Here is a 47,042-nt window from a genome sequence, read left to right as displayed (position 1 = left end):
GACTTGAAGTCGCGGACCATGTTGTACACGCCCTGGGTCTTGGCCCAGGTCCAGTTGTCGATGTTGTAGTCGTTGTAACAGAGCTTGGCGGCCGGGTCGGCGGCCTTCGCGGTGCGGAAGGCGACCTCGATCCAGTCGTTGCCGGTGCGCTGCAGGTTGGAGTCGCGCCGCCCGCCGGAGTTGCCGTCGGCGAAGGCCTCGTTGACCACGTCCCAGGCGTAGATCTTGCCCCGGTAGTGGGCCATGACGCCGTTGATGTGGTCGATCATCGCCTGGCGCAGCGAACTGCCCGACAGCGACTGCATCCACCCGGGCTGCTGAGCGTGCCAGGCCAGGGTGTGGCCGCGTACCCGCTTGCCGTTCTGCACGGCCCAGTTGTAGACCCGGTCGCCGCTGGTGAAGTTGAACTGCCCCCGGTTGGGCTCGGTGGCGTCGATCTTCATCTCGTTCTCGGCCGTCACCATGTTGAACTCGCGGTTCGCGATGGTCGTGTACTGCGAGTCGCCGAGCCTGCCGGCGCTGATGGCGGTGCCGAAGTACCGCCCGCTCTGCGCGGCCGCCTCGCCGAGCGTGCTCGCCGCGGCGCCGGCCGGCGTAGGCGCCGTGAGGGCCGTGACCGCGGCGAGGACGCCGACGGCGCCGGCGATCAGAACCCGCGGGTTCAGGAGGGGTCGCCGGCTTCGCGGCGTGAGTATGGCGTTCGTGCCCATGACTGAGTGCTCCAGAGTGAATCGCGGAAAGCGCGGCACGCGGGGAGGTCGCCCCGCGCGATCGACGCCGCGTCCCGTGCTCGGGGAACGCACACCACTGGGGCGTCGTGGACGGCGGCCCTCGCCGTGCGCCACCACACGACAGAAGAACCGCCCTGGGGACACAGTGTGGAAACCCTTACGAAACATGTCAAGGTCGTTGCGAAAGTTTCAGACCGCCGCCCTCGCCGATCGCCGACGGTACCCGGATAACACCTGATGAACCGTATGTACGTCTCCGTGCCGCGGTGGGAGTCATGTCGCGTCCCTTGACGTCCACGCTCCCTCTCGTATTGGCTCCGACCTGCCACCACAACCATCAGGCAGAGCAGGAACCGCGATAGGCAAGACCGTATGTTAGCGATAACAACCAGGCGGGTTTCCCGCCCGGCGGCCATGGCGGGCGACCGGGGGCCGACACCACGTCCCTGGAACCCCTTCAGGTCGCCGATCATCTGAGGGAGGTTCCCGTCCACGGCGCCGGAGGCAGAACGGCCCGGCGATGCCTCATCGCCGACGCTGACGGCGCGGCCGTGGGACACCGTTCGTCCGTATCATCTCGGCATGGTGCTGAACCCGGAGCCGCGGCTCAGCCGGCGGGCGGTGTTCGTGATCGCCGGAGGGCTGGTCGCCGGGTGTTCTCGGCAGGCCGAGGTCGACCCGGTCCGGCTGCGGCTGGCCACCGGGCCGGCGGGGGCGGTCTATCGGCGTATCGGCGGGGCGCTGGCCGAGCACATCTCCGAGCAGGTGCCGGGGGCCACGGTGGTCACGGTGCCGAGCGGGGCGTCCACGGACAACATCCGGATGCTCCGGGCCGGGGAGGTGCATCTCGGGCTGACGAGCCTGGACGCGCTGATCACCAGCGACGGCAGGGCGCCTGAGGGACTCTCGGCGGTGTGCCGGCTCTACGACAGTCATCTGCATCTCGTGGTCATGGCCGGTTCGGCGATCAAGAGGTTCGGGGACCTCAAGGGCAAGCGGGTGTCCCTCGGCGCCCGCGACTCGGGCACGGAGTTCACGTCGCTGCGGGTTCTGCGGCTCGGCCGGGTGAACGCCGACGGGCGGCACCTCAGCCAGGCCGAGTCGGCGGCGGCGCTGCGGGACGGCGAGATCGACGCGATGTTCTCCCTGACCGGCGTTCCGACCCCGGCCGTCACGGAACTGGCGCAGCGGCACCCCATACGGCTGATCCCGCTGGGCGCGCAGGGGGACGCGCTCCTGAGGGCGTTCCCCGGCCCCTACACGCCGGCCATGATCCCCACCACCGCCTACGCCGGCGTACCGGCCACCCGCACCGTCGCCGTGCCGAACGTGCTTCTCGTGCGCGACCAGCTGCCGGACGACCTGGTGCACGCCATCACCGACACGATCTTCACGCACACCGGCTCGATCACCTCCGCCAGCCGCGACGGCACCGAGGCGGTTCCCGAAGCGTGGCAGATCAACGTGCGTACCGGGATCTCCACCGCGTCGATCCCGCTCCATCCGGGCGCGGCCACCTGGTTCCGCGACCGCAAACGCTGACCCGAGACGGCTGGCGGGCCGGCGGCGAAACCGGGCCTCAGACCGGCGAGGGAGCCGGGGCGTCGGAGGACGCCACCTGCGCGACGACCGGCAGCGCGACCACCGCGGCGAATCCGCGACCAGACCCGTCCGGGCGGGGCAGGCCCTCCTCCAGGCGCAGCTCGCCCCCGGCCGCCCCGACCAGGTCGGCGCAGATCGCCAGCCCGAGGCCGGTGCCGGTCACGTTCTGGTGCCGCGGCGACCGCCAGAACCGCCGTAGAGCCTGGGCCCGCTCGGAGGCGTCGATGCCCTGGCCGTCGTCGCGGACGGCGATCGTGACCACGCCGCCGGCCGCGGAGGGGTGTCCGGCGCCGTCGGGGACGACGCGGGCGGTCACCTCCACCACCCGCGCGTCCGAGAGCCGCAACGCGTTGCTGATCAGCTCGTCCAGGATGCTGCCCAGCCCGCCCGGCGGCTCCAGCAGCCGCAGCCCCGGCGGCACGTCGACCTTCAGCGTCTGCCCCGCCGTCGCCGTCAACGCCCGCCACCGGTCGACCCGGGTGGCCAGCACCGCGTCGAGATCCACCGGCGACGCCGTGCGTATGCTCTCCATGCGCGCACTGGCCTGCAGCGAGTTCAGCAGCCGCTGCATCGCCTTCAGCTCGTCGACGGCGATGTCGTACACCTGCCGCCCGTCGCCGGCCGCGCGCAGATGCGGTTCCAGACTCTCCACGGCGAGCCGGAGGCTGGTCAGCGGATTGCGCAACTGGTGCGACGCGTCGGACACGAAGGCCCGCTGCCGCTGCGCGGCGTTCTCGACCGCGTCCATCATGGTGTTGAACGACTCCGCGAGCCGCCGCAGCTCGACCGGGCCGGCCTCGGCGTCCGCCCGGATCGTCAGGTCGCCCCGTGAGATGCGCGAGCTCGCCGCGTCCAGCTCACGCACCGGCCGCAGCACCCAAGCCGACACCGGCCAGGCGACGGCCACCAGCGCGATCAACGGCAGCAGCCCGAGGCCGGCGAGCTGGGCCCAGCGCACGAGGATGCGATGGCGTGTCTTCGTCAGGTCGGAGATCGTCACGACGGCGCCGACGACCTCGCTGTCGCGGCCGACCGGTTCCGCGACCACGAGCGCCGAGTCGTCCCACGGCGCCCACTCCCCGGACGGTTCGGACCTCGCCCCGGCCAGCGCGGCCGTCACGACCCGGGGCAGCGCCGGCTCGGCCCGCGCGGCGTCCCGGTACGCGTCGGCCGGCCCCAGCAGCACCGTGCCCGACGTGTCGATCACCGCCACCGGGACGCCGTACAGCTCGTGGTAGCGCGCCAGCTCCTCGTGGAGCGCCTCGGTGCGCCCGGTCGACAGCGCGTTCTCGGCCAGCGACGCGAACCGGCCGGCGTCGTTGAGCCGGTCGACGTAGGTCTCCTGCATCTCGCGCTCGGCCACGGTGACGCTGAGCGGCACCCCGAGCGCCGCGACGAGCAGCACCGCGAGCGGCACCAGGACGGCGAGCAGGCGACGGTGCACGACGCGTCAGCCGGTCAGCTCCGGCCGGTCGGCCAGGAGCCGATAGCCGACCCCGTGGATCGTGCGGATGAGCACGGCCGGCCCGAGCTTGTGCCGCAACGCCGCGATGTGGGTGTCCAGGGTTCGGCTGGAGGACTCCCAGGTGGCGCCCCAGATCTGGTCGAGGATGACGTCGCGGCTCACCACGCTCGGCGCCCGCCGGGCCAGCAGCAGGAGCAGGTCGAACTCCTTGCGGGTCAGCGTCACGGGCGTGTCGTCGACGGCGACCTCGCGGGTGCCGACGCCGATGCGCATCGGGCCGAGGGCGAGCGGCTCGTCCGGGTGGCTCAGGCCACGCGCCACGCGGGTGCGCCGCAGGACGGCGTCGATGCGGGCCAGCAGCTCGGGGATGCCGAACGGCTTCACGATGTAGTCGTCGGCGCCGGCCCGCAGGCCGCGGACGCGCTCGTGCTCCTCCGAGCGCGCTGTGACGGCGATGACGGCGGTCTCCGGGCGGTCACGCAGCTTGCGGATCACGTCGATGCCGTCGCCGTCGGGCAGGCCGAGATCGACGAGGACCACATCGGAGGGGGCGGCGCGCACGGCCTCGGCGGCGGTGGCGATGCGGTGGACCTCGAAGCCCGCCTGGGCCAGGACGGTCACCAGACCGCGCGCGACGCGGTCGTCATCTTCGATGATGGTGATCCGCATACCGGATTGTAAGGCTCAGATCGACGCGCGTGTCAGCCCATCACTCTTGGGATTCCTCTGACATCTGCCGCATTCCTTGGGATTCCTCTGACACCATGCGCGCCCCCGCACGCCCAGACTGAGGCCGCGCACTCACCGACAGACGCGAATGTGCACGAGGAGGCCGCGAGATGAGAACGACAAGCAGGTACCGTGCCGCCGCGCGGACGATCGCCGTGATCGGCGTCGTCTCGCTCGCCGCCGCCTGTGCCGGCAGCGGCGGCACAGGCGGCGAAGGCGCCACCACCGGAGGCGCCACCGGCGGTTACCCCGAGCAGAACATCACGTTCGTCGTGCCGTTCAGCGCCGGCGGCCCGACGGACACCGTCACCCGCATGATCGCCGACCCGATGGCCGCCAAGCTCGGCGCCAAGATCGTCGTCCAGAACGCCGAGGGCGCGGGCGGCACGGTCGGCGCCGGGGAGGTCGCGCGGGCCGAGCCCGACGGCTACACCGTGCTCATGCACCACATCGGCATGTCCACGGCGCCCGCCCTGTACAAGGACCTGGGCTACAAGCCGCTAGAGAGCTTCCAGATGGTCGGGCTGGTCACCGAGGTGCCGATGACGGTCGTCGCCCGCAAGGACTTCCCGCCCGCGTCGCTCAAGGACCTCGTCACCTACGTGAAGGCGAACGCGAGCAAGGTCACGCTGGCCAACGCCGGCATCGGCGCCGCGTCACACCTGTGCGGCCTGCTGTTCCAGACCGCCGCCGGTGTGAAGCTCCAGGAGGTCCCGTACGAGGGCACCGGCCCCGCGCTGACCGACCTCGTCGGCGGCCAGGTCGACTTCATGTGCGACCAGACGACCAACACCAGCGGCCAGATCTCCGCCGGCGAGGTGAAGGCGTACGCGGTCACCACGCCGGAGCGGGTGAAGAGCCTGCCCGACCTGCCCACCACGGCCGAGGCCGGGCTGCCCCAGCTGGAGGTCAGCGTGTGGCACGGCCTGTACGTCCCGGCCGGCACGCCGCAGGACGTCGTACAGAAGCTGTCCGACGCGCTGAAGGCGGCGCTGGCCGACCAGAAGGTCGTCGACCAGATGGCCAAGCTCGGCACCGCGCCGGTCCCGGCCGAGGACGCGACCCCGCAGGCGCACAAGGCGAAGCTCGAAGAGCAGCTCGCCACCTGGGCGAAGGTCATCGCCGACGCCGGGGTCAAGGCCTCCTGAGGTGGAGCGCCGCCGGTCCCTCCCGGACGTCCTCGCCGGGGGAATCTTCGTCCTGATCGGTGGCGCGTTCGTGGTGGGGGCGCTCGGCTACGAGCTGGGCACCCCGCTGCGGATGGGCCCCGGAGCCTTCCCGATGCTGGTCGGCGCGACCGTGGCCGCCCTGGGCCTGGCGATCGTCCTCAAGGGGCTCGTCGCCGGCGAGGTGATCCCGTTCGGGCCGATCCCCTGGCGCGCGGTCGCCGTCATCGTGCTCGCGCTGGTGTTCTTCGGATTCACCGTCCGCGGCCTCGGGTTCGTCCCGGCGTCGGCGGTGACCGCCCTGCTCACCACGCTGGCCAGTTCGCGCGTGCGGCCGCTCACGGCCGTGGCCGTGGCCGCCGGGCTGACCGCGGCCGGCACGCTCATCTTCGTCGTCGGCCTTCAGCTGCGGATCCCGCTCCTGGGCCCGTGGCTGGGGTTCTGACGCGGCATCCGGATTGAGGCATGGAACTTCTCGACAACCTCGCGCTGGGCTTCTCGACCGCCCTGCTGATCCAGAACGTCCTGTACTGCTTCGTGGGAGTGCTGCTCGGGACGGCGGTCGGCGTGCTGCCCGGCATCGGGCCGACGGCGACGGTGGCGATGCTGTTGCCGATCACCTTCAGCTTCGAGCCGGTGACGGCGCTGATCATGCTGGCCGGCATCTACTACGGCGCGCAGTACGGCGGCTCGACGACCGCCATCCTGATCAACCTGCCCGGCGAGTCGTCGGCGGCGGTCACCGCGCTGGACGGGCACGAGATGGCCCGGCAGGGCCGGGCCGGCGCGGCGCTGGCCGCCGCCGCGGTCGGTTCCTTCGTCGCGGGCACGGTGGCAACCGTCGTGCTGGCCGTCGCGGCCCCGCCGCTGGCCCGCGTCGCGTTGACGTTCGGCCCGGCCGAGTACTTCTCGCTGGTGCTGTTCGGCCTGATCGTGTCGATCACACTGGCGCGTGGCGCGCCGCTCAAGGCCCTGGCGATGATCGCGCTCGGCGTCCTGTTCGGCACGGTCGGCCAGGACCTCTACACCGGCACGCCGCGGTTCGTGTTCGGCCAGCGTGAGCTGTACGGCGGCATCGACTTCGTGTCGGTCGCCGTCGGCATGTTCGGCGTGGCCGAGATCCTGCGCAACCTGGAGAACGAGCACACCCGTACGGCGATCGTCGGCAAGGTGAGGAACCTCTGGCCGACCCGCGAGGACCGGCGCCGCATCGTCGGCCCGATCCTGCGGGGCACCGGCCTCGGCTCCGCGCTCGGCGTGCTGCCGGGCGGCGGCCACGTGCTGGCCTCGTTCACCTCGTACGCCGTCGAGAAGCGGATCTCGAAGCGTCCGCAGGAGTTCGGGCGCGGCGCGATCGAGGGCGTCGCCGGCCCCGAGTCGGCGAACAACGCCGCCGCGCAGACGTCGTTCATCCCGCTGCTCACCCTGGGGCTGCCCGCCCACCCGGTGATGGCGCTGATGGTCGGCGCGTTCATCGTCCACGGCATCACCCCCGGCCCGAACGTCATCACCGAGGAACCGGCGCTGTTCTGGGGCCTGATCGCGTCGATGTGGATCGGCAACGTGCTGCTCGTGCTGCTGAACCTGCCGCTGATCGGCATCTGGGTGCGCATGCTGCGCATCCCGTACCAGGTGCTGTTCCCGATGATCATCCTGTTCGCGGCGATCGGCACCTACTCCCTGGAGTTCAACGCGTTCGACGTCTACGCGATCGTGTTCTTCGGGATCCTGGGCTACATCCTGATCAAGTGCGGCTGCGAGCCGGCCCCGCTGCTGCTCGGCTTCGTCCTCGGCCCCCTGCTCGAGGAGAACCTGCGGCGGGCGCTCATCATCTCCCGGGGCGACGCGTCGGTCTTCGTCACCCGTCCGATCTCCGCGGTGCTCCTGGCCGTGGCCGTGGCGGCGCTCGTCATCACCGTCCTCCCGGCGATCCGCAGGCGTCGCGAGACCGTGTTCACCGAGGAGGAGTAGGACACTTCCCCCATGAGGAACATGCTCCGCCCGGCCGGAGCGCTGCTGCTCGTGACGTTGGCGATGGCGATGGCGATGGCGGCGTGCGGCGGGCAGGCCCCGACGGCCACGGGGACCGGTCCGGCCCCGGCCCCGTCGCCGTCGCCGTCGCCGTCGAGGCTCAGCGCCACTCCCGCGGAGACCGCGGCGGGCCGTCCGCCCGGGCCGGACAGGAGCGACATCCCCTGGAACGGCTCCGGAGACCCGTACAACGCCGTGGTCGCCCTGGACGACGGACGGCGGGTGGCGATGCACTACCGGCGCGGTGAAGGCCTGTACGAACAGCACTCCGGCCCGCGGGACGGCGGGTGGACGCGGCCACGCCTCGTCTACGGGACGAAGACCGAGGCGTGCCAGGGCATCCGGCTGCGGGCCTTCGGCGAGACCGTCGCGGCCACGGCCGACTTCGGCCCCTACTGCTCGGACGGCGAGCCGCCGATGGAGTCCGTCGCCGCCGTGGCGGTGGGCGACCTTCGCGAGTGGCACCACCACCTGACCAGGAGCTTCGACGGCTGGGAGCGCGTCTCGGCGAGCCAGGACGGAAGAACGATCACCTTCAGACGCGGCTCCACCACGCTGCGATGGACCGTGTCCGGCGGCTTCACGAAGTAGGAGCCCGGCGGGCGGCGGTACGCGCCCGGGGGTCAGTCGGGTTGGGGCAGTGCGGCCTGCGCGGCTTCGCGGAACGCCTCGACCAGCGGGCTGTGCTCGCCATCCCTGTTGACCATCATGACCTTGTGCGGTTCGACCCCGCGCAGGGGGATCGTGGTGAGGTGCGCGGGAACCTCGGCGGCGACGGCTTCGGCGACGATGGCGACCATCTGTCCTGCCGTGATCAGTTCGAGCTTCTCCTCCACCGTGGTGACCAGCGGCGTCTCGGGTCCCGGACTGCCGTCGGGTCGAGGGCCGGTGCGGCCCAGCGGTTTCGCCGCCGGGTCGGGCCAGTGGGGAAGGGTTTCCTCGGCGATGTCCTCGGGCGTGACGTAGTCCCGGCCGACCAGACGGTGGCTACGGGGTACCAGCAGCACGCACGGCTCGTCGTAGAGGACGGTCACCTGGAGCCCGTCGGTTCTGAAGGGCAGGCGGCTCACCGCGGCGTCCACCCGGCGTTCGAACAGCGCTTCACGTGCCTGGTTCCACAGCAGGTGCACGGTGACCACGTCGGCCTCGGGCTGCCGGCGGCGTAGCTCGCGAACAGCCGGGGTGATGTCCAGGCCCGGGGTATGGCCGATGGTGATCTGGGCTGTCCGTGCCGCGTTCCGGGCCGCCGCACCGGCCTGGTCGGCGGAGTGCAGCAGCGCCTTGGCGCGGGGCAGAAACGCCTGGCCGGCCTTGGTGAGACGTGCGCCGTGGGTGGTGCGGTCGAGCAGCCGGGTGCCGATCTGTGCCTCAAGGCGCTGGATCTGGCGACTCAGCGACGGTTGGGCGATTCTCAGTGCGGCGGCGGCCCTGCCGAAGTGACCGAACTCCGCGACGGCGGTGAAGTATCGCACCAGGCGTAGGTCGAGGTCAGCCTGAGACGGTATGCGCTCATTGGACACCTTCAACCCTAGCCGAACACCTCCGTCCCGGGCGCGCACCCGCCGCGCCACTCGTCATGTGCTGCCCTCGCTCTCGACGTGCGCTGATAGCTGATCCGCATCGCCCTGCGAAGGGGGCATTGGACGCTGCGTGATCCCTGGCACGAGGCTGAAGGACGGATGGCGACAAGGACACCCGTGGACACCCAGGCCGGGGCGGTGAACCAGACCCGGTCGTGGTGGTCACGGATGCCCGCAGCCGCCCGTCAAATCACTCGGTCATCGATGCTCAGGAGTAAAGGGTGCGATTCATCAAGGCGATGGTGCGTGTCGCCGTCGCGCTGGCAGTGGCATTAGCCGGCGGGCTTGCCCTACCGAGCGGGACGGACGTGGCCAACGCCGACACCAGCCCGTGTGCCTTACCCGGCGTGGGCTGGAACAACCTGGGCCACACCACCGATTACACGTACTTCTACCAACGACCGGCCGGGGCCCTGCGCGGGGTGATGCTGTTCGTCGACTTCCCCGACCACCCGATGACTACCGCGCCGTCGGTGTTCCTGCCGTCGGGCGGGTATTACGACTATGTCGGCAACATAGGATCCGATGCCCAGGCGTGGTTCGACACGGCCTCGTACGGGCAGGTCGACCTGCAGGTCACGCCGGTCGACCGCTGGTACCGCATGTCCGGCGACGCCGCGTCGTACGGCATGATCAACGGCAGCGGGACCTTCCAGACACAGCGTGACTATCTCCAGGAAGTCGCCACGCTCGCCGACGCGGATGTGAACTTCAGCCAGTACGACTTCGTCTATGTGATGGCGGCACCCAGGCTCAACCCGCCAAGCGGGCAGAATCCCTACGCCGACTTCGACTGGACCGCGGCGTTCCACGGTAACGGGGGCCCTGCCAACGGTACGACCGACGTCGTCCTGCCTTCCGGTGAGCGCGTCCACCTGGGTGCCACGTTCGCGCCCTGGGCGCTGAACACCGACCGCGAACTGGTGGTGCAGCACGAGACCGGGCACCTGTTCGGCCTGCCCGACCTGTACGGCGGCCCGTTCGTCGGAGGTTGGGGCGTCATGGGCGGTGACCTGGGCGTCCGCTCACCCGACTTCTTCGCATGGGAGAAGTGGAAGTTCGACTGGCTGGCCGACGACCAGATCGCGTGCGTCCCGCCCAGTTCCTCGGGCACCACCACCGCCTACACCTTGACACCGCTGGAGACCGCGGGCGGACTCAAGGCCGTCGTCGTGCCCACCGGCGAATACACCGCCGACGTCGTGGAGTACCGCACCAGCGGCGGCAACAACGCCGGCACCTGCGATACCGGCGCCCTGGTGTACCAGGTGAACACCGCGACCAGCACCGGGCCGATACGGGTGCACGACTCCCGGCCCGGCCAGACCGGACTGCCGAACGGGTGCGGCGACCTGGACGTGGCCACCTTCGGAGTCACCGGCGGCCGGCCCACCACGTACACCAGCGCCGACGCGAACGTGACCATCCAGGTGACCGGCGCCGACGCGAGCGGGCTGCGACTCACGGTGACCAAGGGCGGCACGTCGACGCACGGATGCAGGATGACCTACGCCGTCACTGGTAGCTGGCCGGACGGCTTCCAGGCCGAGGTCACCATCGTCAACACCGGCAGCGCGCCCCTGGGCGACTGGTCGGCGTCCTGGCGGTTCCCGGGCGGACAGACGCTGCACACGCTGTGGGGTGCCGGCTGGACCCAACAGGGCGCACAGGTGCTGGTCAACCCCGCGACAGCCAGTGCCCTGGCCCCCGGAGCCTCGGTGTCGCTCGGTTTCATCGCATCCGGGTCACCACCGGCGTCGCTGACCTCGCCCACCCTCGCCGGCACGCCTTGCACCACGGCGTGAGGTTCCCGGCCGGCGCGTCGACGCCCCTCGACGATCACGCGTGACCACGCTCACGTAGCCCCGAGCTCTCGACAGGTGAGCGGCGCCTAATCACGCTTTCACCGCGCCCTGGCCGACGAATGGGCCTACACCCCGAGGCCGAACGCCGCCACGCGTTCGGCCTCGGGCTCCACGCCTACGATGACCACCGAGCACACACCGCGCTCGGCGGCCGCCCGCCGGCCGCGTACCTGACCTCTCAAGTCAGTACACCTAGTCGCCGATGATGATGCGGAGGCGGCGGAAGCCGCGGCCCTTGCTCTCGATCTTGGCGACCTTGATGCGGCCGATCTGCTTGGTGGAGGCGACGTGCGTGCCGCCGTCCGCCTGGGCGTCGAGGCCGACGATGTCGATGACGCGCACCTGCTCGACGTCCGGCGGGACGAGGTTCGTCGCCGTGCGGATGATGTCGGGGATCGCGAACGCCTCTTCGCGCGGCAGCACACGGACGTCGATGCGCCGGTCGCCCGCGACCTCGGCGTTGCAGGCGTCCTCGACGGCCTCCTTGAACCCCGCCGGCACCTCGGGCAGGTTGAAGTCCATGCGCGCGCTGAACGGCTCCATGTTGCCGCCGGTCACCAGGGCGCCGTAGTCCCGGAACACCACTCCGCACAGCACGTGCAGCCCCGAGTGCGTCCGCATCAGCGCCGACCGCCGCTCGTCGGCGACCGCCGCCCGCACCACCGTGCCCGCCGGCGGGATCGGGTCGCCCTCGGCCGGAATCAGATGCAGGTCGTCGTTCTTCCGGACGCCCTCGATGCGGGTCTCCACGCCCTGCCACAGCAGCACGCCGTGGTCGGCGGGCTGCCCGCCGCCGCCGGGATAGAAGGCCGACCTGTCGAGCACGACGCCCTCCGGCCCCGAGGCGAGCACCACGGCCTCGAAGTCCCGCAGCTCCTGATCGGCCAACTCCAGCCGCCGCGTCCGCCCATGAATGTCAAAGCCCATGCCGAAACCCTATGCCCGCCACCCCACGGGCGCCCTCCCATACCCGCGTATGCCCCACCACCCCACCGGCGCCCTTCCCGCCCACCCGAGCTCGCCGGCGACCCCGCCCGCCCTGGCCCCTCGCACACAAGACGCCGACACGGCGGATAGCGGACCGGCGCCCTCCCACTCACACCCCACCGCCCTGCCCCGCACACAAGACGCCGACACGGCGGATACCGGACCGGCGCCCTCCCGCCACCCAGCACATCGCCTGCCCTGCCCCACCCTCACGGCGCCGTTACGGCGGGTGCTGGTACGGCGGAGTCGGCGCCGCCGTGCGGCGGCCCACTTGGCAGCCGGACTGTCAAGGGGAAAGGAGGGAGCCATACCGTGGCGGTATGTGAGCGGTGCGATACGTAAACCACCCGATGCGGGAACCTCCCACCGCTCCTAGCGTCGGTCTACGACGAGAGCCCTCACGCCAGGAGTGCCAATGCGCGTGCTGACCGTGTTCCTCTCCACCCTGATCCTGCTGGCCGGGGCCATCGCCATCCCCGCCTCGGCGGACGCCGCGTCGGCGGCGGCCGCGGCGAAGGTCGTGTACCAGCGGGCCGCCTTCGCCTCCGGCACCTCCCAGGGTGTCACCGCCGGCGCCACGCTGGCCTTCGCCTCCGCGGCGGGCACCAGGTCCTACACCGACGCGCTCGGCACCAAGACGTGGGAGTACGCGCGGTGGACCGCCCGCGAGCGGTCGATCGGCTTCGGCGCGACCGAGATGGTCGCCTCCTGGACCGCCGACACCCCCGCGGGAAGCTGGCTGCAGGTCGAGATGCGCGGGCGCAACTCGGGCGGCCTGACCAAGTGGTACGTCCTCGGCCGCTGGGCGTACGGCGAGGCCGACATCCGCCGCACCTCGGTGTCGGGCCAGGGCGACACCAACGGCACCGTCTCCGTCGACACCTTCGTCGCCGCGTCCGGCAAGCCGGTCACCGCCTACCAGCTTCGCGTCACGCTGTACCGCAAGCCCGGCTCGTCGGTGAAGCCGGCGGTGCGGACGCTCGGCGCGATGGCCTCGGCCGTCCCCAACCGGGCCACGGTGCCGGTCAGCCCCGGCGGCCGCGCCTGGGGCGTCGAGCTGAACGTGCCGCGCCGCTCGCAGAGCATCCACCAGGGCCACTACCCCGAGTGGGACGGCGGCGGCCAGGCCTGGTGCAGCCCGACCTCCACCACGATGGTGCTGGGCTACTGGGGCAAGTGGCCGAGCAAGGCGGACACCGCGTGGGTCGACCCGTCCGACCCCAACCCCGAGGTCGACTACGCGGCCCGCTACGTCTACGACCACGCCTACGAGGGCGCCGGCAACTGGCCGTTCAACACCGCCTACGCGGGCCGCTACGGCCTGAACGGCTTCATCACGCGGCTGCGCACGCTGACCGAGCTGGAGCTGCTGATCGCCGCCGGCATCCCGGTCATCACCTCGCAGTCGTTCGAGGAGCACGAGCTGCCCGGCGCCGGGTACGGCACCAACGGCCACATCATGGTGGTCATCGGCTTCACCGCCACCGGCGACGTCATCGCCAACGACCCGGCGTCCCCCGGCAACACCGCCGTGCGCCGCGTCTACCCGCGCGCCGACTTCGAGAACGTCTGGCTCCGCAGCTCCAGCAGCGGCGGCATCGCCTACGTCATCCACCCCCGGTCCCACCCGCTCCCGGCCACCACCCCGGGAGCCCCCGCGAACTGGTGACCCACCCCCGGTGACGCGGGGACCCCCGCGTCACCGATCCGCGCAATCACCACCCCTCTACCGCGCCCCGCCCGACCCTCCTCGGCGGCTCCTCCGCCTGACCCGCCCTGTGGGGAGCGGCCGCCTCGGTCTGCGCCCGGCCCACCCGTGGTCGCCTGCTCGACGCTCCCTCCGGCGTCCCCTGGGACGCGGCGCCTCCCCGGCCCGCACCACCCCTCGGGCACGCAGCAGTGCCGTCTCCTCGGCGCCGATACGGTGATCGGCTGGTACGGCGAGGCCGGCGCCGGCGTGCGGCGGCCGGCCGACCGGGGGTTCACCCGGTGCGGAGGCCGTCGCATACCACCGCGATGACGCGGTGGCGGGCTTCGGCGTCGGCGCCCTCGCGTTCCCGGGCGAGGCAGCCCGCCATCAGGGCCTTCACGTCGGCGGTGTCGGTGCCGGGGCGGACGGCGCCGGCCTCCTGGGCGCGGGTGAGCAACTCGCCGATCGCGGCTCCGACGTCGTGGCCGCCGCGCCCGGCGACGGCGTTCACGTCGTAACCGACGCCGCTGAAGGCGTCCGCCAGCCCTCGGTCGGTCGCGCCCTCGGCGACCATGGCCGTGAAGAAGGCGAAGAAGGCCGGTCCCGGATCCTCCGTCGCGGCCAGCGACCGGGCCAGCGTCACGAGCCGCTCGACGCGGGCGAGCACCATCGCCTCGAACAGCGACTCCTTGGTGGGGAAATGCCTGCTGACGGTGCCGGTGCCCACAGCAGCGCGGACGCGAAGCCGTCCGCGTCGAAGGCGGTGGCGTTCGCCACGTCCACCAGCACCTTGCCCGACAGCGGCCCCGCGAGGCCGCTCAGCACCCCGAGCGAGGCCCAGCCGGGCGTCGCGTTGACGACCACGGCGGCGAACCCGGCCGCCTCGGCCGGCCCGACCACGTCTCCCGCACCCTCACCCCCGCCGTCCCCCCACGCGTCGACTACGCCCTCACCCCCTGGGCGAATCCCTCCTCCCCGTCCTTCAGGCGATAACCGACTGGGCCGACCACCACATGACCGCCGTGGAAGCCGCCCACCAGGCATACGACGCGAGAAACCCCTGAACCCTGGCATATCCCCCATCGGGAAGACGCTCTGCTCGCAGCCGGCCGGAAACGAGTGATCGCGTCAAGGGCGTGGCCGGGGCAGTGCTCCTGCTAGGACGGCGGTTACGGCCTTGTGGACGGTCGTGGGGTCGGGTGGGGGGCCTTTGCGGTCGGCGAAGAGGAGGTGGGCGGTGCCGATCAGCATGGGGGCCAGCATGTCGACCTGGGCGTCGGGGGCCAGGCGGCCGAGGGCGCGTTCGGCGGTGAGGTAGGACGCGATCATGATGGCGGCCTCGGTCAGGACCGGGACGCCGGCGGGCCAGTCCTTGCGGAGGCGGGCGCGCAGTTCGTCGCGGAAGGTGACGAGGGCGACGATGGCCACGGCGACCGAGCCGAACAGGGCGGTCAGCGCGGTGGTGAGGTTCTCGGCGACGTCGCCGGTTCCGGCCGAGTCGCGCAGGGCGGCGGTCTGGGCGTCCATCTGGCCGACGCGCGCGAGCACGAACTCGGCGAGGAAGGCGTCGAAGTCGGCGAAGTGCCGGTGCAGGACGCCGTTGGCGCAGCCGGCCTCGGCGGTGACGGCCCGGGTGGTCAGCGCACTGGGCCCGTCCCTGACCAGGATGCGCTCGGCGGCGGCGAACAACTGCTCGCGCACGTCTCGGAGAGCTACGCCTGTCGGCATCGGGCTCCATCCTGCTTCGTTGGGCTCGGGTCCGTTGCGGAGTGGACATGCGTCCACTAGCGTGGACGCATGTCCACTTTACCGCCGGAGGGGCGAAGCCCGTCTTCGCGACAGACCCCCGGACCTTCTGGTGACCCAGCACGTTCGGTGGGCGGCGCGGCCGCCGGGGGCGCGTCGGCGCCCGGCGATGAGCCGCATCGGCATCGGCAGATCGCGGAGTCGTTCGGGGTCGACGCCGCGCGTTACGACCGGGCGCGGCCCCGCTACCCCGACGCCCTGGTGGAGCGGATCATCGCCGCCTCCGGGCCGGACGTGCTCAACGTGGGCTGCGGTACCGGCATCGAGGCACGGCAGTTCCAGGCGGCCGGGTGCCGGGTGCTCGGCGTCGAGCCCGACGGGCGGATGGCCGAGTTCGCGCGGCGCACCGGGGTAGACGTCGAGGTGTCGACGTTCGAAGCCTGGGATCCGGGCGGGCGGACGTTCGACGCCGTCATCGCCGGGACGGCCTGGCACTGGGTGGACGCGGTGGCGGGAGCGGCCAAGGCTGCGCGGGCGCTGCGGCCCGGCGGCCTGCTGGCGCCGTTCTGGCACGTGTTCGAGCCGCCGCCCGACATGACGGAGGCCTTCGCCGCGGCCTACCGGCGGGTGGCGCCCGACTCGCCGTTCACCATGCCGCCGGCGGGGCGGACGCTGGACGGGTACCAGGTGCTGTTCGCCAGGGCCGCCGACGGCATGAAGCAGGTGGGCGGGTTCGGCGAGCCGGAGCAGTGGCGGTTCGACTGGGAGCGGTACTACACCCGCGACGAGTGGCTGGACCAACTGCCCACCTCGGGCGCCCTCACCCGCCTTCCGCCGGACAGGCTGGCGGAGGTGCTGGAGGAGGCCGGCGCCGCCATCGACGCGCGCGGAGGCGGCTTCACGATGGCCTACACCACGGTGGCGGTCACCGCGACGCGGACCGGCGCCGTCCCGGCCTGACGACGCCTCCACCGGCCGGAACCTCCGGCGCACGGACCAGGCGCGGGAGGACCGGCCTCGTGAAGGCGGGGGCACCGAGGGCGGTTCGCGCGACGGTGGGGGTGCTCTGGGAGAGGGCGCGCCTGACGCGGCTGCGCCGAAGGCGCCATCTCCGAAGGCGCCATCTCCGAGGGCGTCGGCTGCGGGGACAGGTCAGGTAGAGCGGAACTCCAAATTACTCGAATTCCGGATTTGTCACATCAAGCCGGAAGACGTCCCTCCGGGGGCGCGTGCCCGCCGCGGGGGGCGAGCCGAATCCCGGAGGGCTCAGTCGTCTCAGGAGTGGAATTCGAGAATGAGGAACTCGAACTCCCCCGTGTCCGCGACGCCATTGGAGTTCTTGTCGACGAGAACCGTCAGATAGAGGTTCTCCGTGAATTCCACCAGGGGAATGCTCACGCCGTTCGCGACGTCGTCGACGCCGCTGACGTAGTAACCGCCGGCGGACGACGCGGGCCTCCTGACGCGGTCGCCCACCAGGCTGTTGTGCGCGTCGTTCCGCAGCCCCAGCCGCCCGCTGCCGTACCGCGAGTCGGGCATCGCGGTGCCGGGCGCGAAGAACGGGATGCCGTCGACGGCGTGGCCCGCGCGCACGGTGAATATCGAGGCGTCACGCCACGCGCACACGCGCACCGGAACGTCCCCGGCCGGCAGCGGGAAGCGGATCTCGAAGGGCTCGCGCCGCAGGGACACCTTCACGGTCTCCAGCAGGGCGTTCTCCGCCATGGCGATGCGGCCCGCGAGCCGTCGCTGCCGGAACTGCAGCCCGAGCTGGGGGGTGTGCAGCATCGAGGTGAAGGCGGGCGACTCCCGCGGCGCCGGGTGCACCATCTCGGCGAGTTGCATCACCGCGTTGACGGCGCCCCACAGGACGCCGACGGCGCCCCCGACCGCGAGAACGACCGTCCACACGCGGAAGGGCAGGCCGCGCCGGCTCAGCGGGGAGAACCGGCCCCGCCTTCTCGTGGTACGGCCGGGAACCATCACCCGATCGGAGTTTCGACCGTGCCCCATGGGGATCACCAGAAATCACGACGGCGGAGGTGACATGACATTCTTGCCGCCACCCTACCTTTACCGGACGAGATATAAGCCCGAGAAGAAGGGGCGATTTTCACGCACGGCGAATATACCTAGAGAACCATCCGGCTGCGAGATATCTGAATTCCACCCAAATGCCGATATAGGATAATCAGCCGCTCGGAGAAGCCGGGCTCACCGCCGCACCGCGGCACCCGGGCAGCGCGGCGCACGCCACGAAATGGCCGGGCTCGGCCTCCAGCAGGCCGCCGGAGCCCCCCTTGTCGTGGTAGAGGCAGGTGTCCACCGGGTCGGCGTCCTCCCACGCGGCGTGCAGGCGCGGCACGGCCGACAGGAGCTGCCGGGTGTACGGGTGCAGCGGGCCGCCGAAGACCAGGTCGGTCAGGCCCATCTCGACGACGGCGCCGCGGCGCAGCACCACCGTGCGTTCGGCCAGGTAGTTGCCGAGCGACAGGTCGTGGGTGATGTACAGGACGCCGAGCCCGCGCGACTTGAGGTCGGCGAGCAGGTTGAGCACGTCGATGCGCGTGGAGGCGTCCAGCATGCTGGTGATCTCGTCGGCGACCAGCAGCTTGATGTCCAGCAGCAGCGCCCGCGCGATGAGCAGGCGCTGGAGCTGGCCGCCGCTGAGCTGGTGGGGGAACTTGTGCAGCACCTGCCCGGGGCTCAGCCGGACGGCCGCGAGCGCGGCCTCGACGCGCTCGTCCCAGTCGGCGACGCCCGGGAAGTACTCCTGCCTGATCATCTGGAACACGCGGTCGGCCTTGAACACCGGGTTGTAGGAGCTGAAGGGGTCCTGGAACACCCCCTGCACGTTGCGGTAGTAGGCCTTGCCCGGCTTCACCGCGACGCCGTCGAAGGTGATCGACCCGGCGGTGCTGGGCACCAGCCCGAGGATCATCCGGCCGATCGTGCTCTTGCCGCTGCCGCTCTCCCCGATGAGGGAGACCACCTCGCCGATCCCGACGTCGAAGCTGACGCGGTCCACGGCCGTCATCGTCTTGCCGCCGAAGGCTCCTACCTTGTACACCTTCGTGACGCCATCGAGTCTGAGCATCATGCCTTCCAGCACGCGACGAAGTGATCGGGCTCGACCTCCAGGGCCGGCGGCTCCTCGGCGCACTTGTCGAACGCCAGGGGGCAGCGGTCCCGGAACCGGCATCCGGTGGGCGGGTCCAGCAGGGAGGGCGGGCTGCCGGGGATGCCGGACAGCTTCTTGTCGCCGTACCGGACGCCGACCTCGGGCAGCGAGTCGATGAGCATCCGGGTGTAGGGATGCCGCGGCGCGGTGACGATCGTCCGCGCCGGGGCCTTCTCGGCCAGCTTCCCGGCGTACATGATCATGATCGAGTCGGCGATCTGGTACGTGAGCGAGATGTCGTGCGTGATGAAGATCATGCTCTTCACGAAGCCGGTGTCCCGGAACCCGGCCAGCGCCCTGGCGACCGCCTTCTGCGTGGAGACGTCCAGCGCCGAGGTGATCTCGTCGGCGACCAGCAGGGACGGGTTGAGCAGCGTGGAGATCACCATCACCATGCGCTGCTTCATGCCGCCCGACAGCTCGATCGGGTAGCGGTCGAGCACCTCGCGCGGCAGCTCCACCTGCGCGAGCCGGGCCTCCAGGTCGGCGCGGTCGAGCTTGACGCCCCGGGACCTGAGCAGCTCGCCGACCATCTTGCCGATCTTGCGGGTGGGGTTCATCGCGCTCATCGAGTACTGCGGGATGAGCGACACCTTGTGGAAGCGGTAGGGGTTCATGCGCGCGTCGTCGGCGATGGGGAGCCTCTCGCCGTCCAGCTCGACGGTGCCGCCGGCGTGCCGCATGCGGCCGTCCATGCGGATGAGGCTCTTGCCCAGGGTGGTCTTCCCGCACCCCGACTCGCCCGCCAGGCCGAGGATCTCCCCGTCCCGCACCGAGAACGAGACGCCGTCGAGGGCCTTCACCTCCCCCTTCAGGGTCCGGTAGTAGACCTGGAGTCCGTTGACGGTGAGGCTCATGTCTCCCTCAGCTTCGGGTTGAAGACCTCGTCGAGGCCGACGTTCGCCACGTACAGCGCGCCGACGACCGCGGTGATCCCGGCGCCGGGCGGGATGAACCACCACCACAGGCCGAGGTGCAGGGCGCTCCACTGGTGGGCGTTCTGCAGCATCAGGCCGAGGGACACCCCTTCGGTGGGGCCGAGCCCGATGAAGTCGAGGGAGGAGGCGATCAGGATGGACCCGCCGAACAGCAGGATGAACGTCATGAACAGGTAGGAGCTCATGTTCGGCGCGATCTCCCGCACGATGATCTTCCAGGCGCGGGCGCCGCTCAACCGGGCCAGGTCGACGAACTCCCGCGAGCGCAGGGAGAACGTCTGGGCCCTGATGGCCCGGGCCGCCCACGGCCAGGAGGTCAGGCCGATGAACAGGGCCTGCACGCCGACGCTGCGGATGCCGAGGTAGGCGTTGATGATCAGCAGCACGGCCAGGGTGGGGATCACCAGGATGATGTTGGTCAGCATGTTCAGCACCTCGTCGACCAGCCCGCCCCGGTAGCCGGCGACGAAGCCGACGACCATGCCGATGATCGCGGCCAGCCCGCCGCCGAGCACGCCGACCGCGAAGGTGGTGCGCAGGCCGTGCACGAACTGGACGAAGATGTCCTGGCCGAAGGTGTTGGTGCCGAACCAGTGCTCGGACGACGGGGGCTGCATGGGCAGGCCGACGTAGTCGTTCGGCGACGCCGCCACCAGCATGGGGCCGAGGAGGCCGGTGGCGAGGAAGACGGTGATGACGCCCAGCCCGACGAGCAGCTTGCCGTTGCGCAGCGCGAAGTACAGGGCCTCGCGCCGCACGGTCGGCGGGCTCGGCGGAAGCGCGGTGTCGAGGACGGTCATGCGGAGGCCCCTGCCATTCCCGTCCTCGTGCGTGGGTCGACCACGACGTAGACGACGTCGATGACGAAGTTGGCGATCAGTACGCCGAGGACGATGAACAGGAACGTGCCCTGCAACAGGAACAGGTCCTGGTTCTGGATCGCCTTGAGGATCAGGCTGCCCAGGCCCGGATAGGAGAACACGATCTCGGTGACCAGGGCGCCGGCCACCAGCACGCCGAGCTGGAGCGCCAGGCCGGTGATCTGCGGCAGGATCGCGTTCCTGAACGCGTACCTGCGGATGAGCCGCTGCGGCGCGCCGAGCGCGGCCAGGTAGTTGGAGTAGTCCGACTCCAGCTCATAGATGATCATGTTGCGCATGCCGATCGCCCAGCCGCCGAGCGCGACCAGGAACAGCGAGCTGAACGGCAGGAACCAGTGCAGCAGCAGGTCGCCGACGAACTGCGGCGACCAGTTGGGCCGCATGGCGAAGCTGTAGCCGCCTGCCACCGGGAACAGGCCTGCCACGACGCCGAGCCCCCAGGCCAGGATCACCGCCAGCCACATGTACGGCATGGCCGTCAGCACGTACCCCACCGGCAGCACCGTGTTGTCGAGCACCTTGCGCCGCGCCGCGAACGCGCCGAGCCGGTTGCCGACGAAGTAGCTCAGCAGCACCGCCGGGATCATCAGCCCAAGCGTGTACGGCACCGCGCCCATGATGACGGTCGACACCGGCGTGGGGAACACCCAGACGCTGATCCCGAAGTCGCCCTGGAGCAGTGCGGCCCAGAAGTTGAGGTACTGCTTCCATACCGGCTGGTCGAAGCCGAACAGGTTGGTGTAGTAGAGCCGCATGGCCTCGACGGCCTCCGGCTGCGACACCCGGGCTCTGGCCAGCATGCTGGCCACCGGGTCGCCGGGCATGAACCGCGGGATCATCCAGTTGATCGTGACGGCGACGAAGAACGTCAGGCCGTAGACGAGCAGTTTCCTGCCGAAGTACTGGCGCACGAGAGGTCTCCGAAATGCCCCCTCCCCGCGGGCGGGGAGGGGGCGGTCATCCGGTCAGGGGGTGACGGGCTGCAGCTGCGCGACCGTCTCGAAGCCGCCGAGCTCCAGCCAGTTGCGCCACATGGCGGGAGCGGCCTTGGGCGTGCCCGCGGCCGAGGAGGGCCAGTTCTTCCACACGGTGCCGCTGACCTGGGACCACAGGCCGTTGTACCAGAGCGGGATGATCGGCATCTCCTGGAGCTGTATCTTCTCGATCTGCGAGGTGACGGCCTTCATGCCCTCGGCGTCGTCGGCCTTGACCTGGTCGAGCTTCTGCACCAGGTCCCAGGCCTCCTTGTTCTCGTACCGGCCGAAGTTGACCGTGTTCTGCGTCTTGCGGATCGGCAGCTGGAAGACGTAGTCGAAGTAGGTCCACGGGGTGTTGGAGAGCTGCCGCTCGTTGTTGATCACCAGGTCGAACTTGCCGGAGCCGCGGGTCTCCACCAGGGCGTTGAAGTCGGGGAAGTCGGGGGTGATGTTGATCCCGGACTCCTTGGCGCTGGCGGCGATGACCCGGATGGCCTCCATCCAGTCGGTCCAGCCGGAGGGGACGATGAGCTTCAGGTTGATCTTCGAGCCGTCCTTGTTCTCCACCAGCCCGTCGCCGTCGCGGTCGCGGTACCCGGCGTCGGCGAGCAGCTTCTTGGCCTTGGCGGTGTCGAAGGAGAAGCCGTGCTCGGCGGTCACGGTCTTGTCGATGTAGGCGTCCCACTGCGGCAGCAGGCCGGTGGGGTCGGCGGCCTTGACGAGGTTGCCGTACACGCCCTCGACGATCTTCTTGGTGTCGACGGAGTAGGCCAGGGCCTTGCGGAACTCGGCGTCGTCCATCGGCTTCTTGGTGGTGTTGGGCACCAGCCACGCCGTGTTGGCCGACAGCATGTAGGGCGGCTCGGGGTAGTAGGTGCTGATGCCGAAGTTGCCCTTGACCAGGTTGGCCGCGCCCGGCAGGAAGTTGTTGCTCATGTCGAGCCCCTTCTGCAGGAGCAGGCCCATCGCCACCTCGTTGCTGGAGTTGACGATGTCGACGATGTAGCGCGGCTTGGGGTCCATGTTGAGCGCGGCCTTGCCCCACCAGTCGTCGCGCTTCTTCCAGACGACGCGGTCCTGGTCGTGGCTCATGTAGGTGTAGGAGCCGGTGCCGACGGGGTTCTCGTTCACCCCGTTGAGCACGTCCTCCTCCGACCGGCCGTTCCAGATGTGCTGCGGCACGATGGAGCGGCTGTAGAGGTTGAAGTCCCACTGCTGGTAGTTGGCCTTGGAGAAGCTGAACTTGACGGTGCGGTCGTCCACCGCCTCCACGCTGGTGAGCCAGTCCCACAGGTTGGCGTAGGGGATCGTCTTCATCTTGCCGAGCTCGAAGGTGTAGACGACGTCCTTCGCGGTGAGCGGCTGCTTGTCCGACCAGGTCACGCCCTGGCGGAGCCGAACCTCGTAGGTCTTGTCGTCGACCCACGTGCCGCTCTCGGCGAGCCAGGGGACGAGCTTGGCGGCGTTGGGGTCGTAGTGGAAGAGCGTCTCGTAGGCCAGGCCCTTGGTGCCGGTCGCGGAGTCCCACTCGCGGATCGGGTTGAAGTTGGCCGGGGGCCCCCACTGCGTGCCGCTGGTGTAGAGCGTCTCGTTGCGCGGCAGCGAGTTCGGGTCGGCGGCCTGGCCGCCGGCGGGGGCGCTCGCCGTGGCGCCCTGACCGGCGGGCGCGGGCCCGCCGCTCGTGCAGCCCGCTGCGACCATGCCGGCCGCCAGGAGCGGGACCAGGAACCGCGCTCGGTTTCGCATCGTGATTCTCCTTACGCCGCGAGTCGTCGCGGAGGATCCGAAGATGTGTCAGGCACCGGATTGACGGCCCCGGCGAGCTTCTCCGGGGCCTTGGGAGCGCTCCCAAACGCTGCGCGAAACGCTCCAGGGCATGGAGCGGCCGACCGTCCTACCTCGCCCCGCGGCCTGAACAGCCCGGCGGGACGTACCGCGGAGCCCGCTGGTTGCGGGCCTGTTATGAACCGGATAAGTACGGCGAACGTAAATTCGATGTTGCCGCCCTGTCAATGGTCGTGACCCCTTTGAGACATCGAGCAGCGGCGGGTGAACCGGCACATCGGGCCGGACTTCATGGCCGGGGGCGTAGTAGGGTGCACGACAGAGCAGTGGAGGCTAACCGGTTCAGGAGGGGGTCGTGAAGCGACCGACGATCGCCGACATCGCCCGCCGGGCGGGGGTGTCCAAGGTCGCGGTCTCCTACGCGCTGAACGACCGTCCCGGGGTCTCCGAGGCGAAGCGCGCGGCGATCAAGGCCATCGCCCGGGAGATCGGCTGGCGGCCCAACAGCGCCGCCCGCGCGCTGAACGGCGCCCTGGCCCGCACGGTGGGGCTGGCCGTGTGCCGGCCCGCCCGCATCCTGGGCATGGAGCCGTTCTTCATGGAACTGATCAGCGGCATCGAGAACGAGCTGTCGGCGCGGTCCTACGCGCTCATGCTCCAGGTGGTCCCCGACCACGACCACGAGATCGAGACCTACCGGCGCTGGTGGGGCGAGGGCCGCATCGACGGCGCCATCCTGGTCGACCTGCACTTCGACGACCGTCGTGTGGCCGAGCTGCGGACACTGGGGCTTCCGGCCGTGGTGATCGGCCATCCCTCCGAGTCGGGCTCGCTGGTGCCGGTGTGGTCCGACGACGCCGCCGCCGTCCGCGAGACCGTCGAGTACCTCGTGGCGCTCGGGCACCGCACGATCGCCCGGGTGGCCGGGCTGCCCGCTCTCGTGCACACCTCCCTTCGCGACGAGGCCTTCATCGAGGTGTGCGCGGAGCTGCGCGTCACCGGGCACCTCGTGCACACCGACTACACCGGGGAGGAGGGCGCCCGCGCCACCCGGCGGCTGGTCAGCTCCGCCGCCCGGCCCACCGCCGTCGTGTACGACAACGACATCATGGCCGTGGCCGGGCTGTCGGTCGCCCAGGAGATGGGGCTCGACGTCCCGGCCGACCTGTCGATCGTGGCCTGGGACGACTCCCCGTTGTCGCAGGTGGTGCGCCCGGCGCTGACCGCGCTCAGCCGCGATATCCCCGCCTACGGCGCCCACGCCGCCAGCCGGCTGTTGTCCCTGGTCAGCGGGGGCGAGGTAGCCGGTTTCGAGGACGAGGCCGCCCGCCTGACCCCGCGCGGCAGCACGGCGCCGCCGGCCGCGCCGCCGGTCTGACGGCCTGTCATACCGCCGTCTTCACCCTCGCGATCTCCTCCAGTCAAGGTTGCTTTTTCATCGCAAATTGCAACTTGGGGCCGTACCTTGGGAGATCGGGGGTTTCCCCACTGACAATCCGGGCAGAGCGGCCTGGTTCATGCTGGTCGATCAAACCGTCGGAAAGCGGCAGGTACAGACACCCGCCAGGGTGGGCGCGGAGCCGGCACAGGCCCACGCCGTACCGCCGGTGCGACGGGCGAACCACGGGAAGAAGGTCGTGATGACGACGAACGAGGTCTCGGAAGGCAAGGCCGCCGCGCGGGCGCTCGCGGCGAGGCTGCCCGGCTGGACGGTCTGGTACGGCGAGCACACCCACCGGTTCTGGGCCACCCCCCGCGGCCGGACCCAGGGCGCGCCGCTGGCCGAGGGCGCGACGACCGACGAGCTGGAGGACGCGGTACGCCGCATCACGGGTGCCCCTCCCCGCCAGGAGGCCGCCACGCGCGAACCCCAGCACAACCAGCAGGACACCCCGCACGTCGGCTACCCCGCGATGGACCCCCTCCCGGTGCGCCACCCCGTGGGCGCTCGCGACTGAGCGCCTGTGGCGGCGTGGACTCCCGCCCTGGGTGCGGCATGACGCACAGGTCTGCCGTAGCGGGAGGATCCACTGCGCACAGCGTCATACCGCCGCACGACCAGGCGCACCGCCCGGCGCCCCCGGGCCGTGGCCGCGGGCTCACCGGCACTGCGCGAGCATCGCCGCCTTGTCGGCACGGGTGACCGGAAGGCCGTACTTGACCGCCACCTGCGCGAACCTGGCCACATAAGCACAGCGCACCCTGCGCACCGGCGGCAGCCACGACGCCGGCCCGGCCCCGCCCTTGGCCTCGTTGACCGGCCCGTAGACCGGCATGAGGTTGAGCGGGTCGTTGGCGATGCGCACCCGCTTGGCCCTGGGCCACCGCGAGGCGCCCATGCGCCATTCGTACGACAGGGGCACCACGTGGTCGACCTGCACGCGGCCGGAGTCACGCTTGCTCCAGCGGATCAGGCGGCCGGTGTAGGGATCCCGCAGCCGCATCGCCACCACCACGCAGCGCGACCCCCGGCGGTACTCCAGCGCCTCGCCGTCGCGGGCGAGCAGGTCGTCGCGGGTGCGGCAGCCGTTGCGCGCGTACGGGACGCCGCGCGCGGTATCCGCCCAGTTCTCGCCGAACCGCGCCCGGCTGTACCCCGCCTTCGAGCCCATGCCGCGCACGCGGACCTTCTTGATCAGCCGAACCGCCGCGGCACGCTCGGCGCGGGAGGTGAGCGGATCGAGACCCGCCCGGGTGCCGCGCGGGTTCTCCAGCGGGCTGACCTGACGAACGATCTTCCGCTCGGCCCCCGCGGAGCGGTCGAAGCCGCCCTGGGTGGCCACCGCGGCGATGAGTAGGGCCCCCGCGACCGCGACGGCCGTCCCGCTCGTGCTCAGCGCCGCCTCCATGCTCCGGGGGGTAATGACGAGGTAAATCATCCCCGCCCGGCCACGCCCCGACACCGTCGTCCCGCATTCCGGAACGGCCACATGCGGACCCTGAGCCCCCGGCGGCACGGGGCGAACCGAGGCGTGGCACGTGGCGGCCTTGATCGGCGGACGCGAAGCCGCGAAGACACGACGGTACCGGTCCTCCCAGAACGGACGGGCGAGGTCCGCTATCGTGGCGACGCGACGGGGCAGGCGAACCCGGGCGGTGCCGCACGGCCCGGCGCGCCCGGCCACGACGACGACCGCGCGCCGTCCCCGCGAGACCGGCGGCTACCGAACGATCTGGAGGGTGGACACGTGGGTCAGGCACCCTCCCGGCTTCCGCGCGTCCCTGGTGGGCGTGCCGTGACGGGCACCGGGACGCCCACGGGCCCGCGCCGCGCGCTCGCCCGCCGGTGCCTGCCCGTGCTGACCGCCGCGGCCGTGCTGCTGGCGGCCGGCTGCGGGTCCCTGACGGGCCCGGCGGAGCCCGCGAGGCCCGTGCCGACCGGCCCGGAGGTGACGCTGGCGTTCGCCGGCGACGTGCACTTCATGCGGCGCACGGCCGAGCTGCTGAAGGACCCCGACAAGGCGTTCGGGCCGATCGCCGAGGTCCTGTCATCGAGCGACGTCACCCTGCTCAACCTGGAGACCCCGATCACCACGCGGGGCACCGCCGAGCAGAAGAACTACCTGTTCCGCACCGACAAGCGCGCGGTGCGCGCACTGCTGGCGGCCGGGGTGGACGCCGTCTCGCTGGCCAACAACCACACGCTCGACTACGGCAGGGTCGGCCTGTCCGACACCCTCGTGTACGCCAGGCGCGGCAAGCTCCCCGTCTTCGGCGCCGGGAAGAACGCCGCCCAGGCGTTCGCGCCGTGGCGCACCACCGTGCGGGGGCTGCGCATCGCGGTGTTCGGCTTCAGCCAGGTCGACGACCTGGCCGAGCCGTGGGCGGCCAAGGACGACCGGTCGGGCATCGCGATGGCCTTCGACGAGGACCGGGCCCTGAAGGCGGTCTCGGCGGCCAGGGCCGACAGCGATCTGATCATCGTCATGCCGCACTGGGGCACCGAGTACCAGATCTGCGCCGACGACCGGCAGAAGCGCTTCGCCGCCCGGCTCGCCGAGGCCGGGGCCGACGTCATCGTCGGCGCCCACGCCCACGTGCTGCAGGGCGCCGGGTGGCTGGGCCGCGCCTACGTCGCCTACGGGCTGGGCAACTTCCTGTGGTACAGCCCCGGCCTCGGCGCCTCGTCGCGCAACACCGGGGTGCTGAAGCTCACCGTGCGCAAGGACACCGTGGTCAAGCAGGAGCTGGTGCCCGCCATCGTCTCCGGCACCGGCCAGCCGGTGCCGCTCACCGGCAAGCTGGCCGAGGCCGAGCGGCGCCGCTTCGACGCCCTGCGCCCCTGCTCCGACCTCTCGGCCGAACCCGCCGGCTGACGACGGGCGGGGCGCGCGGCCGCCTTCACGGCGGGAGGGACGCCATCCTGCGGGACGCCCCGGACGCGCTGCCGGCCACGGCAGCCTTCATCGCGGGGTGACGCCCTCGCGAGCCGGCTCACGCGGCGCCCCGCGCGGGCCCGGGGGGGCGCGGGCTGAGAGCATGGGGCGATGACCTCGACCATCGACCTGCTCGTGGCCCGCGGCGCCGAGACGATCGAGCACCCGGGCGGAACGCTGCTGGCGCATCTGCGGCGGGTGAGCGCCCTGCTCGCCGAATGGGGGGCGCGGCCCGCGCTCCGCGAGGCGGGCCTGTGCCACGCCTTCTACGGCACCGACGGCTTCCCGGTCGCGCTGCTGGAGCTCACCGAGAGGGACGTGCTGGCGAAGGCCGCCGGACCGGAGGCGGAGGCGCTGGTGTACTTCTACGCCGCCTGCGACCGGGGGTTCACCTACCCGGCGCTCGCCGAGGACGGGGCCGTGTACCGCGACCGGTTCACCGGCGAGCGGCACGCCCCCTCGCTCCAGCGGCGGCGCGACCTCGCCGAGCTGACCGCCGCCAACGAGCTGGACATCGCCCGCGTCAGCCCGGAGTTCCGCCACCGGCACGGCGCCGGACTGCTCGCCCTGTTCACCCGCTTCCGGCCGCTGCTCGGCGACGCCGCCTGGGCAGCGTGCGAGGCCGTGCTCGCACCGGGGGCGTCAGCGGGTGACGTCGGCGAAGAGGCGGTCCCAGTCGGCGAGGAACCGCTTTAGGCCGTACCTCGCCAGGGCGGCGGCCCGCGCGGCCTCGCCCGCACGGCGGGCGAGCGCGGGGTCGGCCGCGAACTCCTTCAGGGCGGCGGTCAGGGTGGCCGGCCGGGTGGACACGACCCCGGCCTCCGCGGGCACCGCCTCGACGGCCTCGGTGGCGGCGAGCGCCACGACGGGCAGGCCGAGCAGCATGGCCTCGATCAGAGCCAGGCCGAGCGAGGTCCACCGGTAGGGGTGCAGGTAGACCCGCCGCCGTGCCAGCTCGGCGTGCATGGCGGCCTGCGGGAGGTCCTCGAAGGCGCCGAGCCGGTCGGCGGGCACGCCCAGGGCCTCGGCGAGGCCGGTCACCTTCATGCCGAACACGTCCAGCGGCACCGCGGAGGCGAAGACCGGGAGCAGGTCGGTGCCGGCGACCCGCGTGCGGCGTACCGGCTCGTTGACCACGACACCGGCCCGGGGCAGCTCGCCGGTGTACCGATGGCCGGGGTCGACGACGCCGTGCTCGATCACCCGCACCGGCGCGCGTCCCGCGTCCCAGTACAGCTCGTTGAAGTGCGTGACGTGCACCAGCGGCACGGCGTCCTGGCCGGCCAGCGGGTGGCGGGTGCGCGGCACGTCGCCCGCGGGCGTGTTGTGCTCGACGTAGACGGCCGGCACGTCGCGCCCCGGCCGACGTCCGGTCCAGCGTTCGGCCAGCTCGGCCTCGTGCGGCCGCTGGAGCACCACCAGGTCGAAGTCCTGCTCGCCCAGCCGGTCAGCGCAGACCTCGCGCACGGCCGCCGGCCACGGGTAGGTGCGCGCCCGTCCGAGGCCGTCGGGACCGCGCCCCGGGACCAGCGGGACGACGTAGTCGTGGGCGCCCTGCACGAACGCGGTGGCCCACGAGCCGTGCACGTGCCAGAACAGGATCCGCACCGGATCACCTCGCCTCCGGGGGAGACCGTCCCGATGTTCTGGGTACCCGGCGGCCAGGCCGACAAACTACGTCAACAACTACGTAGAGTGACAAAGTTCAAGATTCACACCTTTCTACCTCGACTTATCCGCAAAGCGTCGTTTGAGAGCCGCTTCTCTCGGTAACCAGACCCGTTGCGGTCCAACGGAGGTACGCCGATGCGCTTTCTGGGGATCAACGCCATATTCCACGACCCGGCAGCCGCCTTGGTCGTGGACGGAGAGGTCGTGGCGGCCGCGGAGGAGGAACGCTTCAGCCGCCGCAAGCACGGCAAGCGCCCGGTGCCGTTCTCGGCCTGGGAACTCCCCGAACTGGCCGCCGCGTGGTGCCTGCGGCAGGCGGGCCTGCGACCGGAGGACCTGGACGGCGTCGCCTACTCCTACGACCCCGACCTCGTGGCGCCCGGCGCCGGCGACCCCGGGCCCCGGCGGCCGAGCGGCCGCGCGGGCGCCAGGAGCTGGGACCTCCCCGCACGCGACACCGCGCCCGACTGGGAGGAGCTGCGCACGACGTACGCCCGGCGCGCCCCGGCGTTCCTCGCCACCGCCCTGCCCGGCCTGGACACCGCCCAGGTGCGCTACGTCCCCCACCACGTGGCCCACGCGGCGTCGGCGGGCCTGGCCGCGCCGTACCGCGACTCGGCGGTCCTGGTCTGCGACGGGCGCGGCGAGGCGGTGTCGCACCTGGCCGGGCACTACCGCGGCGGCGACCTAACCGTGCTGGCCGCCCAGGAGCTGCCGCACTCGCTCGGGCTGATGTACGAGGAGCTCACCGAGCACCTGGGCTTCCTGCGCTCCAGCGACGAGTACAAGGTGATGGCCCTGGCCTCCTACGGCGAGCCTCGCCACCTCGGCGCGCTGCGGGAACTGATCTACACCACCGGCGACGGCGGGTTCCGCGTCGAGCCGATCGACTGGAGCGGGTACGCCAAGGCGCTCGGCAGGGGCGACACGGAGGCGGACGAGCGCGACGGCGCGCCCGCGGGAGGCGGCGGGCTCGCCCACGGCGGGACCCTGACGTCCGACCACGCCGACCTGGCGGCCAGCGTGCAGGCCAGGCTGGAGGAGGTGCTGCTGGAGCTGGCCTCCTGGCTGCACGGCCGCACCGGCGAGCGATACCTGACGATGGCCGGCGGGGTCGCGCTGAACTGCGTCGCCAACACCCGGCTGCTCGCCGAAGGGCCCTTCGAGGACATCTGGGTGCAGCCCGCCGCGGGCGACGCCGGAACCGCGCTCGGTGGCGCGCTGTACCTGGCGCACCTCTACGGCGAGCCCGTGGCGCCGATGACCGGCGCCGACCTCGGCCGGGAGTGGACCGAGGAGGAGCTGGGCGCCTGGCTGACCGGCGCCCGGCTGCCCTTCCGCCGCCCCCGCGACCTGGCGGGCGCGGTGGCCGAGGACCTGGCCGCCGACCGCATCGTGGCCTGGTTCCAGGGACGGTCGGAGTACGGGCCCCGGGCGCTCGGCAGGCGCTCGCTGCTCGCCCACCCGGGGCGCGCGGCCAACACCGAGCGGCTCAACGCCGTCAAAGGGCGCGAGCCGTTCCGGCCGATCGCCCCGATGGTGCTCGCCGACCGCGCGCACGAGATCTTCACCCGCGGCCCGCTGCCGAGCCCGTACATGCTGTTCGTGCACGACGTGCGCCCCGAGTGGCGCGACCGCATCCCGGCCGTCGTCCACACCGACGGGACGGCCCGTGTGCAGACCGTCGACCGGGCGGCCGAGCCGCTGCTCGCCGGGCTGCTCGACGCGTTCGAGGCCCGCACCGGGCTGCCGGTGGTGGTCAACACCAGCCTCAACACCGCGGGCCGGCCCATGGTCGACGACCCCCGCGACGCGCTGGAGTGCTTCGGCTCCGCGCCGGTCGACGTCCTGGTGCTCGGGCCGTACATCGTCCGGCGCGGAGAGGTGGGCGCCTCGTGATCACCGTCGTGATCCCCACCGTCGGCCGCCGCAGCCTCGGCAGGACGATCGACGCCGTCGGCCCCGGCACGCCGGTCGTCGTGGTGGACGACCGCCGCCGCGCCTTCCCCGCCCTACGGGTGCCGCCGGGCGTCCGGGTGCTGCGCACCGGGGGGCGCGGCCCGGCGGCGGCGCGCAACGCGGGGTGGCAGGCGGCCGGCACCCCGTGGGTCGCGTTCCTCGACGACGACGTGGTCCCCGGGCCGCGGTGGGGGGAGGCGCTGCGCGCCGACCTCGCCGCCCTGCCCGAGGGCGTGGCCGGTTCCCAGGGACGCCTCGAAGTTCCGCTGCCCGCCGGGAGGGCGGCCACCGACGCCGAGCGCGACACGGCGGGCCTGTCCCGTGCGCGCTGGGCGACCGCCGACATGGCGTACCGGGTCGCGGCCCTGGAGAAGGCCGGGGGGTTCGACGAGCGCTTCCCCCGCGCCTACCGGGAGGACGCCGACCTCGCGCTCCGGCTGCTCGCGGCGGGCCACGAGCTCGTCGTGGGAGAGCGCGTCAGCCGCCATCCCGTGCGCGACGACGGCTTCTGGTCCAGCGTGCGCGCCCAGCGCGGCAACGCCGACGACGCGCTGATGCGGCGCGTACACGGCGCGGGCTGGCGGCGGGCCGTCGGCGGCGCCCCCGGCCGCCTGCGCCGGCACGCGGCCATCACCGTCCTCGGCCTGCTCGGCACCGTGGCCGCCGTCCTGGCCCTGACCTCCCCGGCGCACGCGCCGCCGAACGCCCGTGGAACGTTCCGGCCCGGAAGCCCGCCGGGCCGGGACGGCGTTCGCGCGTCGGCCGCCAGGTCGCTCATCGCCCTCGGCCCGCCGGCGTCACCGGCGGGACGCCCGCCGCGGGGACGGCGCCTGTGGGCGCTGCTCGCGTCGGGCGCCGGGGCGGGGTGGCTCGCGCTCACGGCCGAGTTCGTGTGGGCGCGGCTCGCGCCCGGGCCCCGCACGCCGGGCGAGGTGCTCCGGATGGCCGTCACCGGCGTGGTGATCCCGCCGGCCGCCTGCGCGCACCGCCTCCGGGGAGAACTGCGGGTGCGCCGATGACCGGCCCGCGGCGTCCCGGCGACGGCCGCGCACCAGGCCCGGAGAACGGACGCACACCCGGTGCGGGGAACGGACACGCGCCCGGTGGGGAGGACGACCGCGTACCCGGCCCGGAGAGCGACCACCCGCCCCGTCCGCGGACCGACCGCTCGCCCGGCGCGGAGAACGGACGCGCTCCCGGCGGGGTGGGCGGAACCGCCGCCGCCGCCGGGCCCGCTGGGGGCGGGGACGGCGGACCGGGCGGGCATGTGCTGGTGGCCCGGCTGGACAACGCGGGGGACGTGCTGCTGGCCGGGCCCGCGATCCGGGCGGTTGCGGCCGGGGCGCGGCGGGTCACGCTGCTGACCGGGCCGAACGGGGGCGCCGCCGCACAGCTGCTGCCGGGCGTGGACTCGGTGCTGGAGTGGCGGGCGCCGTGGATCGACCCCGAGCCGCGGCCGCTCACCCGGGCGCACGCCGAACGCCTGGTCGCCATGGTCGAGAGGGCGGCGCCGGACACGGCGCTCATCCTCACCTCCTTCCACCAGTCGTCGCTGCCGCTCGCCCTGCTGCTGCGCCTCGCGGGCACGCCCTGCGTCGCGGCCATCAGCGAGGACTACCCGGGCTCGCTGCTCGACGTCCGCCACCTCGTGGACGAGGCCGCCGACGTCCCGGAGACCGTCCGCATGCTCGGCCTGGCCCGCGCCGCCGGGTTCGAGCTGCCGCCCGGCGACGACGGCGCGCTCGCCGTACGCCGCCCGCTGCCGTCCGTCGGCCACCTGACCGGGCCGCCCGGCTACGTGGTCGTCCATCCCGGCACCTCGGCGCCCGCCCGGGCCTGGCCGCCGGAGCTGCACGCGCGGACGGTGCGGGACCTGACGCTCGCCGGGCTGCGCGTGGTCGTGACCGGCGACTCCGGGGAGCAGGCGCTCACCGCGCGGGTCGCCGGAGCCCACGGCCTCGACCTGGGCGGGGTGACGAGCCTGCCCGAGCTGGCCGCCGTGCTCGCCGGCGCGTCGGTGGTGGTGGTCGCCAACACCGGCCCCGCGCACCTGGCGGCGGCGACCGGGACGCCGGTGGTCAGCCTGTTCGCCCCCGTCGTCCCGGCCGGGCGCTGGGCGCCGTACCGCGTGCCGGTGGTGCTGCTGGGCGACCAGAACGCCCCCTGCCGGGGGACCAGGGCGCGCGTGTGCCCGGTGCCCGGCCATCCGTGCCTGTCGTCGGTAACCCCCGAGCAGGTCGCCGGCACGGTCCTCAGGCTGGCCGGCGTCCCGCCGGTCCCGCCGCCCCGGCCCGGGGTCGTCGCGAAGGGCGCCACATGAGCAGGTGCCACATGAAGAAGGCGGAAGGGGCGGGCACATGAGGATCGCCATGGTCTCCGAACACGCCGACCCGCTGGCGGCGGTCGGCGGAGTCGACGCCGGCGGGCAGAACGTCCACGTGGCGGGCCTGTCGGCCGCCCTGGCCGCCTTGGGGCACGAGATCACCGTCTACACCCGCAGGACCGGCCCGGACGGCCCCGCCACCAGGGTGATGGCGCCGGGCGTGACCGTCGAGCACGTCCCGGCCGGGCCGCCCGCGCCGCTGCCCAAGGACGAACTGCTCCCGCACATGCCCGCCTTCGCCGCCCACCTCGCCCGCCGCTGGGCCGTCGACCGCCCGGACGTCGCCCACGCGCACTTCTGGATGAGCGGGATGGCCTCGCTCACCGCCGCCAACGGGCTCGGCGTGCCCGTCGTGCAGACCTTCCACGCGCTCGGCACCGTGAAGCGCCGCTGGCAGGGCGCGGCCGACACCAGCCCCGCCAACCGGGCCGCCGTCGAGCGCCACATCGGACGGCACGCGGCCGCCGTCATCGCCACCTGCTCCGACGAGGCCGAGGAACTGGCCGCGATCGGCGTGCCCGGCGACCGGATACGGGTCGTGCCGTGCGGCGTCGACCTCGACCTGTTCCGCCCCGACGGGCCGATCGCCCGGCACGCCGAGCAGGACGGGCAGGCGCGGGTGCTGAGCATCGGCCGGCTGGTCCCGCGCAAGGGCGTCGACACGATCATCGAGGCGTTGCCGCACGTGCCCGGCGCCCAGCTCATCGTGGCCGGGGGCGAGCCCGGGGACGAGGAGTGGCTGCGCCTGCGCGGCCTGGCGTCGGCCTCCGGGCTCGCCCCCCGGGTGCGCCTCATCGGCAGCGTGGCCCGGGCGGACGTGCCGGCGCTGATGCGGTCGGTCCAGGTCGTGGTGGCGGTGCCCTGGTACGAGCCGTTCGGCATGGTGCCGGTCGAGGCGATGGCGTGCGGGGTCCCCGTGGTGGCCTCGTCGGTGGGCGGGCACCTGGACACGGTGGCCGGCTGCGGTGTGCTGGTGCCGCCGCGCCGCGCCCGGCTGCTCGCCAGGGCGTTGGGCGAGCTGCTCACCCGGCCGGAGCTGCGGGCCTCGCTCGCCGCGGCCGGGGTGCGCCGCGCCCGCTCCAGCTACGGGTGGCCGCACGTGGCTGCCCAGACCGAGTCGGTGTACCGCGCACTGGCCGGCGAGCGGACCGACCGGCTCGCCGCGGCGGAGGGGTGAGGCCATGCATCCGCACCTGACCAGGCTGAGCGACGCGCTGTCCGCCGTCAACGCGGACACTCCCAAGATCTACGTGTGGGGACGGAAGCTGGCGTCCGTGCTGAAGGGCGGCGGCCGGCTGCTGGTCTGCGGCAACGGCGGCTCGGCCGCCGAGGCCCAGCACCTGACGGCCGAGCTGGTCGGCCGCTTCCGCACCGACCGCCCTCCCTACGCGGCGATCCCGCTGCACGCCGACACCTCCTCCTCCAGCGCGATCGGCAACGACTTCGGCCCCCGCGAGGTCTACGCCCGGCAGGTGCGCGCCCACGGGCGGCCGGGCGACGTGCTGCTGTGCCTGTCCACCAGCGGGGCCAGCGCCAACGTGCTGGCGGCGGCGGACGCGGCGCGCGAGTGCGGCCTGCTGGCGTGGGCGCTGACCGGCCCGGCGCCCAACCCGCTGACCGGGCGGTGCGACGAGGCGCTCGCCGTCCCGGCGGAGGACACGGCCACCGTGCAGGAGGTCCACCTCGCGGTGATCCACATGCTGTGCGACGTGATCGAGGAGCCGGACGCATGAGCGCGCGCGTCCCGGGGCCGATCGTCGTCGTGGGCGACTCGCTGCTCGACGTGGACATCGAGGGCGACGCCGACCGGCTGTGCCCCGACGCGCCGGTGCCGGTCGTCCGGGGGCGGCGGGAGAGCAGGCGCCCGGGCGGCGCGGGCCTCGCGGCGCTGCTCGCGGCCAGGGAGGGCGCCGAGGTGGTGCTGATCACCGCCCTCGGCGAGGACGCCGCGGGGCAGCGCCTGCGCGGCCTGCTTTCGGGCTTCGCCGAGGTGGTGCGGCTGCCGCTGCGCGGCGCCACCTCGCGCAAGACGCGGATCCGCGCGCGCGGCCAGACCCTGCTGCGTGTCGACACCGGCGACGGCCGGGCCTGGCGCGGCCCCGACGGCGGGCGCGCGGCCCGCGCGCTGCGCGACGCCGGCGCGGTGCTGGTCTCCGACTACGGGCGCGGCGTGGCCGAGGCCGTCCGCGACCTGCTGCGCTGTCCCGCCGTGCCCGTGGTCTGGGACCCCCACCCGTCCGGTTCCCTGCCCGTGCCGGGCTGCTCGCTGGTCACGCCGAGCGAGGCCGAGGCGGCGGAGCTGCGCGCGCGGCCGTCCACCGCCCCGGACACGGCCCGGCCGCACGCGGCCCCGGTGACGGCGGCCCGCGACCTGGTGCGCGACCTGCACGCGGAGGCGGTCGCCGTCACGCTCGGCAACAGGGGCGCGGTGCTCGCGTGCCGGACCGGCGAGACGCTGAGCGTGCCGCCGCCGTCGCCGGTCGCCGGGCAGGACGCCTGCGGCGCCGGCGACCGGTTCGCCTCCGCGGCGGCGCTGGCCCTGCGGGACGGCGCCCGTGTGCAGGACGCGGTGCGGACGGCCGTCGCCGAGGCGGCGCGCTACGTCGCGGCGGGCGGCGCGGCGGCCATCCGCCTGCCCGAGCCGCCGCTCTGCGACCGTCCCCGGACGGCCACGGAGCTGGCGGCCCTGCTGCGGTCGACCGGCGGCACGCTGATCGCCACCGGAGGGTGCTTCGACCTGCTGCACGCCGGCCACGTCAGCCTGCTGCGGCAGGCCAGGGCGCTGGGCGACGCGCTGATCGTCTGCGTCAACGCCGACGAGTCGGTCCGGCGCCTGAAGGGCCCCGGGCGGCCGGTCGTCGGCGAGCGCGACCGGGTGGACATCCTGCGCGCGCTCGGCTGCGTAGACGCGGTCGCCGTCTTCACCGAGGACACCCCGAGCGCGCTGATCGAGCGGCTGCGTCCCGACGTGTGGGTGAAGGGCGGCGACTACACCGGGCTCGAACTGCCCGAGGCCGAGGCGGTCCGCCGCTGCGGCGGGGAGATCGTCGTGCTGCCCACCGTGCCCGGCCACTCCACGACCGGGCTCATCGCGGCCGCCCAGGAGGTGATCTGACCTCGCGGGACGGGTGTCGTCACGGCCCAGGAAACCCCCTGGCGAAGGAGGAAGCATGTCGATCGGCAACGTTCTGATCACCGGCGGCGCGTCGGGTCTCGGCAGGGCGGTCGTGGAGGCCGTCGCCAAGGCGGGAGGGCGGCCACTGGTGGTGGACGTGCGCGCGGCGGGCAACGGCGTGGACTGCGTCCAGGCCGACCTGGCCGACCGCCGCCAGGCCGAGCGCGCGGTGGCCGAGCTGGCCGGGCGGGCCGGCGGGCTCGACGGGGTGGTGACGGCCGCCGGGGTGGACGCGTGCGGGCCGCTGGACGCGGTGGCCGCCGACGCGTGGGAGCGGGTCGTGGCGGTCAACCTGCTCGGGACGGTGTCGGTGGTGCGCGCGGCGCTGCCCTACCTGGCCGAGTCGCGTGGCCGGCTGGTGACCGTCGCCTCGACGCTGGGGCTGCGCGCGGTGGCGGACGCGACGGCCTACTGCGCGAGCAAGTTCGGCGTGGTGGGGTTCTCGCGGGCGCTGGCGGCCGAGCTGGCCGGGCGGGTCGGGGTGACGCTGCTGGTCCCCGGCGGCATGGCGACGGCGTTCTTCGACGACCGCGACGAGCGGTACCGCCCGGGCCCGGACGCGCGGTTGAACACGCCGGAGGACGTGGCCGCGGCGGCGCTGTTCGCGCTCGGCCAGCCCGCCGGGTGCGAGGTCCGCGAGCTCGTGGTCTGCCCCTCCGTCGAGACGTCGTGGCCGTGAACCCGCGGACCAGGGCGGCGCCCGTGCTGCCCGTACTGCCCGTACTGCCCGTGCTGCTCGTGCTGCGCGGGCTGGGGCTCGGCGACCTGCTCACGGCGGTGCCGGCGCTGCGGGCGCTGCGGCGGGCCCATCCGGGGCACCGCCTCGTGCTGGCGGCGCCGGCGGCGCTGGGCGGCGTGGTGGAGCTGATCGGCGGCGTCGACGAGCTGCTCGACGTGTCCGGGCCCGGCCCGGTGCCGCTCGACCGGCCCGCCGTCGCCGTCAACCTGCACGGGCGCGGGCCGCGGAGCACGGCGGCGCTGTGCCGCACGGGCGCGGCCCGTCTGCTCACCCACGCCCACCCGCAGTTCCCGCACCTGCACGGCCCGCCCTGGCGGGAGGAGGTGCACGAGGTGGCCCGGTGGTGCGCGCTGCTGGAGTCGTACGGCATCCCCACGGACCCGGCCGACCTGTACCTGCCGCACCCGCCCGGCCGCCCGCGTCCCGCCGGCCGCCCAGACGGGACGTCCGCCGAGACGGCGCCGGCTCAGGCCGCGGGAAACGGCGCGGGGACGGGCGGGCACGTCGTCGTGCATCCCGGCGCGTCGGCGCGGGCGCGGCGCTGGCCGCCGGAGCGGTTCGCCGAGGTGGCCGCCGCGCTCGCCGCCGCCGGGCACCGGGTGCTGGTCACCGGGAACGCGGCCGAGCGGTCGCTGGCGCACCGCGTCGGCACGCTCGCCGGGCTGCCGGCGCGGTCGGTCGTCGCGGGCCGCACGGACGCCGGCGACCTGGCGCGCCTGGTCGCCGGGGCGCGCCTGGCGGTCTGCGGGGACACCGGCGTCGCGCACCTGGCGACCGCGTTCGGCACCCCGTCGGTGGTGCTGTTCGGCCCGGTGCCGCCCGCCCGCTGGGGGCCGCCCGAGCGCGGCCCGCACGTCGCCCTGTGGGCCGGGCGGCACGGCGACCCGCACGCGAGCCGGCCCGACCCGGGCCTGCTGGAGATCGGAACCGAGACGGTGCTGGACGCCGCCCTCGGCCTCATGGAGGTGGGCGTTCGATGAGAGCACAACGCGTCGTGGTGACCGGCGGGGCCGGGTTCCTGGGATCGCACCTGTGCGAGCGGTTCGTGGCCAGGGGCGCGCAGGTGATCTGCATGGACAACTTCCTGACCGGCGCGCCCGTCAACGTCGAGCACCTGATGGGACGGCCGCGGTTCCGGCTCGTGGAGTGCGACCTCACCGGTTTCGTCCACGTGCCCGGCCCGGTCGACCTCGTCATGCACTTCGCGTCGGCCGCGTCGCCCACCGACTACCTGCGCCATCCGATCCAGACCCTCAAGGTCGGCAGCCTCGGCACCCTGCACGCCCTCGGCCTGGCCCGCGAGAAGGGCGCCCGCTTCGTCCTGGCCTCCACCAGCGAGGTGTACGGCGACCCGCTGCAGCACCCGCAGACCGAGAGCTACTGGGGCAACGTCAACCCCGTGGGGCCACGCAGCGTCTACGACGAGGCCAAGCGGTTCTCCGAGTCGCTGACCACCGCCTACCGCGCCACCCACGGCCTGAACACGGCCATCGTGCGCATCTTCAACACCTACGGCCCGCGCATGCGCCCGCACGACGGCCGGGCCATTCCCACCTTCATCCGCCAGGCGCTCGCCGGGGAGCCCCTCACCGTCACCGGGGACGGCGGCCAGACCCGCTCGATCAGCTACGTCGACGACACCGTCGACGGCATCCTCGCCCTGGCCGACAGCTCCCTCGCCGGGCCGGTCAACATCGGCAATCCGGCCGAGCTGTCCATGCTGGAGCTGGCCTGCCTCGTGCGCGACCTGACCGGATCGGGGTCGCCCATCCGTTTCGTCGACCGGCCGGTCGACGACCCGCACGTCCGCCGTCCCGACACCACCCTGGCCGCCGCCGAGCTCGGCTGGCGGCCGCGCATCGGCCCGGAGGCCGGGCTGCGCCGCACCATCGAGTGGTTCGAGCGCGAGCTGCCGGAGGCCCGCTCGGCGTCCTGAGCGGGCACCGGGGGGCCGTGCGCGGACGCGGATCAGCTCAGGTAGCGGACGGCCCCCCGCCGCCGCGCGTCGACGGCGGCGCGCAGGCGCGCGGTCAGGATCGGGGGCATGACGGCGTCGGCCTCGTCCGGCGTGTAGAAGGCGTGGTCGTCCAGCTCCTCCTCCTGCAGGATGACGCCGTCGCCGTCGGGCAGGCCGCCGCAGTCGAACAGGAAGTGCACCATGGGCATCGGGCGGTCGTCGAACGGCGGCACCCAGTGGACGACGAGCAGCTCGCCCACGGGGAGGGTGAGGCCCAGCTCCTCGGTGATCTCCCGCGCGCAGGCCTGCTCGGGGGTCTCCCCCGCGTCCACGTGCCCACCTGGCCATCCCCAGTGGTCGCGGTAGTTGGGCTTCACGAGCAGCACCCGGCCCTGCGGGTCGGTGATGAACGCCCCCGCGCTCGCGACGATCTTGTTCAGGCTCGCGAGGAAGTCGCCGGTCGGGATCGTGGCCATGGTCTGACCGTACCGGCCGGCGGCGGCGTCCCCTAAGGGCTCGCCCGTAGGACCCCAGGCTGATCAGGCCCCCGCGGCCTACTCCTTCCGCCGTACCGGCGTTTGCGAACCCAGGGCGATGTATCGCGTCTTCCCCGGCCCTAGCTTCGGCCTTAAAGAGAACGGGGAGACATGTGATGGCACGCCGGAGAAACCTGGCCGCCTCGATCGGCGGGTGGAGCGCCCGCCACCGGTGGGCGGCGATCATGATCTGGGTCGGCTTCGTGGCGGTGGCCACGTTGGCGGGCAACGCGGTCGGCACGGCGCAGATGAAGGACTACGAGACCCAGAACGGCGATTCCCGCGCCGCCGGCGTGATCCTCGACGGCGCGAGGTTCCCGGAGGTCGCGGGCGAGGTCGTGCTCATCCAGGCGAGGGACGGCGCGCTTACCGTGGCCGACCCCGGCTTCCGCGACGCCGTGACGCGGGTGAAGGACGCGGTGATCGCCACCGGCCAGGTCGAGAACGTGCGCACGCCGTACGACGAGCGGCCCTCGCCGGTCAGCCCCGACAAGCGCACCGCCCTCGTGCAGTTCGACATGAAGGGCGACGGCGACACGGCGTCCGACCGGGTGCGGCCGGTGCTGGCGGCCGTCGCCGGGGTGCAGAAGGCGTCACCCGGCCTGCGCGTGGAGCAGGCGGGCGGGGCGAGCGCCGACAAGCTGATCGGCGAGGCGATCGACCAGGACTTCGTCCGGGCGGAGCGGCTCTCGCTGCCGATCACCTTCGGCATCCTGCTGGCGGCGTTCGGGGCGCTGCTCGCCGCGCTGGTGCCGCTCGCGCTCGCGATGACCGCCATCGTCGGCGCCACCGGCCTGCTGGCGCTGACCAGCCAGCTCCTGCACGTGGACGAGGCGACGCCCAACCTCATGCTGCTCATCGGGCTGGCGGTCGGCGTGGACTACTCGCTGTTCTACATCCGCAGGGAACGGGAGGAGCGCGCGAAGGGCCGCGGCAAGGTGCGCGCCATCGAGATCGCCGCCGCGACCTCCGGGCGCGCGGTGCTCATCTCCGGCATCACCGTCATCGTGGCCATGGCCGGGATGTTCCTCACCGGCAACGGCATCTTCATGGGCTTCGCCGAGGGCACCATCCTCGTGGTGCTCACCGCCATGATCGGCTCGCTGACCGTGCTGCCCGCGCTGCTGTCCCTGGTCGGCGACAAGATCGACGCCCGGCTGGTGCACGGCACCGTGCGGGTGCTGACCCGGGGGCGGGTCACCTGGGCGCGGCGGCTCGGCGGGGGCGGCGGGCAGGGCCGGGTGTGGAACGGCATCCTCACCGGTGTCCTGCGCCGCCCGCTGGTCTCCGCCGTCCTGGCGGGCGGGCTGCTGGTGGCGCTCGCCCTGCCGGCCTTCGGCCTGCGCACCGGCCCGCAGTCGATCGACGACCTGCAGGGCGGCTACGCCATCGCCGAGACCTTCAAGCGAATCGACCAGGCCTTCCCCGGCGGCAACGAGCCGGCCGTGGTGGTGCTCAAGGCCGCGGACGTGACCACGCCCGAGGTGACGGCCGCGATCGACCGCTTCAAGACGCGGGCGTTCGCCACCGGGCAGGCCAACGAGCCGTTCGGCGTCGAGGTCAACCCGGACAGGACCGTCGCGAAGATCTCGGTCGGGCTCAAGGGCGAGGGCGAGGCGTCCGAACGAGCCGTCCGCACGATCCGCGAGCAGGTCGTCCCCGGAACGCTGGCCCCGGTGGGCCAGGCGTACGTCACCGGCAGCGCGGCCGGGTCGATGGACTTCAACGACCAGCTCGCCAGGAGCATGCCGCTGGTGTTCGCGTTCGTGCTGCTGCTCGCCTTCGTGCTGCTGCTGACGTCGTTCAGGTCGCTGGTGGTCGCGGTCAAGGCGATCCTGCTCAACCTGCTGTCGGTGGCTGCGGCGTACGGCGTGCTCGTGCTGGTCTTCCAGTGGGGATGGGGCGAGGGCCCGCTGGGGTTCACCTCGACCGGGGCGATCACCGACTGGATCCCGCTGTTCCTGTTCGTGATCCTGTTCGGCCTGTCGATGGACTACCACGTCTTCATCCTCAGCCGGATCCGCGAGGCCTTCGACCGCGGCATGCGCACCGAGGACGCCATCGCGTCCGGCATCGGGTCGACGGCCGGCGTGGTGACGAGCGCGGCCCTGATCATGGTCGCGGTCTTCGCGACCTTCTCCACCCTCTCGCTGCTCACCTTCAAGCAGATGGGCGTCGGCCTCGCCGCGGCGATCCTGATCGACGCCACCATCGTGCGCGCGGTCCTGCTCCCCGCCACCATGAAGCTGCTGGGCGACTGGAACTGGTACCTCCCGCGCTGGCTGAACTGGCTTCCCCGCCTCTCCCACGGCGACGACGACGACGATGACGACCAGACCCCGGCCGGTCAGGAGCGGACCCCGGTCCCCGTCGGCTGAGCCCCGGTTCCTCGCCCCCGCCGGACGCCGGGCGGGGGCGCGAAACGGGCGAAACGTAAAATCGGCCGCGTGGCGGGGGACGGAACGCCCTTTCGGGTGTGGCTGATCTGGGCGACGGGGCTGGTGGCCTACGTGACCGCCGTCTTCCACCGGCAGTCGCTCGGCGTGGCCGGCATCGAGGCCGGGCTGCGGCTGGGGGTCGGGGCCGCGGGGCTGTCGCTGCTGGCCATGCTCCAGCTCCTCGTCTACGCCGGCATGCAGATCCCCGTCGGCATCCTGGTCGACCGCCTGGGCTCCAAGCGCATGCTGCTCACCGGGGCGGGGGTCATGGCCTGCGGGCAGCTCGTCTTCGCGCTCTCCGGCGGCCTCGCCGAGGCCGTCGGCGGCCGGGTGCTGGTGGGCGTGGGCGACGCCATGACGCTGCTGAGCGTCATCCGGCTGATCAACGTCTGGTTCCCCGCGCGGCGCAACCCGGTGCTCGTCCAGACCACCGGCCTGCTCGGCCAACTCGGCGCGGTGGCCTCGGCCATACCGCTCATCCAGGCCCTGCACCGCTACGGGTGGACCCCCACCTTCCTGACCGCCGCCGCCATGGGCGTGGTGTCCCTGCTGCTGGTCGCGGCGTTCCTGCGCGACGTGCGGCCGGCCGGGGCGCGCGAACGGCCCCGCCTGCGGGACGCCTGGGCCCATCCCGGCACCCGGCTGGGCATGTGGACGCACGCGGCGACCCAGTCGTCGGCGAGCGCGTTCCTCCTGCTGTGGGGCTATCCGTTCCTGGTCGAGGCGCAAGGGCTGTCGCCCGCGACGGCCGGGGTGCTGCTCACCGCGCTCACGCTGCTCGGCATGGTGTTCGGGCCGGGCCTCGGCTACCTGGCCGGACGCCACCCGTTCCACCGGTCGCGGATGGCGCTGCTCGTCATCGCGTCGACCGCGGCGGCGTGGACGGTCGTCCTGCTCTGGCCGGGCCGCGCCCCGCTCTGGCTGCTGGTGGCGCTCATCGTGGTCATGGCGTGGAACGGGCCCGGCTCCATGCTCGGCTTCGACTTCGCCCGCACCTTCAACCCGCCCGCCCGCATCGCCGTGGCGACCGGGATCGTCAACTGCTGGGGCTTCCTGACCACGATGTCGCTGATCGCGGTGATCGGCGCCGCGCTCGACCTGCGCGCCGGCACGGGCATGAGCGCGTACCGGTGGGCGTTCGCCCTGCAGTATCCGGTGTGGGCCGTCGGCGGCCTCCAGGTCGTGCGCTACCGCCGCAAGGCGCGCCGGTCAGCCGCCCAGCTCGGTGAAGGGCTCCGTGAAGTGCGCGGTGCCGATCAGCCCGCCGCGCGCGCGGACCGCGTCCAGTAGCTCCCGGCGCGTCGCCGCCGCCTGCCCGGGGTCCTCGTCGTGCGCGTACCGGATCGAGGGGTTGACGAGCTGCACCGGGTGCAGCACCGCGTCGCCGGTGAGCGTCAGCGGGCCGACGCGCACCACCTGGTGCCCCGGCGTGTGGCCGGGCGCCGGGACGACGTGGACGCCCGGGATCACCTCGGCCTCCCCCTCGACCGTGTCGACCAGCCCGGTCAGCGGGCGGAGCACCCGCTCCAGGATGGGGTTGGGGCCGGACTTCTCGATCCAGTCGACCTCGGCGCCCTGCACCACGTGCCGCGCGTCCGGGAAGGCCGGGACGCCCTCCAGCACGGCGCCGCTCGCGTGGTCGCTGTGCAGGTGCGTGAAGACCACCGTGCCGACGTCCCGCGGCGCGACGCCGGCCGCCGCGAGCTCGCCGATGAGGTGCCCCGGAGCCGGGGCCCAGCTCGACGCGGGCGAACCGGCGGCGCCCACCCCGGTGTCCACCAGGACGGGCCGCCCGGTGCGCCCGCGCAGCAGGTAGCAGCGGAAGTGCAGGACCCACTGCTCCTCGGGCACCGCGGCCCAGTCGTCATCCGAGCCGCCGGTGAGGATGTCGCGCAGCGGCCGCCGCAGCGCCGGCCCCATGGGGCCGACCGCGTCGCGCAGCGGGACCACCTCGATCCCGGAGAACACCCTTGGCGCGTACGACATCGAACCCCCACAGACCGGCCTGCCGCACAGACTAGATCAACGGTGCCCGCCGCGCCCGCGTGACGACGCGTCTGCCGGCCTCAGTTGGCGACTCCGACCGCCTGCTTGATCGTCGCCGGGTCGTCCAGGACGGCGAGCATGGCGTGGGCGAGGTCGGGATAGGAGATCGAGTGGCCGCCGGGCACGTTGCCGCCGATGGACCGCCGGTAGGTGCCGGTGAAGGGCTTCTGGGTGAGGCGGGGCGGGCGCACGATCGTCCACTCGGCGGAGCCGTGCCGGACCTCGTGCTCCATCACCGCGAGGTCGGCGTACATCGTGCTCAGGATCCTGCGCATCAGCGGCACGGCCACGGCGCGGTTGAGGAACGATTCCCCCTCGGGGATGGGGCCGACCGGGACGGCGCTGAGGACCACGAGCCGCCGCACGTCGCTCAGCTCCATGGCCCGCAGGATGGACCGCGTCGCGGCCGAGGCGATGCCGGCGTCCTTGCGGGCGCGCGGCCCGAGCGCCGACACCACGGCCTCGCGCCCGGCCAGGGCGGGGCGCAGCGCGGCGGGGTCGGTCACGTCGGCGACGGTCACGACCTCCAGGGCGGAGTGGCTCACGGGCAGCCGCGCCGGATCGCGGACGACGGCCGCGACCTGGTGCCCGGCGTCCAGCGCCTGCCTGACGACCTGCTGACCGGTGCGTCCGGTCGCGCCGAAGACGGTGATCTTCATTTGACGTCTCCCCATGTTGGTGAGTGCTCACTCACATCATAGGATGGAGATCCGGGTCCCGGCGGTCGACTCCGGTTCAGCGAAAGGAAGAATCCTTCCCATGCCCCTCCAGCGCGACGGCGCACGCACCCGGCGGCGCATCATCGACGCCGCCGAGCACCTCATGCGCACGCTGGGGCTCGCCCGGGTGACCACCAAGGAGATCGCCCGCGAGGCGGGCTGCTCGGAGGCCGCCCTGTACCGGCACTTCACGAGCAAGGAGGAGCTCTTCGTCACCGTGCTGCAGGAGCGGCTGCCCGGCTTGAGCGCGCTCCTCGCCGAGCTGACGAACGACCCCGGCGACCGCGCGATCGAGGACTGCCTGGCCGAGATCGCCCGCACCGCGACGCTGTTCTACGAGGAGAGCATGCCGATCGGCCTGTCGCTCTTCGCCGAGCCCTCGCTGCTCGAACGCCACCGCGAGCGGCTGCGCGAGCTGGACGCCGGGCCGCACAAGCTGCTGGAGGCGCTGGCCGGCTACCTGCGCGCCCTGCGCGCCGGCGGGCGCATACGCGCCGACGCCGACCCCGACTCGGCGGCGGCCCTCCTGCTGGGCGCCTGCTACCAGCGCGCCTTCCTGCGCCAGTTCATGGGCCCCGCCGCCTCGCCTCCGCCGCCGCTGGAGACCTTCGCCGCCGGCCTGGCGCGCACCGTACTCGGGGGCATCGCCTGACCGCTTCCAGACGGTCGCCGGGCACGACGACGACCCGGCGCGTGGCATCATGTTACTGATGAGTAGCCTATGTGGCAGGGAAGCCGCCAGGAATCGAGGAAGCAGCCGTGCCTTCGTCTCGTGACGTCGTGTTCGTCGACGGCGTGCGCACACCGTTCGGAAAGTCCGGGCCCAAGGGCCTGTACGCCGAGACGCGCGCCGACGACCTGGTCGTCCGTGTCATCCGCGAGCTCATGCGGCGCAACCCCGCGCTGCCGCCCGAGCGTGTCGACGAGGTCGCCATCGCGGCCACCACCCAGATCGGCGACCAGGGCCTGACCATCGGCCGCTCGGCCGCCGTGCTGGCCGGCCTGCCCAAGTCGGTGCCCGGCTACGCCATCGACCGCATGTGCGCCGGCGCGATGACGGCCGTCACCAACGTGGCGGGCGGCATCGCCTTCGGCGCCTACGACGTCGCCATCGCCGGCGGCGTGGAGCACATGGGCCGCCACCCGATGGGCGAGGGCGTCGACCCCAACCCCCGCTTCCTGTCCGAGAAGCTCGTGGACGGCTCCGCGCTGATCATGGGCATGACCGCCGAGAACCTGCACGACCGCTACCCGACGATCACCAAGGAGCGCGCCGACGCCTACGCCGTCGCCTCCCAGGAGAAGGTCGCCAAGGCGTACGCGAACAACAGGATCCAGCCCGACCTGGTGCCCACCGCCACCCGCAAGGCCGCCGAGGGCTGGGGCCTGGCCACCGAGGACGAGCCGCCCCGGCCCGGCACCACCCTCGAAGGGCTGGCGGCGCTGAAGACGCCGTTCCGCCCGCACGGCCGCGTCACCGCGGGCAACGCCGCCGGGCTCAACGACGGCGCCACCGGCTGCCTGGTCGCCGCCGCCGACGTCGCAGCGGAGCTGGGGCTCACGCCGAAGATGCGGCTGGTCTCCTACGCCTTCGCCGGCGTGGACCCCGAGGTCATGGGCGTGGGGCCGATCCCCTCCACCGAGCGCGCGCTGCGCCTGGCCGGGCTCTCCATCGACGACATCGGCCTG

45 protein-coding genes and 1 pseudogene (1 of these 46 cut by a window edge) are annotated in these 47,042 nt (G+C 72.9%); 27 read left to right on the top strand and 19 right to left on the bottom strand.

Features of this window, described 5'->3' with window-relative positions; genetic code table 11:
• A partial coding sequence (locus tag PYR91_RS14795; protein WP_279780362.1) for an endo-1,4-beta-xylanase occupies positions 1-710 on the bottom strand: 710 nt, incomplete at its 3' end.
• 603 nt (positions 711-1,313) lie between these two features.
• Here PYR91_RS14795 and PYR91_RS14790 point away from each other — a divergent pair.
• Positions 1,314-2,273, top strand: a complete 960-nt coding sequence (locus PYR91_RS14790) for a TAXI family TRAP transporter solute-binding subunit (protein ID WP_279780361.1) — start codon at positions 1,314-1,316, stop codon at positions 2,271-2,273.
• A 37-nt stretch (positions 2,274-2,310) separates the two neighbouring features.
• On the opposite strand, the gene PYR91_RS14785 is transcribed toward PYR91_RS14790, so the two are convergent.
• Both PYR91_RS14785 and PYR91_RS14780 read right to left on the bottom strand, forming a co-directional pair.
• Complete coding sequence (locus PYR91_RS14785; protein ID WP_279780360.1) at positions 2,311-3,777, bottom strand: HAMP domain-containing sensor histidine kinase; 1,467 nt, start codon at positions 3,775-3,777, stop codon at positions 2,311-2,313.
• A gap of 6 nt (positions 3,778-3,783) precedes the next feature.
• Positions 3,784-4,467, bottom strand: a complete 684-nt coding sequence (locus PYR91_RS14780) for a response regulator transcription factor (protein ID WP_279780358.1) — start codon at positions 4,465-4,467, stop codon at positions 3,784-3,786.
• Between the two features lie 170 nt (positions 4,468-4,637).
• Between PYR91_RS14780 and PYR91_RS14775 the strand changes: the two genes are divergently transcribed.
• The 4 genes from PYR91_RS14775 to PYR91_RS14760 are packed head-to-tail and all read left to right on the top strand — an operon-like array spanning position 4,638 to position 8,315.
• Positions 4,638-5,675: a tripartite tricarboxylate transporter substrate-binding protein gene (locus PYR91_RS14775; protein WP_279780357.1), complete on the top strand. Its 1,038-nt coding sequence runs from the start codon at positions 4,638-4,640 to the stop codon at positions 5,673-5,675.
• Position 5,676: 1 nt separating this feature from the next.
• Entirely contained in the window at positions 5,677-6,138 is a 462-nt protein-coding gene (locus PYR91_RS14770) for a tripartite tricarboxylate transporter TctB family protein (RefSeq protein ID WP_279780355.1), read from the top strand.
• 20 nt (positions 6,139-6,158) lie between these two features.
• Positions 6,159-7,664 (top strand): tripartite tricarboxylate transporter permease, encoded by a 1,506-nt coding sequence (locus PYR91_RS14765; RefSeq protein ID WP_279780354.1) that lies wholly within the window; start codon positions 6,159-6,161, stop codon positions 7,662-7,664.
• 12 nt (positions 7,665-7,676) lie between these two features.
• Complete coding sequence (locus PYR91_RS14760) at positions 7,677-8,315, top strand: hypothetical protein (RefSeq protein ID WP_279780353.1); 639 nt, start codon at positions 7,677-7,679, stop codon at positions 8,313-8,315.
• A 32-nt stretch (positions 8,316-8,347) separates the two neighbouring features.
• Here the strand turns inward: PYR91_RS14760 and PYR91_RS14755 are convergent, their stop codons facing one another.
• Entirely contained in the window at positions 8,348-9,295 is a 948-nt protein-coding gene (locus tag PYR91_RS14755) for a LysR family transcriptional regulator (protein WP_279780352.1), read from the bottom strand.
• A gap of 230 nt (positions 9,296-9,525) precedes the next feature.
• Here PYR91_RS14755 and PYR91_RS14750 point away from each other — a divergent pair, with 230 nt between their 5' ends.
• Positions 9,526-11,109 (top strand): M6 family metalloprotease domain-containing protein, encoded by a 1,584-nt coding sequence (locus PYR91_RS14750; RefSeq protein ID WP_279780350.1) that lies wholly within the window; start codon positions 9,526-9,528, stop codon positions 11,107-11,109.
• Between the two features lie 93 nt (positions 11,110-11,202).
• Positions 11,203-11,365, top strand: a pseudogene (locus tag PYR91_RS14745) (IS481 family transposase); the annotation flags it as partial.
• Here PYR91_RS14745 and PYR91_RS14740 read toward each other — a convergent pair.
• Positions 11,362-12,096 (bottom strand): alanyl-tRNA editing protein, encoded by a 735-nt coding sequence (locus PYR91_RS14740; RefSeq protein WP_279780349.1) that lies wholly within the window; start codon positions 12,094-12,096, stop codon positions 11,362-11,364. The pseudogene PYR91_RS14745 and the gene PYR91_RS14740 overlap by 4 nt on opposite strands.
• Positions 12,097-12,571: 475 nt before the next feature.
• Here PYR91_RS14740 and PYR91_RS14735 point away from each other — a divergent pair, with 475 nt between their 5' ends.
• The gene (locus PYR91_RS14735) at positions 12,572-13,825 is read left to right on the top strand and encodes a C39 family peptidase (protein ID WP_279780348.1); all 1,254 of its coding nucleotides are present in this window, start codon (positions 12,572-12,574) and stop codon (positions 13,823-13,825) included.
• 313 nt (positions 13,826-14,138) lie between these two features.
• On the opposite strand, the gene PYR91_RS14730 is transcribed toward PYR91_RS14735, so the two are convergent.
• From PYR91_RS14730 to PYR91_RS14720, 3 genes are all read right to left on the bottom strand, one after another.
• Positions 14,139-14,573, bottom strand: coding sequence for a TetR/AcrR family transcriptional regulator (locus PYR91_RS14730; protein ID WP_279780347.1), 435 nt, complete (start codon positions 14,571-14,573; stop codon positions 14,139-14,141).
• Complete coding sequence (locus PYR91_RS14725; RefSeq protein WP_279780346.1) at positions 14,486-14,746, bottom strand: hypothetical protein; 261 nt, start codon at positions 14,744-14,746, stop codon at positions 14,486-14,488. Before PYR91_RS14725 ends, PYR91_RS14730 begins: the two co-directional genes overlap by 88 nt.
• Before the next feature lie 228 nt (positions 14,747-14,974).
• Positions 14,975-15,574, bottom strand: a complete 600-nt coding sequence (locus tag PYR91_RS14720) for a TetR/AcrR family transcriptional regulator (protein WP_279780345.1) — start codon at positions 15,572-15,574, stop codon at positions 14,975-14,977.
• A gap of 147 nt (positions 15,575-15,721) precedes the next feature.
• Between PYR91_RS14720 and PYR91_RS14715 the strand changes: the two genes are divergently transcribed.
• The gene (locus PYR91_RS14715; RefSeq protein ID WP_279780344.1) at positions 15,722-16,552 is read left to right on the top strand and encodes a class I SAM-dependent methyltransferase; all 831 of its coding nucleotides are present in this window, start codon (positions 15,722-15,724) and stop codon (positions 16,550-16,552) included.
• Positions 16,553-16,867: 315 nt separating this feature from the next.
• On the opposite strand, the gene PYR91_RS14710 is transcribed toward PYR91_RS14715, so the two are convergent.
• From PYR91_RS14710 to PYR91_RS14685, 6 genes are all read right to left on the bottom strand, one after another.
• On the bottom strand, positions 16,868-17,575 hold the full coding sequence (locus PYR91_RS14710) for a hypothetical protein (RefSeq protein ID WP_279780343.1): 708 nt from the start codon (positions 17,573-17,575) through the stop codon (positions 16,868-16,870).
• A gap of 208 nt (positions 17,576-17,783) precedes the next feature.
• A complete protein-coding gene (locus tag PYR91_RS14705) occupies positions 17,784-18,689 on the bottom strand; it encodes an ATP-binding cassette domain-containing protein (RefSeq protein WP_279780342.1) in 906 nt (301 codons plus the stop codon).
• Complete coding sequence (locus PYR91_RS14700) at positions 18,689-19,630, bottom strand: ABC transporter ATP-binding protein (RefSeq protein WP_279780341.1); 942 nt, start codon at positions 19,628-19,630, stop codon at positions 18,689-18,691. Before PYR91_RS14700 ends, PYR91_RS14705 begins: the two co-directional genes overlap by 1 nt.
• Positions 19,627-20,511: an ABC transporter permease gene (locus PYR91_RS14695; protein WP_279780340.1), complete on the bottom strand. Its 885-nt coding sequence runs from the start codon at positions 20,509-20,511 to the stop codon at positions 19,627-19,629. The genes PYR91_RS14700 and PYR91_RS14695 overlap by 4 nt, the downstream gene beginning before the upstream one ends.
• Positions 20,508-21,503 carry an ABC transporter permease gene (locus tag PYR91_RS14690; RefSeq protein WP_279780339.1) on the bottom strand — a complete coding sequence of 332 codons (996 nt, stop codon included), beginning with the start codon at positions 21,501-21,503 and terminating at the stop codon, positions 20,508-20,510. The genes PYR91_RS14695 and PYR91_RS14690 overlap by 4 nt, the downstream gene beginning before the upstream one ends.
• Before the next feature lie 54 nt (positions 21,504-21,557).
• On the bottom strand, positions 21,558-23,315 hold the full coding sequence (locus PYR91_RS14685) for an ABC transporter substrate-binding protein (protein WP_279780338.1): 1,758 nt from the start codon (positions 23,313-23,315) through the stop codon (positions 21,558-21,560).
• Between the two features lie 394 nt (positions 23,316-23,709).
• On the opposite strand from PYR91_RS14685, the gene PYR91_RS14680 reads away from it, so the two are divergent.
• Entirely contained in the window at positions 23,710-24,732 is a 1,023-nt protein-coding gene (locus PYR91_RS14680) for a LacI family DNA-binding transcriptional regulator (protein ID WP_279780337.1), read from the top strand.
• A 262-nt stretch (positions 24,733-24,994) separates the two neighbouring features.
• Complete coding sequence (locus PYR91_RS14675) at positions 24,995-25,312, top strand: hypothetical protein (RefSeq protein WP_279780336.1); 318 nt, start codon at positions 24,995-24,997, stop codon at positions 25,310-25,312.
• Positions 25,313-25,453: 141 nt separating this feature from the next.
• On the opposite strand, the gene PYR91_RS14670 is transcribed toward PYR91_RS14675, so the two are convergent.
• Positions 25,454-26,203, bottom strand: coding sequence for an HNH endonuclease family protein (locus PYR91_RS14670; RefSeq protein WP_279780335.1), 750 nt, complete (start codon positions 26,201-26,203; stop codon positions 25,454-25,456).
• A gap of 214 nt (positions 26,204-26,417) precedes the next feature.
• Between PYR91_RS14670 and PYR91_RS14665 the strand changes: the two genes are divergently transcribed.
• The 3 genes from PYR91_RS14665 (at position 26,418) to PYR91_RS14655 (ending at position 28,426) form a co-directional block, all read left to right on the top strand.
• The gene (locus PYR91_RS14665) at positions 26,418-26,594 is read left to right on the top strand and encodes a hypothetical protein (protein ID WP_279780334.1); all 177 of its coding nucleotides are present in this window, start codon (positions 26,418-26,420) and stop codon (positions 26,592-26,594) included.
• Positions 26,591-27,670 (top strand): CapA family protein, encoded by a 1,080-nt coding sequence (locus tag PYR91_RS14660; RefSeq protein WP_279780333.1) that lies wholly within the window; start codon positions 26,591-26,593, stop codon positions 27,668-27,670. The genes PYR91_RS14665 and PYR91_RS14660 overlap by 4 nt, the downstream gene beginning before the upstream one ends.
• Before the next feature lie 171 nt (positions 27,671-27,841).
• The gene (locus tag PYR91_RS14655; RefSeq protein WP_279780332.1) at positions 27,842-28,426 is read left to right on the top strand and encodes a DUF6817 domain-containing protein; all 585 of its coding nucleotides are present in this window, start codon (positions 27,842-27,844) and stop codon (positions 28,424-28,426) included.
• On the opposite strand, the gene PYR91_RS14650 is transcribed toward PYR91_RS14655, so the two are convergent.
• Positions 28,373-29,338, bottom strand: a complete 966-nt coding sequence (locus tag PYR91_RS14650) for a glycosyltransferase (protein ID WP_279780331.1) — start codon at positions 29,336-29,338, stop codon at positions 28,373-28,375. The genes PYR91_RS14655 and PYR91_RS14650 overlap by 54 nt on opposite strands.
• A 198-nt stretch (positions 29,339-29,536) precedes the next feature.
• On the opposite strand from PYR91_RS14650, the gene PYR91_RS14645 reads away from it, so the two are divergent.
• The 9 genes from PYR91_RS14645 (at position 29,537) to PYR91_RS14605 (ending at position 39,593) form a co-directional block, all read left to right on the top strand.
• On the top strand, positions 29,537-31,300 hold the full coding sequence (locus tag PYR91_RS14645) for a carbamoyltransferase C-terminal domain-containing protein (RefSeq protein WP_279780330.1): 1,764 nt from the start codon (positions 29,537-29,539) through the stop codon (positions 31,298-31,300).
• Positions 31,297-32,379: a glycosyltransferase gene (locus PYR91_RS14640; RefSeq protein ID WP_279780329.1), complete on the top strand. Its 1,083-nt coding sequence runs from the start codon at positions 31,297-31,299 to the stop codon at positions 32,377-32,379. Before PYR91_RS14645 ends, PYR91_RS14640 begins: the two co-directional genes overlap by 4 nt.
• Positions 32,380-32,627: 248 nt before the next feature.
• The gene (locus tag PYR91_RS14635; protein ID WP_347943119.1) at positions 32,628-33,680 is read left to right on the top strand and encodes a glycosyltransferase family 9 protein; all 1,053 of its coding nucleotides are present in this window, start codon (positions 32,628-32,630) and stop codon (positions 33,678-33,680) included.
• A gap of 37 nt (positions 33,681-33,717) precedes the next feature.
• Positions 33,718-34,920 (top strand): glycosyltransferase, encoded by a 1,203-nt coding sequence (locus tag PYR91_RS14630; RefSeq protein WP_279780327.1) that lies wholly within the window; start codon positions 33,718-33,720, stop codon positions 34,918-34,920.
• 4 nt (positions 34,921-34,924) lie between these two features.
• Complete coding sequence (locus tag PYR91_RS14625; protein WP_279780326.1) at positions 34,925-35,476, top strand: SIS domain-containing protein; 552 nt, start codon at positions 34,925-34,927, stop codon at positions 35,474-35,476.
• Positions 35,473-36,858, top strand: a complete 1,386-nt coding sequence (locus PYR91_RS14620; RefSeq protein WP_279780325.1) for a PfkB family carbohydrate kinase — start codon at positions 35,473-35,475, stop codon at positions 36,856-36,858. The genes PYR91_RS14625 and PYR91_RS14620 overlap by 4 nt, the downstream gene beginning before the upstream one ends.
• Positions 36,859-36,913: 55 nt before the next feature.
• Positions 36,914-37,597 (top strand): SDR family NAD(P)-dependent oxidoreductase, encoded by a 684-nt coding sequence (locus PYR91_RS14615; protein ID WP_279780324.1) that lies wholly within the window; start codon positions 36,914-36,916, stop codon positions 37,595-37,597.
• The gene (locus PYR91_RS14610; RefSeq protein ID WP_279780323.1) at positions 37,588-38,637 is read left to right on the top strand and encodes a glycosyltransferase family 9 protein; all 1,050 of its coding nucleotides are present in this window, start codon (positions 37,588-37,590) and stop codon (positions 38,635-38,637) included. Before PYR91_RS14615 ends, PYR91_RS14610 begins: the two co-directional genes overlap by 10 nt.
• On the top strand, positions 38,634-39,593 hold the full coding sequence (locus tag PYR91_RS14605; RefSeq protein WP_279780322.1) for an SDR family oxidoreductase: 960 nt from the start codon (positions 38,634-38,636) through the stop codon (positions 39,591-39,593). Before PYR91_RS14610 ends, PYR91_RS14605 begins: the two co-directional genes overlap by 4 nt.
• 32 nt (positions 39,594-39,625) lie before the next feature.
• On the opposite strand, the gene PYR91_RS14600 is transcribed toward PYR91_RS14605, so the two are convergent.
• Positions 39,626-40,090 carry an NUDIX hydrolase gene (locus PYR91_RS14600; protein WP_279780321.1) on the bottom strand — a complete coding sequence of 155 codons (465 nt, stop codon included), beginning with the start codon at positions 40,088-40,090 and terminating at the stop codon, positions 39,626-39,628.
• A 176-nt stretch (positions 40,091-40,266) separates the two neighbouring features.
• Here PYR91_RS14600 and PYR91_RS14595 point away from each other — a divergent pair, with 176 nt between their 5' ends.
• Positions 40,267-42,528 carry an MMPL family transporter gene (locus PYR91_RS14595; protein WP_279780320.1) on the top strand — a complete coding sequence of 754 codons (2,262 nt, stop codon included), beginning with the start codon at positions 40,267-40,269 and terminating at the stop codon, positions 42,526-42,528.
• A 69-nt stretch (positions 42,529-42,597) separates the two neighbouring features.
• Positions 42,598-43,878: an MFS transporter gene (locus PYR91_RS14590; protein ID WP_279780319.1), complete on the top strand. Its 1,281-nt coding sequence runs from the start codon at positions 42,598-42,600 to the stop codon at positions 43,876-43,878.
• Here the strand turns inward: PYR91_RS14590 and PYR91_RS14585 are convergent.
• Both PYR91_RS14585 and PYR91_RS14580 read right to left on the bottom strand, forming a co-directional pair.
• Positions 43,798-44,574 carry an MBL fold metallo-hydrolase gene (locus tag PYR91_RS14585; RefSeq protein WP_279780318.1) on the bottom strand — a complete coding sequence of 259 codons (777 nt, stop codon included), beginning with the start codon at positions 44,572-44,574 and terminating at the stop codon, positions 43,798-43,800. The two genes, PYR91_RS14590 and PYR91_RS14585, sit on opposite strands and share 81 nt — an antisense overlap.
• 80 nt (positions 44,575-44,654) lie before the next feature.
• On the bottom strand, positions 44,655-45,293 hold the full coding sequence (locus PYR91_RS14580) for an SDR family oxidoreductase (protein ID WP_279780317.1): 639 nt from the start codon (positions 45,291-45,293) through the stop codon (positions 44,655-44,657).
• A 100-nt stretch (positions 45,294-45,393) separates the two neighbouring features.
• Here PYR91_RS14580 and PYR91_RS14575 point away from each other — a divergent pair, with 100 nt between their 5' ends.
• Both PYR91_RS14575 and PYR91_RS14570 read left to right on the top strand, forming a co-directional pair.
• Positions 45,394-46,005, top strand: coding sequence for a TetR/AcrR family transcriptional regulator (locus tag PYR91_RS14575; RefSeq protein ID WP_279780315.1), 612 nt, complete (start codon positions 45,394-45,396; stop codon positions 46,003-46,005).
• A 107-nt stretch (positions 46,006-46,112) separates the two neighbouring features.
• Positions 46,113-47,042: the 5' portion of a thiolase family protein gene (locus PYR91_RS14570; RefSeq protein ID WP_279780313.1), read on the top strand. The gene runs 270 nt beyond the window's last position; the window shows 930 of its 1,200 coding nt (coding positions 1-930); its start codon is at positions 46,113-46,115; its stop codon lies beyond the right edge, outside the window.

It is taken from the genome of Sphaerisporangium sp. TRM90804, assembly GCF_029846175.1.
Classification (GTDB): Bacteria; Actinomycetota; Actinomycetes; order Streptosporangiales; family Streptosporangiaceae; genus Sphaerisporangium.
Note: the sequence above shows the minus strand (reverse complement) of the source record. Positions and strands in the feature narration are given on the sequence as shown.

Coding starts and splice junctions, on each gene's coding strand:
- PYR91_RS14790 (WP_279780361.1), top strand. CDS start 1,314: ATGGTGCTGAACCCGGAGCCGCGGCTCAGCCGGCGGGCGGTGTTCGTG.
- PYR91_RS14780 (WP_279780358.1), bottom strand. CDS start 4,467: ATGCGGATCACCATCATCGAAGATGACGACCGCGTCGCGCGCGGTCTG.
- PYR91_RS14775 (WP_279780357.1), top strand. CDS start 4,638: ATGAGAACGACAAGCAGGTACCGTGCCGCCGCGCGGACGATCGCCGTG.
- PYR91_RS14765 (WP_279780354.1), top strand. CDS start 6,159: ATGGAACTTCTCGACAACCTCGCGCTGGGCTTCTCGACCGCCCTGCTG.
- PYR91_RS14760 (WP_279780353.1), top strand. CDS start 7,677: ATGAGGAACATGCTCCGCCCGGCCGGAGCGCTGCTGCTCGTGACGTTG.
- PYR91_RS14740 (WP_279780349.1), bottom strand. CDS start 12,096: ATGGGCTTTGACATTCATGGGCGGACGCGGCGGCTGGAGTTGGCCGAT.
- PYR91_RS14735 (WP_279780348.1), top strand. CDS start 12,572: ATGCGCGTGCTGACCGTGTTCCTCTCCACCCTGATCCTGCTGGCCGGG.
- PYR91_RS14720 (WP_279780345.1), bottom strand. CDS start 15,574: ATGCCGACAGGCGTAGCTCTCCGAGACGTGCGCGAGCAGTTGTTCGCC.
- PYR91_RS14710 (WP_279780343.1), bottom strand. CDS start 17,575: ATGGTTCCCGGCCGTACCACGAGAAGGCGGGGCCGGTTCTCCCCGCTG.
- PYR91_RS14705 (WP_279780342.1), bottom strand. CDS start 18,689: ATGCTCAGACTCGATGGCGTCACGAAGGTGTACAAGGTAGGAGCCTTC.
- PYR91_RS14700 (WP_279780341.1), bottom strand. CDS start 19,630: ATGAGCCTCACCGTCAACGGACTCCAGGTCTACTACCGGACCCTGAAG.
- PYR91_RS14695 (WP_279780340.1), bottom strand. CDS start 20,511: ATGACCGTCCTCGACACCGCGCTTCCGCCGAGCCCGCCGACCGTGCGG.
- PYR91_RS14685 (WP_279780338.1), bottom strand. CDS start 23,315: ATGCGAAACCGAGCGCGGTTCCTGGTCCCGCTCCTGGCGGCCGGCATG.
- PYR91_RS14675 (WP_279780336.1), top strand. CDS start 24,995: ATGACGACGAACGAGGTCTCGGAAGGCAAGGCCGCCGCGCGGGCGCTC.
- PYR91_RS14670 (WP_279780335.1), bottom strand. CDS start 26,203: ATGGAGGCGGCGCTGAGCACGAGCGGGACGGCCGTCGCGGTCGCGGGG.
- PYR91_RS14655 (WP_279780332.1), top strand. CDS start 27,842: ATGACCTCGACCATCGACCTGCTCGTGGCCCGCGGCGCCGAGACGATC.
- PYR91_RS14645 (WP_279780330.1), top strand. CDS start 29,537: ATGCGCTTTCTGGGGATCAACGCCATATTCCACGACCCGGCAGCCGCC.
- PYR91_RS14630 (WP_279780327.1), top strand. CDS start 33,718: ATGAGGATCGCCATGGTCTCCGAACACGCCGACCCGCTGGCGGCGGTC.
- PYR91_RS14625 (WP_279780326.1), top strand. CDS start 34,925: ATGCATCCGCACCTGACCAGGCTGAGCGACGCGCTGTCCGCCGTCAAC.
- PYR91_RS14620 (WP_279780325.1), top strand. CDS start 35,473: ATGAGCGCGCGCGTCCCGGGGCCGATCGTCGTCGTGGGCGACTCGCTG.
- PYR91_RS14615 (WP_279780324.1), top strand. CDS start 36,914: ATGTCGATCGGCAACGTTCTGATCACCGGCGGCGCGTCGGGTCTCGGC.
- PYR91_RS14605 (WP_279780322.1), top strand. CDS start 38,634: ATGAGAGCACAACGCGTCGTGGTGACCGGCGGGGCCGGGTTCCTGGGA.
- PYR91_RS14600 (WP_279780321.1), bottom strand. CDS start 40,090: ATGGCCACGATCCCGACCGGCGACTTCCTCGCGAGCCTGAACAAGATC.
- PYR91_RS14595 (WP_279780320.1), top strand. CDS start 40,267: ATGGCACGCCGGAGAAACCTGGCCGCCTCGATCGGCGGGTGGAGCGCC.
- PYR91_RS14585 (WP_279780318.1), bottom strand. CDS start 44,574: ATGTCGTACGCGCCAAGGGTGTTCTCCGGGATCGAGGTGGTCCCGCTG.
- PYR91_RS14580 (WP_279780317.1), bottom strand. CDS start 45,293: ATGAAGATCACCGTCTTCGGCGCGACCGGACGCACCGGTCAGCAGGTC.
- PYR91_RS14575 (WP_279780315.1), top strand. CDS start 45,394: ATGCCCCTCCAGCGCGACGGCGCACGCACCCGGCGGCGCATCATCGAC.